The organism is Collinsella aerofaciens (genome assembly GCF_040920445.1).
GTDB classification, from domain to species: Bacteria; Actinomycetota; Coriobacteriia; order Coriobacteriales; family Coriobacteriaceae; genus Collinsella; species Collinsella aerofaciens_BH.
In genome coordinates, this window is record NZ_JBCOTQ010000016.1 from 1 (window position 1) to 41,736 (window position 41,736).

A 41,736-nucleotide genomic window follows, 5' to 3' on the forward strand; every position below is an offset into this window, starting at 1 on the left:
CCATCGCGCCGAGAGTACTGCGGGGTCAGCCCGTGGGAGGCCAGGGCGCCGCTGACCGGTGGACGGCACCGAGCCGTCATCGAACTGAGAAGGGGGAGGCCTCGCGGCCTCCCCCTTTTTTGCTTTAAAGGAGAGCTGTAATACAAGAACTCGCCTTCGTTTAGCTTGTCTTACTGTTTGGCTGTATTTTGGGTCCTTCTTTTGTATTTGCGCGATAATAACTCGCATTGGCGTTAGGGAGGACTTGATGTTTACCGTTTATGTCTTGGGCAATATTGCTTCGGGTAAGTCGACTGCCTGCCGCTATCTCGAATCTCATGGCGCCATGCTTATCGATCTTGATGAGCTTGCCAAATCGCTGTATGTGCCAGGCTCGGATATCGTCAATGCCCTCGCGGAAGAATTTGGTTGGGACATTCTGGACGGGGAGGGCGGCATTCGCCGCAATGTCCTCGCTGCTCGAGCTTTCGCCTCTCCTGATACAGTTGCGCGGCTCAATGGCATCGTTCATCCGGTTCTCATCGAACAGCTGTCACTGAGGATTCTTGATCCGGTTTGCTGTACGGTTTCGTCTCCCCGTTATCCCTTTGCGGTTGTCGAGGTTTCTGCCCCGACTGGTTTTGAGGATGCTTTTGGCCTGGCTGATGAAATTCTGGTTATCAGCGCTCCTTTAGCAGTTCGTCGCGCGCGTGCTATTCATCGTGGTATGGAGCCCTTTGATTTTGATGCGCGCTCTGCATGCCAACCTGATGAGGCTTCGCTTTGCAATCTCGCTACGACGGTAATCGATAATGCGGCGGGTGACAACTCGCTCTTTGAACAACTGGACGCATGGCTTTTGCGCCATGGCTTCGGGGATGTAGTGGATAAGGAGGAGGCCGATGTCTAGGACACGTTTCTTTACGTGGTATCGCGTGGCGCCACTTGCCGTTGTGTTCGTCTTCGGTCTTATTTCGCTCGTCTACTCGTATGCTCCTGCCGCTTTCTTTAAGCCTTTGTATCCAATTGACTACGAGGCGTACGTAAAGCAATCGAGCATTTCGCACAATCTTGATCCATATCTGGTGTGCGCTGTCATTAAGTCGGAATCGAATTGGGATCCCGAGGCCGAGTCGAGTCAGGGTGCTCAGGGATTGATGCAGCTGATGCCCGAGACTGCCCAGGATATGATCGCCAAGGGCCTTGTCGACGGTGGCGAGTATTCGGCCGACAACCTTAACGATCCGGCTACGAATATCGAGTTTGGCTGCGCATACCTCTCGTATCTTCTAACCTATTTCAACGGGTCGACGGACAGAGCTATTGCCGCATATAACGCCGGCATGGGCAATGTCGACGGATGGGCGCAGCAGAGCACGTCGCTTCATAATGCAATTACCTTTCCCGAGACGCAGGCGTATCTGATTCGCGTCAATAATGCCTGGGTTCGCTATAAGACTCTCTATCCCGATCGGTTCGTATAGGACTAAGCCCACCGCCTGCGTATACTGCAGATGTATGAGTTAGGAGTATCCATGGCGGAATTTGAAGTAGAACGCGTTGGTGGTGAACTTAAGCGCTTTGGCGTTGAGGGCGCTGAGGTGCCGTTTGAAGTCGTCTCTCCCTATGAGCCTGCCGGTTCCCAGCCTAAGGCCATTGAGTCGCTTGTGCGGGGCGTGAGGGACGGAGACCGCTATCAGGTTTTGCTGGGTGTGACTGGTTCGGGCAAGACCTTCACGATGGCAAAGACTATTGAGGCCCTGGGAAAGCCGACGCTGGTCATGGCTCCCAATAAGACCCTTGCCGCTCAGCTTGCGAGCGAGCTCAAAGAGTTCTTTCCCAATAACGCTGTGGTCTACTTCGTCTCGTATTACGACTACTATCAGCCCGAGGCGTATGTGCCGCAAAGCGATACATATATCGAGAAAGACTCCTCGATTAACGAAGAGGTCGAGATGCTGCGCCATCAGGCGACCGCGTCACTGCTCTCTCGACGCGATGTGATCGTTGTCGCATCGGTCTCGTGTATCTATGGCATTGGCTCTCCTGAGGACTATGCGGGTCTGGCTCCAAACGTCGACAAGAAGGTGCCGCTCGAGCGCGATGACTTTATCCATGCGCTTATCGACATTCAATATGATCGCAATGACTATGACCTGGCGCGTGGCACGTTCCGCGTGCGCGGCGATGTTGTCGACGTGTATCCGCCTTATGCTGAGCATCCGTTGCGGTTTGAGTTCTTTGGCGACGAGGTCGAGCTGATTGCCGAGATCGATGAGGTCACCGGTGAGATGCTTCGTGAGTACGAGGCCATCCCCGTATGGCCGGCATCACACTATGTGACCGAGAAGCCGAAGGTCAAGGCGGCTCTGAAATCGATCAGCGAAGAGTGCGAGAAGCGCGTGGCGGAGCTCAAGGCGACCGACAAGTTGCTCGAGGCGCAGCGTCTGCAGCAGCGCACCGATTATGATCTTGAGATGCTCGAGACGATGGGCTTTTGCAACGGCATCGAGAACTACTCGCGTCATCTGGACGGTCGCAAGCCGGGTGAGCCGCCGTTTACCCTAATCGATTACTTTCCCAAGGATATGCTCTGCATCATCGATGAGAGCCATGTGACGGTGCCGCAGGTTCGCGGCATGCACGAAGGTGACCGCTCGCGTAAGGTGACGCTGGTGGAACACGGTTTTCGCCTGCCCTCGGCGCTCGATAACCGCCCGCTTCGTTTCGATGAGTTTGAGGCAAGGATACCCCAGTTCATCTACGTTTCGGCAACACCGGGCGACTATGAGCTGCGGGTTAGCCAGAACGACGTTGAGCAGATTATTCGTCCGACCGGTCTGCTCGATCCCAAGATCGATGTGCGTCCGGTTCGCGGTCAGATTGACGATCTTGAGGACGAGATTCGCGAGCGCGTTGCCCGCAAGGAGCGCGTGCTGGTGACCACGTTGACCAAGCGCATGGCCGAGGACCTGACCGACCATCTGCTTGATGCGGGCATTAAGGTCAATTACATGCATTCTGATACGGCGACAATGGACCGTGTCGAGATCCTGCGAACGCTGCGCGAGGGCAAGATCGATGTTCTCGTTGGCATCAACCTGCTTCGCGAGGGCTTGGATCTTCCCGAGGTCTCACTGGTGGCAATTCTCGATGCCGATAAGGAAGGATTCTTGCGCAACCGCCGTTCGCTGATTCAGACGATTGGCCGCGCGGCCCGTAACGCCGATGGCGAAGTCATCATGTATGCGGACGTTGTGACCGATTCGATGAAAGAGGCCATCGAGGAGACGCAGCGCCGTCGTGAGATTCAGATGGCATATAACGAAGAGCATGGCATTGTGCCCAAGACAGTGCGCAAGGCCATCAACGACATCTCAAGTTTTATTGCCGAGGCCGAAAAAACTGTGGGTTCCAAGGGGCGCTCGAAGGGCGACTCTCTTGGTCATGGCGCATTCTATACGCCCGATGAGTCGGGCGAGGGCGGCGTGCCGGAAACGGTGGCGCCCGAGCAGACACTTGCGGAGCAGTTGGAAGAACTGCCGCATGACGAGCTTGTGCGGATCGTCGAAACCATGGAAGAGGATATGCGCAACGCTTCTGCCGCCATGGACTTTGAGGAGGCGGCGCGCCTGCGCGATGCCGTCGTTCAGATTCGGGCGATGCTCGAGGGCGCGTCTGAGGACGAGACGATCGAGCGCTTACGTTCGCAGGCCCGCAAGGGTTCCACGTTCGCATCGGGCAGAAAACGCCAGGGTACACGGTTTAAGAAATAGCGAACAGGCCCCGAGTTCCCTGTGGAGCTCGGGGCCTGTGTCTTTTGCGCGCAGAAATTCGTGCGTTAGAGGTCCGCGATCAGGGCTTCGGCACAACGGATGCCGTCGGTGGCCGCGCTCATGATGCCGCCGGCATATCCAGCTCCCTCGCCACAAGGGTAGAGGCCCGGGGTCGACACGGCATGGCACGTTCGGTCTCGGGTGACAGTGACAGGTGAGCTCGAACGAGTCTCCACGCCGGTAAGAACGGCATCGGGACGGTCGTAGCCTCGTAGCTTTTTTCCGAGTAGGGGAAGTCCCAGGCGGAGCGACTCGACGATATGCTGCGGTAGGGCTTCGTCAATTGCCGTCCAGGTCACACCGAGCGGATAGGTGGGCTTTACCTTTCCGGGCGCCTTGCTGGCGCGTCCTGCGAGGAAATCTCCGACGAGTTGTGCCGGTGCGTTCCAGTTGGAACCGCCCAGGCGATAGGCGGCCGCCTCGCAGGCACGCTGGAGCTCGATGCCGGCGAGCGGGTCATCGTTGGGAAGGTCCTCAGGCGTGACGTTAACGAGCAGGGCGGCATTTGCGTTGCGTCCGTCGCGGGCATTGAGGCTAGCGCCGTTGACGCACAGGTGGCCCTGCTCGGAAGAGGCGGCGACAACCTGTCCGCCGGGGCACATGCAAAACGAGAACACGCTGCGGCCGTTGGGAAGATGGGCGACGAGCTTGTAGGGGGCTGCTCCGAGGGCAGGATGTCCCGCCAAGGCTCCATATTGGGCTCGGTCGATGTCGCGCTGCGGATGCTCGATGCGAACGCCCATGGCAAAGGTCTTTTGTGCGAGGGCCACGTTGTGGTCCTTAAGGAGCTCAAAAATATCGCGAGCAGAATGCCCGCAGGCGAGGATGAGGTGCTTTGTCTCAATTGGCTCGTAAGCGGCGTCTTGGGACGATTGGACATCGATACCGGTGATGGCGCCAGACGCGTCGATGCGAATGTCGACGAGCTTTGTTCGATAACGGACGACACCTCCGAGCTGCTCGATGCGCTGGGATATAGCGGTGACAACCGTGGGAAGGATGTCAGAGCCAATGTGCGGCTTGGCATCCCACAGAATACCGCGGGGCGCGCCCGCCTCGACGAAGGTTTCGAGGATAAGGCGATGGGCGGGATTTTTGGTTCCCGTATTGAGCTTGCCGTCCGAGAAGGTCCCCGCGCCGCCCAGGCCAAACTGAATATTGCTCTCGGGGTCGAGGATGCGCTCCTTTAGAAAGAGATCGATCGCATGCGAGCGGCGAAATGCTGGGTCGCCGCGCTCGATGAGCAAGGGCTTAAGACCCGCTTCGGCAAGGGTGAGCGCAGCGAAAAGGCCAGCGCATCCGGCGCCGACAACGACAGGGCATTCTTGAGGTGCGTCGGAGACGGGGGAGGGGAATGAAGACCCATCGTCTTCTATCGCGCGTACGCGCGAGTGGTCACGCTCGGCAACGCTGTCGACCGCTTCTCGCTCGAGGTGGGGACTAGTCAGCTCAACACGAAAGCTCAGGATAAAATGGACGTCTCGTTTTTTGCGAGCGTCGATTGACTTGCGGTGGAGCTCGATGGACTTGATCTCGGAGTCCTTGCAACGTAAGACGCGCTTGGCGACTCGCTTGCCAACAATGAGGCAGGCATTTTCATCGCCGGCTTCATCGAGCGACGCGTTGACTTGGGTGATTTCGATCATCGAGGTCTCCTTAGAGGCAAGAAAGAGGCCGTCCGGTATCCCAGACGGCCCGAATGCGTTTTTGATTATAGACTGCGCGGCTACAGGCTGCTTGCAGCGCGAATGCCCGAGATCCAGGCCCACGCAAGGTTAAAGCCTCCGCAATCGGCGTCGATGTCGAGCGCTTCACCGCAGACGTAAAGCGGGGCGTCGACAACGCTGCGCGCGCGTAGGCTGGGTGTTGAGATGCTCTCGACAGATATGCCACCACGCGTGACCTGCGCTGAGCGCTCCTCGGCTGTTCCCTCGACGAGCAACTTAAAGTGTTTGAGGATCGAGACCAGGTGGATGACATCGTTGGAGCCTGGATGGCACTGCTCGAACGCTGTGCAGACGACGCGGGAGAGTTGCGGGGCGAGCATGCCGTCGAGCCAACGGGGATCGCGGGGCGAAAAGCCGCCGAGCAGCTCAACGCGCCGGTTGAGCATATCGATCAACTCGTCTTTGGAGAGGTCGGGGAAAACGTCGAGCAGGATCGTATCGCCGTGCTGGATACGACGAGAGAGGTTGAAGACAGCGACGCCCGAGATACCGAAGGTTCGAAACAGCACCTCACCGTCTTCGTGCCAGAGCTCATTATGATTGCGGGCGAGCGTCAAGCGGGCACGGACGCGCAGGCCATCCAACGTTTTGAGTGCCGCCCGATCGCCAACGACCGTTGCCGATACGGGGCAGAGGATGGGGCGCAGCGAAGTGAGGGGGAGGCGAAACGTATCGGCGATACCGGTGGGTTTGCCGCCCGTAGCGATAATTACGGCATGTGCCTGCAGGGCCTCGTTCTTGCGAGGGACATCGGTGAGCGCTTTCCGAAGCGAGCGGAGCTCCGATTTTCGGTCATCGTGCTTTTTTGCCTTGAGTGCCCGCGCTGGACGGTCTATTTGGAGTGCCCAGCCTTCGGAAGCTTTGTGCGCCGAGGCAACGTTGGCTCCGCAGATTAAGGTGATGCCTAGGCGGTCGCAAACGCTGAGAAGCGCGTCGCGCACCGATTCGGCGCGAAGGGAGCGCGGGTACAGCCGGCCTTCCTCGGAGGTTGTCATGATGCCCAGCGAGGAGAAGAAACCCATAAGCTCTTGTTCGGGCTGGGGGCCCATAACGGATTCGACGAATGCGGGGTGGTTATACCGCTGTGGATCAATCGATTCGTTGGAGAGGTTGCAGCGGCCGTTGCCGGTCGCAAGGAGCTTAAGGCCGCAGGCGACATCGCGCTCAACGATGCAGACGCTTTTGCCAGCGCGTGCGGCCGTAATGGCGGCGGCGAGGCCTGAAGCCCCGCCGCCGATTACCAGGACGTCATAGAAGGCGCTCGTGTTCACTTAGGCCTCGTCGGTCTCGTGCGGGGTAATGGCCTCGACGGCAGAGACTGCCTTGGGCAACATGCCATCGGGCAGTGCGGTCTCGACCTCGCCCTTATCGCAGGCCTCGGCGAGTGCCGGATTAATGGGAAGCTTGCCCAAGATGTCGAGGTTATAGCGCTCTGCGACCTCGGGGAGCTTGCTCTTGCCAAAGACCTCGATCTTCTTGCCGCAGTCGGGGCACTCAATATAGCTCATGTTCTCGACAATGCCCAGAATGGGGACGTTCATCTTCTCGGCCATGTTGACCGCCTTGGCGACGATCATCGAGACCAGATCCTGCGGGCTCGTGACGATGACGATGCCGTCGACGGGCAGCGACTGGAAGACGGTGAGCGCGACGTCGCCTGTTCCCGGAGGCATGTCGACCAGCAGGTAGTCGATGGGGCCCCACGAGGTCTCGCTCCAGAACTGCCTAATGGCGCCTGCGATGACCGGACCGCGCCAAAGGACGGGGTCGGTCTCGTTTTGGAGCAGCAGGTTGGAGCTCATGACCTTGACGCCGTGCTCGGAGATTTCGGGCAGCATGAGGTTGCCAAGGGCATGGACGTGGCGTCCGCTCATACCGAACATCTTGGGGATAGAGGGACCGGTAATGTCGGCATCGAGGACGCCGACCTTGTGGCCGTGACGGGCAAGCTCGGTGGCGATGGCACCGGTGACAAATGACTTGCCGACACCGCCCTTGCCGGAAAGCACGGCGATGACGCGCTTGACCTCGGACAGCGTGTTCTCCTCAAATTGCGACGGCGACGTTTGTCCGCCGGCGGCCTGTGCGTGTTCGCAACCCATGTATGACTCCTTTGTATATGCTGGGGCCGGGGCCCCGCGATGTGACACGAGCGTCATTGTACCCTCGTTTGCGAGCGGGAGTCATTTGCGATGCGTTTGGGCCGAGCGTGCTTGCAATACGATGGGCCCAAACGAATGGGCGGGCTTACTGAACTTTGCTGGCGAACTCGAGGTATTGCATGCGCTGCAGCTTGTCGATCGTCGAGGCGTAGGGGCTGTCTTCCGATTCCAAGTCGTAGCGCAGCCCGTCGGCACCGAGATAGCCGGCGACATTGATGGTGGGCACATCTGACCTTGTCGCAAGCAGGGCCTTTTGGTAATTGGTGAGCGGGGCGCCGATCTTATTAAGGGTAATGGCTGCAATCTCGTTTGCCCCGACGGTGTCGTAGACGTTGAGCTCGGTATTGCCGGCGATCTCATAGTTAGCCCAGACGAGATATGTCGACTGATAGATACGGAAAGCGTGGCTTGCCGTATCTTCCTGAGGGTACAGCTCGTCGTTGAGAGTCGTTGCGGCGCTCGGCTGATGGTCGCCAAAAAAGACAAGAACAACCGGTCTGCCGATATTGCGGAGCTCGTTGATAAAGTACTCGAGGTCCCGGTCGGATGCGTTGATGCAGGTGAGATAGGTGTTGAGCGCGCTGTTGGCACCCCCACTGGCTCCCTCGACCCAATAGTTTGTCAGCTCTTCGGCGGGAACGGTGCCATAGTCGTAGCCGCCGTGATTTTGCATCGTGACGTCAAAGATGAACTGCGGGGCTTCGTCGGTTCTAAGCAGGTCGAGTATCTTGTCGTAGGTGGCGTAGTCGCATACGCCGGCATGGTAATAGGGCGCACCTTCGAAATCGCCGATTGAAAGAAAGTCTCCAAAGCCCAGCTGCCGATAGATTTTATCGCGATGGTAGTTGACGGGGTTTTGCGGGTGCATAGCGGTAGCGGTATACCCAAGCTCTTTAAGGTCCTTTGCCAGGCTGTTGACGCCATTCATCTGATACAGCTGATAGGGGATTTTGCCTAATCCGACAAAGGCCGTTGTCGCTCCGGCCAAAAATTCGAATTCGGAGTTCGCCGTTCCGCCACCGGCGACCGAAGCGAGCATGGTGCCGCGAACAAGTGTGTCGGGAAGCGAGTTGTAGAATGCGGGGCCGGTGTACCCGGCCGTCTGGAGCTGCTCAAAGCACGAAAGGTCGCTAAAACTCTCGTTCATGACGGCAACAATCGTCGGCTTGATTTCATTGAACTGGGCAACGGCCGCCGCGCGCTGTTCGCTCGAGCCATATGTGCTGTCGTAGACGGCGGCGAGCTCCTGCTCGATGCTCTGCGCCTCATCGGGCGTATAGTCTTTGGGCTTCTCAATGGGCAACTCGTTGACCATTTCGGTGAACGAAGTGATAAAACCCTGAGACGCATACGTGGTGATGGGCTGCCAACGGTCAAATCCAAAATCCAGCGCCTGCTCCAAGTCGATGTTGGAAAAGCCTGAGAGCCCCACAACGGTCACTAGCAGAAAAGCACAGAGGTTAGCGGCGATAGCGGGGAAGACATGGGTGGGCGTACGGAGCTTTCGCGGTCGGATGAGCGAAAGAAGCCCCAGGGAAATCTCCAGCAGGGCGAGAGAGGTTACGATTCCGGCGGTAAAGGTAAACTCGTATCCCTCGCTCACTTCCATTGCGGTGCCAAGGGCCAAGATATCGCTTGGCAGGATGGCTTCGCCTTTAAACGTTATGACGAAGTGCTCGGCAATGCCAAGGATGCAACAGGCGACGGGCACGAGGGCCATGACGCCTCCATGACGCTGTCCCAGCAAATAAAGGGAGAGCAGAACCGTCGCGAGCAGCCCGACGGAAAACCCGAATGAGTTGGCGGGAATGCGATAGAACGTTTCGTTACAGGCAATTTCGAGCGAAACGAACGAGAGCGCTGAAACAGCGGCGATGACAAGGATGTCACGGCAAATACAGGCAGCCGTTCCCGTCGCAAGATCGGTTTGGTCGATAAGTCCCGAAACCAAGGGCTCGACAAGAAGTATGACGGCGGTAGCACCGAGCGCCGAATAAGAAAGGACCCATAGGGAATTGTCCTCATTTACGAGCAATTGATTCGTAATCCATGCAGCTACCATGCCGAGCGGGATGAGGAGCGTCGCGCACCAAAAGACGCGGGCAATGGGCGGCTTTTCATTGTGTTTGATTGAAAAATACACGCGCACGACGACGGTGGCCACGATAAGGACGGCGATGAATATGGGCAGATTGGCCATGTCGCTCGAAGTGATTTCAAGGGGGATATCTTCGGTCATGGACGTTCCTCTGTTACAGCAAATTAAGTTCAGTAGTAGATTACTGTAACCTTTCCACGGCATTTCGAGAAACAAAGCACCCGATACGCAAAGCTAAAGGTCTGCGAATCTTGTATCACGAACATCTGTGCGCGTCGAGTGCGCTAAACTCATCGACAGTATGATTCGATGCAATAGGAGGCAAGGAGCTTCCATGTCTGATTCTTCTATCGTTATTCGCGGCGCTCGTGAGCACAACCTCCGTGATATCGATGTTTCCATTCCGCGTGACCAACTCGTGGTCATTACCGGTCTTTCTGGCTCGGGCAAGAGTTCGCTGGCATTTGACACTATCTATGCCGAGGGCCAGCGTCGATACGTCGAGAGTCTTTCGAGCTATGCGCGCCAGTTCTTGGGCCAGATGGACAAACCCGACTTGGATTCAATCGACGGCCTTTCGCCGGCGGTGTCGATCGACCAAAAGACGACGTCTAAAAACCCTCGCTCGACGGTTGGCACCGTAACCGAGATTTATGACTATCTGCGCCTGCTGTTCGCCCGTGTGGGCACCCCGCACTGTCCCGAATGCGGCCGTGTCATTGAGCGCCAGACGACCGACCAGGTTGCCGACAAAGTCTTGGCGGCGGGGGAGGGTCGCCGCGCGTTTGTGCTGGCACCGGTGGTGCGCGGGCGAAAAGGCGAGTACACCAAACTGTTTGAGGACCTTCGCGCCGAGGGCTTTAGCCGCGTGCGTGTCGACGGCGAAGTGCGCTCGCTCGACGACCCGATCGATCTGGACAAGAAGTTCAAACACGATATCGAGGTCGTAGTCGACCGCATCGTGATCCGTGAGAATTCTCTGGGCCGTATCGCCGAGTCTGTTGAACAGGCGACTGCCTTGGCGCACGGTAATGTGAACGTATACATGCTGCCCGATCGCGATGCTCCCGAGGGGACCGAGGGCGAGCTACTGGAGTATTCGTTGGCTCTGGCATGCCCGGAGCACGGGCACTCCATCGACGACCTACAACCCCGCGACTTTTCGTTCAACGCTCCCTATGGCGCATGTCCTGAGTGCGACGGCCTGGGCTTTAAGAAAACCGTTGATGCCGAGGCGCTGATTGAGGATCCCTCGAAGTCCATTGCCGACGGAGTCTTTGGTAGCCTGTTTGGCAATTCGAACTACTATCCGCAGATTTTTGCTGCGGTCTGCAAACACTTTAAGGTGAGCGCCGATACGCCGTGGGGGGACTTGCCCCCTCGCGTGCGTCGTGCGTTTTTGGATGGCATGGGCGACACGAAGATTTCGGTCGACTATCAAAAGCTCGATGGGCGTCGCAGCCAGTGGGATACCAAGTTTTCGGGCGTTCGCAACATCCTGTACGAACGCTATACCGAGACGACGAACGAGAACACCAAGGCGCGCCTGGAGAAGTACATTCGCGAGGAGCCGTGCTCGAGCTGTCACGGTGCTCGCCTGCGTCCCGAGATGCTTGCCGTCACCGTGGGCGGCAAGTCCATTTACGAGGTTTGTTGTCTGTCGTGCCGTGAATCGCTCGAGTTTTTTGAGGGCCTGGAACTCACCGAGCGCCAACAGTTTATCGGCGGCCGTATCGTCAAGGAAATCCTGGAGCGCTTGCGTTTTCTGGTCGATGTTGGACTCGACTATCTGACGCTCGATCGTGCCTCGGCGACGCTTTCCGGTGGCGAGGCGCAGCGTATTCGACTGGCAACGCAGATCGGCGCGGGTCTCATGGGCGTGCTCTATATTCTGGACGAGCCCTCGATCGGTCTTCATCAGCGTGACAACGAGCGCCTGATTAAGACGCTCGAGCGCCTGCGCGATATCGGCAATACCGTTATCGTTGTCGAACACGACGAGGATACAATCCGTGCCGCCGACTACGTGATCGACATGGGGCCCGGCGCCGGTGTCAACGGCGGGCACGTAGTCGCGGCGGGAACGCCTGCCGATATCATGGCGTGTCCTGAGTCGATGACGGGCGCTTACCTGACCGGCAAACGAATGATTCGGGTGCCTGATGAACGGCGCAAGCCCGGTCGCGGCTGCCTTAAAATTACGGGCGCTCGAGCCAACAACCTCAAAAACGTTACTGCCAAGATCGAGTTTGGTACGCTTACGGTTGTTACCGGCGTGTCGGGATCGGGCAAGAGCTCCCTGGTTACCGACACCATTGCGCCTGCCCTTACGAATGCCATTCACCGCTCGACGCGCCCTGTGGGTCCGTATAAGAAAATCGAGGGCATTGAGTGTATCGATAAGGTTATCGATATCGACCAGTCGCCGATTGGCCGTACGCCGCGTTCCAACCCTGCTACCTATATCGGCCTGTGGGATGATCTTCGCGCACTGTTTGCGAGTACGCCGGAGTCGAAGGCGCGCGGCTACTCGCCGGGTCGTTTCTCCTTTAATGTGAGTGGCGGGCGCTGTGAGGCGTGCAAGGGCGACGGGCAGATCAAGATCGAGATGCACTTCCTTCCCGATATCTACGTTCCCTGCGAAGTTTGCGGCGGTAAACGCTACAACCGCGAGACACTCGAGGTCACCTACCGTGGCAAGACCATCTCGGACGTGCTCGACATGAGCGTCACCGAGGCGCTGGCCTTCTTTGGGAATATCCCGCAGATTAAGCGCAAGCTCCAGACGCTGTACGATGTAGGCTTAGGCTACGTGAGCCTGGGCCAGCCCGCCACGACGCTCTCGGGCGGCGAGGCGCAGCGTGTGAAGCTCGCCAAGGAGCTTCATCGACGCCAGACGGGCAAGACGTTCTATATTTTGGACGAGCCGACGACCGGTCTTCATTTTGAGGACGTCCGCCAGCTGCTCGATGTGCTGCAGCGTTTGGTCGATGCGGGCAACACGGTGCTGGTGATTGAGCACAACCTTGATGTCATCAAGGTTGCCGACCGCCTGATCGATATGGGTCCCGAGGGCGGTAACGGCGGCGGAACCGTCGTGGTTTCGGGCACACCGGAGCAGGTTGCGGACTGTCCGCAGAGTTATACGGGCAAGTTTTTGGCGCCGTTGCTCAGGCGTGACCGGGAGCGTCAGGCTCAACTTGATGCTCAATAAATAGGCGATTCAGTTTATGGGCGCCATCGACTCCTTGTGATTCGATGGCGCTTGCTGTGCCGAAGTGACGTATGCAGCCGAATTGGACATATACTTAATCCTTGCGTCCGAATGCGAGGGAAAGGATATGTCATGGCAAAGGCTGTAAAGACGCCAAAAACCAATGCGATGCGCGAGCTGGAAAGCGCCGGCATTTCCTATGTTCTACATACGTACGAAGACGATGGTGATGAGTCGGTGGGCCTGGGTGTCGCGATTTCGGAGCAGCTTGGCGAGGAGCCCGGTCAAGGATTTAAGACCTTGGTCTGCGTGACGCCGTCCAACGACCATGTCGTGTGCTGCATCCCTGTTGCCGATGAGCTCGATCTAAAGTCCGCCGCGCGTGCCGCGGGGGAGAAGTCCTTGGTTATGATGCATGTGAAGGATTTGCTTGCGGCGACTGGCTACGTTCGCGGCGGCTGCAGCCCGGTCGGTATGAAAAAACGCTACCGGACGCTCATTGATGAGACGTGTGTCCTTTGGGATACCATTTTTATTTCGGGAGGCAAGCGTGGTTATCAGCTCGAGCTTGCACCCGATGATTTAATTGCATTTTGCGGGGCGACGGTTGCCGCGATTACGAGAGAGGACTGAGCGATGCCGCAGGAAGAATTGAAGCGCGGAGCTCATTTTGCAAAAGAATCTGCGCCTCAGACACCCTCATCCGAAGCTTCTTCGTCGCGAGATGACACTGACGACATGGGCTCGTCGGACTACTCCACGGTTGGTCGTTCCGCCGGGCTTATGACCATCCTGACTATCGTGTCTCGCGTCACCGGTTTTATCCGCACGTGGGCAATGGCGGCCGCTATCGGCATGTCGCTACTCTCGTCCTCCTATCAGGTCGCCAACAACCTGCCCAATATGCTCTACGAACTCGTGATGGGTGGCATGCTCGTGACGGCGTTTTTGCCCGTGTACATGGGCGTGAGGCGTGAGCAGGGTCGCGAGGCCTCGAACGAGTACGTGGGCAACCTGCTCGGCATTCTGCTTTTAGTGCTGGGTGGCATTTCGTTGCTGGGGACCGTGTTCGCCCCGGGCTTTATCTGGACGCAATCGTTCCTTTCGGGTGACGGTGGCAGCATGGATACCGCTGCGTTCATGTTCCGTTTCTTTGCCATCCAGATTCTGTTTTATGGTTTGGGCTCGGTGTCCTCGGGCGTTCTCAACGCACACCGCGACTACTTTTGGTCGACGTTTGCCCCGGTCCTCAACAATGTGATCGTCATTGCGAGCTTTATGGGTTTTGCGCCCGTGTCCGCACAGTTTGGCGAACGTGCCGGCATCATCTTGATTGCGGCCGGTACGACCCTCGGTGTCTTTGTTCAGATGGCATGTCAGATTCCCGCGCTTGGCAAGCACGGCGTGCATCCCCATATCCATATCGACTTTAAGGACCCCGCGCTGCGCCAGACGATTGCGCTCGGTATCCCGACGCTGCTCGCCACGGTGTGCATGTTTGTCTCGACTTCTATCACCAACGCTGCCGCGCTGGTGGTCCAGCCCGAGACGGGTCCTTCCGTCATCGCCTATGCGCGCCTGTGGTACACGCTGCCCTACGCGCTGATTGCCGCCTCGCTTTCGACGGCGCTCTATACCGAGCTCTCTCATGACGCACAGGAGAAGGATTACGACAGCGTTCGCACGGGCATTTCGCGTGGCGTCGCCCAGATGCTGTTCTTCCTGATTCCGTTCGCACTGTACCTGATTGTCTTCGCACGTCCGCTCAATATGATCTACTGTGCTGGCAAGTTCGATGAATCCGGCGTGGCGCTGGTATCCGAGTACCTTGTCTACCTGGCGCTCTCGCTGCCGCTCTACGGCGTGGTCGTGTTGATGCAGAAGAGCTTCTCTGCCTTGCTCGACATGAAGCCCTATAGCCGCTATTGCCTGTATTCCGCCATCGGCCAGGCCGGCTCGGTTCTGCTGTTTGGCGTTGTGCTGGGCTTCGGTATGCCGGCAATCGCGCTTTCGTATGTCGTCGACTACGTGATCTTGGTCGGCTGTTCGCTGTGGTGGCTGCGTCGTCGCCTGCGTGGCCTTCAGGTCAAATCTATCCTGCATGGCGGTTTCTTTGGCCTTTTGTTCGGCGGCCTGGGTGCTGCCGCAGGCGCCGGCGTCATGTGGGCGCTTGAACACTTTGTCGGGGCACTTGGCGGCTCGATTCTGATTACTCTTGGCTACGTTTGCGTTGCGGGTGTCGTCTCGCTTGCTGTTACCTTTGGCCTTGCCGTCGTCCTTAAGATGCCCGAGGTCTCGGCGCTGCTTCGTCGCAAGTAGGTGCGTGTGGCCGGTCACGACAACATTCCAACACTCGCCGAGCAGGTTTCGCGCGTTCCCACGCAGCCCGGATGCTACCTTTGGAAAGATGCCAAGGGCGATGTCATCTACGTTGGCAAGGCGAAAAACCTGCGTTCCCGTATGCGCCAGTACGTGACGCTGCAGGATGAGCGTCAAAAGATTCCGCTGATGATGCAGCTGGTGGCGAGCTTTGACTATATCGTGGTGGAGACCGAGCACGAGGCGTTGGTGCTCGAACGCAATTTGATTGGTCAGTACCATCCGTACTTTAACGTCGACCTCAAGGATGACAAGAGCTACCCCTTTATCGCCATTACAAAGGGCGACCTGTATCCCGCTATCAAATACACACGTGAGCGTCATAAGCCGGGAACGCGCTATTTTGGACCCTATACCGATAGCCGTGCGGCACGTGAGACGATAGATACGCTGCGCAAGGTTATCCCCATCTGCTCTGCATCCTGTGCGGAGTGGCGTCGTTGTCGCCGTATCATCGAGTCCCACAAGGGCGAGGAAGACATCGTCAATATGATTTGCGCACAAAACGGGCGTCCCTGCTTCGACTACCATGTCGGGCGCGGCCCGGGTGCGTGTGTCGGCGCGATTTCTCCTACGGACTATGCCAAGAACGTCAAACGTGTCGAGCGCTTTTTGTCGGGCCATCGCAAGGATGTCGTCGATGAGCTGACTTCCGAGATGGCGGATGCCGCCGAGGCGCTCGACTTTGAGCGCGCGGCACGCGTCAAACGTCGTTTGGAGGTCATCAGGGGTCTGGACGACCGTCAGCAAGTCGTTTTTCCCTCCAGTGTCGATATCGATGTCATCGGTTTCTATCGCGAGGAGACCATCTCTGCCGCTTGCGTCTTCGTCGTTCGCGAGGGCCGAACAGTTCGCACCTGCGAGTTCATTCTCGACAAGGGCCTTGATGTTGACGAGGAAGAGCTCCAGTCGGGCTTTCTTAAGCGCTATTACGACGAGACGGCTGATATTCCAGCTGAGATAAACCTCTCTGTCGAGCCTGAGGATGCGGAGGCGCTGGGGGAGTGGCTTGCAGGCAAGCGTGAGCGTTCCTGCCATCTCCATAGGCCGCAGCGTGGCGAAAAGCACCGTTTGCTCGATATGGCATCCAAAAATGCGCGCCATGCCCTCATGCGCTACATGATGCGAACGGGGTACGCTGACGACCGCACCAATCAAGCGCTCCTGGAGCTCGAAAGCGCGCTGGCTCTGCCGGCGCCGCCGATGCGTATCGAGTGCTTCGATATCTCGACGCTGCACGGAACCTTTACCGTCGCCTCGATGGTGGTGTTTACCAACGGACGCGCCGACAAGAGCCAGTACCGTCGTTTTAAAATTCAGGCCGAATTGGATGAGGCAAATGACTTCGTGTCGATGTCCGAGGTTTTGGGACGACGCTATGCTCCCGAGCGCATGGCCGACGAGCGCTTTGGCTCGCGCCCTGATTTGCTCGTTGTCGACGGCGGCAAGCCGCAATTGACCGCTGCGATCAAGCAACTTGAGGCTCTTGGGCTCGATATACCAGTTTGTGGCTTGGCAAAGGCCGATGAGGAGGTTTTCGTGCCTTGGGACGAGACTCCCGTCGTGCTGCCGACCGGGTCCGCGTCGCTCTATCTAATTAAACAGGTTCGCGATGAATCGCACCGTTTTGCCATCACGTTCCATCGCGAGTTGCGCGATAAAGCCATGACGGTTTCGGTACTCGATGACGTTCCAGGCGTGGGACCCACCAGAAAACGTGCCCTTATGCGCCATTTTGGCTCGATGAAGCGTTTGCGCGCGGCGAGCGAGCAAGAGATCGCGGAAGTTCGCGGCATACCTGCCGATGTTGCCAAGGCGGTCCACGAGGCGCTCGTTGCATGGAATGCCGAGCGCGCCGAGGCGGCGGCTGGCCATTCCGATAGCTAAACACGAGCCAAACAACTGATATACATGATTGCGCGATTTTCAACCATTTATTTCGCCATGATTGCCTGCTGGTTTCGGGTTTTATTAACGCTAAAACGTTTGACTAACCCAAGCGAAAACCCTGCTATCCTGCGGGTTGACGAAGACTGATATCTCACCTCGCCGATACATACTGTCTGGCGAATCGTTTGTCAACGAATTCGGTGAACGGTAGTAAATACCGTTCAAGCGTATGTATGTATCGGTCGCCGAGCGCGGCACCTCAGTTGGGTTCGTCGGTAGGTAAGGTATATATCGTCCGCAAGTTGCGCGGGGGCAAGTCTAGGTGCTCCCGAGTAAGATTCTCTATTGATAGGAGAAGACATGGCCATCATCAACAAGGGTATGTCCAGGCGTTCGTTCCTCGGCCTCACCGGCAGCGTCGCTGCTGTCGCAGGGCTTGGTCTCACCGGCTGCGGTGGCAGCTCTAGCGACGAGGGTTCCGCTTCCGGTTCCACCGATTCCGCTAACCGTGGCGGCGGCGTGATCACCGCTGGTTCCGCTTACGCTCCGTCCAGCTTCGATCCCGCCAGCACCGGCTCCGCTGTGGGCCTGGGTGCTAACTGGCACGTCGTCGAGGGCCTCTACGGCATCGATTACCACGACTACAGCACCTTCAACGAGCTCGCCACCGACGATCCCAAGTCTGTGGACGACACCACTTTCGAGGTCACCATCCGCAAGGGCGCCAAGTTCTCCGATGGCACCGAGGTCACCGCTGACGATGTCGTTGCCTCCTACACCGCTTGCGCCGCTTCCGCTACCTATGCTCCGTTCTTCCAGCCCTTCGAGTCCATCGAGGCCAAGGACGCCAGCACTGTAACGGTCAAGACCAAGGTCCCCAACTTCTCCCTGCTCAAGGATCGTCTGGCCATCATCCGCGTTACCCCGGCTACCCAGGCCGAGGAGGATCGCGCCAAGCAGCCGATCGGCTCCGGCCCCTGGATGTACGACTCTATCTCCGATACCGAGATCACCCTGGTTCCCAACCCCGAGTACAACGGTGAGTATGCTGCCGAGGATAAGAAGATCCAGTACAGCATCCTGACCGACCCCACTGCTCGCGTTACCGCTCAGCAGGAGGGCTCCACGCTCGTTATGGAGCTCGTCACCGCTGACGCCGTCGACCAGCTCGAGAGCGCTGGCTGCAAGATCGATAACGTTCAGGGTTTCGGCACCCGCTTCATCATGTTCAACGTCGCCAAGGAGCCTTGGAACAACGTCAAGGTCCGTCAGGCCGTCATGTACGCGCTCGACACCGAGAAGATGATCACCAACACCTTCGCCGGCCTTGCCACCGCTGCCAGCTGCTACCTGCCCAAGAGCTTCACCAACTATCATGAGGCTTCCACGGTGTACAAGACTGACGCCAAGAAGGCCAAGAAGCTCATCGAAGAGTCTGGCATCACCCCGGGCGCCATCACCCTGCGCACCACCGACAACGAGCAGATCAAGGGTATGGCCGCTCAGGTCAAGAACGACCTCGACGCTCTCGGCTTCGATGTGACCATCCAGACCGATACCTCGCCGGCCACCTACGCTGCCATCGACGGCGGCGAGGCCTACGATATCCTCCTTGCCCCTGGCGATCCTTCCTGCTTCGGCGCCGACCCCGACCTGCTGCTCAACTGGTGGTACGGCGACAACGTCTGGATGCAGACCCGTTGCCCGTGGAAGGAGTCCGCTGAGTGGCAGAAGCTCCACAGTCTCATGGACGAGGCTCTTGCCGCCGAGGGCGACGAGCAGCAGAAGAAGTGGAACGAGTGCTTCGACATCATTGCCGACAACGCCGTTCTGTACCCCGTTGTCCACGTCAAGACCGTCTCCGCTTCCTGGGACGATCCGTCCACTGCGCCCAACGGCGAGGCCCTCGATGGCTTCAAGGGCATCGGCACGACGAGCATGTCCTTCAGGGGCGTTGCTACCGTCAAGGCGTAAGACTCGCTTGAGTCTGTATGCAGGATGTCGGTCATTGGGGCCGTATCCTCATAGTTGAAACAAAGACCCGGGCGGCAACGATGTCGCTCGGGTCTTGTAATGAGTACCCGTACTCATATACCAGTTGGTCCTACCGACAAAAGAAAGGGGAGAGAACGTGAACAACTTGCTACGTTTGATTGGAAGGCGTCTTGTGGCGCTGCCGATCATGGCATTGGGCGTCACCGTCCTGGTGTTCTTCCTTATGTCGTTCTCCAAGACCGACCCCGCCTACACGGCGTTGGGTGACGGTGCCTCGCCCGAGGCGGTTGCCGAGTACCATGAGAAGTATGGTCTGGACGACCCCTGGCCCGTGCGCTACGTGCGCTATATGGGCGATTTGATCCATGGCGACATGGGCACCTATGGTGCTGCTCGCAACTCCGTTGCCAAGCGCATCTCCACGGCCCTGCCCGTCACGATGCAGCTGACCTTTATCGGTCTTGCCATCGGTGCGGTCGTTTCGTTTTTGCTCGGCGTCATCGCGGCACTGTATCGCGACAAATGGCCGGACCAAGTGATCCGCGTCTTTTCCATCGCCGGCTTGGCAACCCCGTCGTTCTGGCTTGCCGTTCTGTTGATCCTGCTGTTCTCTTCCTACCTTAAGGTGCTCCCGGCATCGGGTGCTCTGCCTCACTTCACCACGAATCCGGTTGGCTATCTGGGACGTATGATCATGCCCGCTATCGCCTTGGCATTTCCGCTGACGGGCCAGATGACTCGTATCGTGCGTACCGCCATGGTCGAGGAGCTCGACAAGGATTATGTCCGTATGGCTCGCGGCGCCGGCGTTCCCGAGAAGGTCGTCGTCGGCATCAACGTTCTTCGCAATGCGCTGATCACCCCGGTCACCACCCTCGGTCTTAAGATCGGTTACCTCATGGGCGGCGCCGTCGTCATCGAGGTTATCTTCAACCTCCCCGGCATGGGCACTGCGATTCTGCAGGGCGTTCAGGGCAACGAGGCGAACCTGGTTCAGGGCGTCGTTATCGTCGTTGCTCTTGCCTTCATCATCATCAACATCGTGGTTGACATGCTCTACCTGCTCATCAACCCGCGCATCAGGACGGTGTAGATTATGGTAAAGATTCGAGAGAAGCAAACCGAGCAGCTCGAGAAGGCTGCCTCCAAGGGGCTCAAGCTCGGTGGCTGGAAGAAGATGACGTTGTCTTCTAAGATTGCCGCCGTCGTGCTGGTGCTGGTCGCCCTGACTGCGATTCTGGCGCCCCTTCTTGCCCCCTATAGCCCGGTCGAGATCTTTACGGCTCGCCAGGCTCCCGGCAACGGATTTATCTTCGGTACCGACGATAAGGGTCGCGACATTCTGTCGCGTATGCTCTACGGTGGTCGTTACTCGCTGATTATCGGCTTTGGCGCCACCGCCATGGCTCTGGTCTGCGGCTCGGTCGTGGGCGCCCTTGCAGCGGTTTCGCGCAAGGCCGTCTCCGAGACGATCATGCGTATCCTGGACATCATCATGTCCATCCCGGGCATCGCCCTCGCGGCCGTCTTTGTCTCCATCCTGGGCAACTCCGTGCCGTCGATCATCTTCGCCATCGGCTTTATGTACACTCCGCAGATTGCCCGTATCGTGCGCGCCAACATCGTGTCCGAGTACGGCGAGGACTATGTCCGCGCGGTCATCGTTTCCGGCGCCAAGGCTCCGTGGATTTTGATCAAGCATGTTCTGCGTAACTGCATCGCCCCGATCATGGTCTTCACCGTTACCCTGGTCGCCGACGCCATCATCTTCGAGGCCTCGCTGACCTTCATCGGCGCTGGTATCCAGGAGCCCACCGCTACCTGGGGCAACATCCTCGCCGACGCCCGCGGCGGCGTGCTCGCCGGCCGTTGGTGGCAGGCACTGTTCCCGGGCCTGGCCATCATGATCACCTGCCTGGCGCTCAACATCCTCTCCGAGGGCATTACCGACGCCATGGCCGCTGCTCCCTCCGCCGCCCTGGATCCCACCGATTCCTCCAAGCGTCGCGAGGCCGACCTGCTGGTCTCCGACCCCGTTCGAGCCTACAAGGAGCAGGCCCAGTCCCTCTCCGCTCGCCTTGGCGCCCTGCGCGATGTCGAGCTCAAGCGTGACGATCGCCATGTGCCCGACGAGTCTGTTGAACCGATTCTCTCGGTCCGTGACTTCTGCATCCAGTTTGAGCATCACGGTGATATCAACGTCGTCGACCATGTCAACTTTGACGTCCGTCCTGGTCAGACCATGGGCCTGGTGGGCGAGTCCGGTTGCGGTAAGTCCATCACCACGCTGGCCATCATGGGCCTGACCGACGATGACGAGCACCTTTCCGGCGAGGTCCTCTGGGAGGGCCGTGACCTGCTCAAGATGAGCAAGAAGGAGTGGTTCGGCCTGCGCGGTACCGATATCGCTATGGTCTATCAGGACGCCCTGTCCTCGCTCAACCCCTCCATGCTCATCTCTGCCCAGATGAAGCAGCTCACCAAGCGCGGCGGAACCCGCAGCGCCGAGGAGCTCCTGGAGCTCGTCGGCCTCGATCCCAAGCGCACGCTCGAGAGCTATCCGCACGAGCTTTCCGGCGGCCAGCGTCAGCGTGTCCTGATCGCTATGGCCCTTACCCGCGACCCCAAGCTGGTCATCTGCGACGAACCCACGACCGCTCTGGACGTTACCGTCCAGAAGCAGGTCATCAAGCTGCTCAACGATCTTCAGGCCAAGCTCGGCTTTGCCATGATCTTCGTTTCGCACGACCTGGCGCTGGTCGCCGAGGTCGCCCACAACATCACGGTTATGTACGCCGGCCAGGTTATCGAGCAGGCGCCCACCAAGGAGCTGCTCACTAACCCGATCCACGAGTACACCCGCGGTCTTCTGGGTTCCGTTCTGTCCATCGAGAGCGGTTCGGGCCGCCTGCACCAGGTGCCCGGCGCCGTTCCGAGTCCGCGCGATTTCCCCAAGGGCGATCGCTTCGCGCCCCGCTCGAGCCATCCGCGTATTGGCCTGGACACCCGTCCGGTCTTCAAGCGCGTGCCCGGCACCGAGCACTTCTATTCCGAGCTCCCCGACGAGGTGCTCAAGGCAAATGGTTTGACCCCTCACGCGGAGGTGATGTAGATGAGCGAGACCGCAGTCAACGGCGTCGAGCCGATCATCTTCCTTGATGACGTCCACGTCACCTTTAGGACCCGTACCGGCTCGATTCTGCACCCCAACCTGGTTCACGCCGTCCAGGGTGTAACGATTAAGCTCATGCCCGGTCAGACGATCGGCATCGTCGGCGAGTCCGGTTGCGGTAAGTCCACCACCGCCAACGTCATGTGCGGCCTGCAGGCCCCCACGAGCGGCAAGGTCTACTTTAAGGGCAAGGACGTTACCAAACGTACCGCCGAGGACCGTCGCCACATGGGTCGCGTCATCTCGGTCGTGTTCCAGAACCCGGCCACGGCGCTCAACCCCCGCATGGTCGTTCGCGAGCAGCTGCTCGACCCCATGCGCGTCCACAACCTGGGTACCGAGGCCGAGCAGGAGAAGCGCGTCAAGGAGCTCCTGGAGCTCACCGGTCTGCCCAGCTCCGCCGCCGAGGTTCTTCCCGGTCAGCTTTCGGGCGGCCAGCGTCAGCGCGTCGCAATTGCCCGTGCCCTGTCGCTGAACCCCGATGCCATCATCGCCGACGAGCCCACCTCGGCTCTGGACGTTTCGGTCCGCGCGCAGATTCTGAACCTGCTGACCGACCTTAAGAAGGAGCTCGGCCTGGCCATGGTGTTCATCAGCCATGACATCCAGACGGTCCGCTATATCTCTGACGACATCATCGTTATGAATGGCGGCAAGATCGTCGAGCAGGGCGAGGCCAAGCAGGTCTTCCAGCACCCCCAGGACCCCTACACCAAGATGCTGCTCGGCGCTGCGCCGTCGCTGCTGCATCCCAAGCTCGGCGAGTAGCCTCGCTTTCCCTCCCGTGCGCCCGGTTCCCTTGCCGGGCGCACCTCCGTTGCGAATTCGAAAGGTTGGGTTCACGAGCCATGCCAAGTGCTCAGGAGCTACAACATCAATTTGGTGGATATCGAGGCGCCATGCCCCGTCCATCAGATTTCGATCTCTTTTGGAAGGATCGCATGGCCGAGGCCGACGCCGTCGGGCTTGACTATGCGATCGAGACGGTATCGGTCGCCGATGCCGCGACCTGCCAGCTTTTCGACCTCTGGTATACCGGCATGTGTGGCGCGCGCCTGCATGCCAAGTACCTTAAACCTGTCTCGGACGAGCCCGTGCCATTGGTACTTCAGTTCCATGGGTATCCGGGTGCAAGCCGCAGCTGGTTTGAGCAGGCGTCGTTTGCGGGCATGGGCATGGCACTCATCGCCCTCGACTGCCCCGGCCAAGGAGGTCCCTCCGAGGACATTGGTGGATTTGAGGGTACAACGGTTGCCGGTCATATCGTCGCCGGCATCGACGGCGACCCGGCCAACCTCTACTATGTCCGCATGCATCAAGATATTCGCATCCTGTGCCGCATCGTTCGCGAGCTCGAGGGCATCGATCTTGCGCGTGTGTTTGTGAACGGCGCGTCGCAGGGCGGCGGTTTGGGCATTGCGACCTGCGCGCTTAACAGCGAGCTTATCAATCGTGCCGCCATCCTCTATCCCTTCCTGTCAGATTTCCGCCTAGTCTGGGATTTGGATGCCGACGACATTGCCTACGAGGGCCTGCGCTATTGGTCTCGCTGGTTTGACGAGGACTCGACTCGTATTGACGAAGCCTATGCCAAGCTGGCGTACTTCGATTCCAAGAACTTTGCCCCTATGGTCAAATGCCCCGTGCTGTTTGGCACCGGCACAGCCGATATCGTCTGTCCGCCAGCGACGCAGTTTGCGGTCTATAACAACCTGACCTGCGAAAAGCGTCATGAGTTCTTTGAAGGCTTTGGCCACGAGGAGATTCAGGATTTTGACGATCTGATCATTCCGTTTTTCTGCAAGGGAGGGGAGGCTCATGTCTAAGTGCGAGAGCAATGTTGACGAGCTGATTGTCCCCGGACTCGTGGGAATTCCTGGAACGGTTTCGTCAAGGCTCGCAGAATATCGGGACTGGCGCGGTGATGTCCAAGCAGATGTTTCTGATTTAGAGACATGCGCTTCGAATCTTGAGATTCAAGGCCTGGCCATTACGGCGATTGATTTTGTTAACCCCTGCGCCCGTTACTCGGAGGTTTCCTTTGAGCTCGGTGACGATGCGATTCACGCTCGTTTGATCGAGCCTGTCGGTCGTGCCCGAGTATCTGAGCGCGTGCCGCTGTGCCTGATGTTCCACGACATCGATCGGCCTGTGCGCGGCTGGCATCACATGACGAGATTTGCCGCCATGGGGTATGCCGTCCTCGCGCTGGATGACGATGTTGCTGGTGCGGACGACCTGCGGCGGGGGATTTCTTCGCCCGCTTTTGTCGAGCGCGTCCGTTGGGGCTGCGCGTTGGCGAAGGTCGCGCGCAATCTTGATGGCATGGACCCCGACCGCATCTTTGCATGGGGCGAGGGCCTTGGCGGCGGAGTCGCGCTGGCGGTTTCTGCTCTGGACGAGCGGGGCCTTGCCTGCACGGCGGTTGCCAATCCAATTCCCGGTGGTCTCGAGGCTCTGTCGTCTCGGGTGCGCGGATCGGTGCTCATGGGCACATCGCTTATGGATGCCGTGAGCGATCCCAAGGGCCAGTTTGCCGTGTTCAACGGTCTTGAGTGTGACCGGAGGCATATCATCTATGCCAAATACGCTCACGAGCGCATCAATGCGTTCGAAAACGAAGTCGTCGACTTCTTTAACCAAACGTTCTACCCGTGTTCTTTGGCCTAGACGGCCTGGACACTGCCAACAAGAGTGGGTGGCATAGGGTCGCCCGCCAGACAACTAAGGAGATTCTTGTGGCAACTCAGAAATTCACCGGCGTTATCCCTCCCGTCGTTGTTCCCGATACCGAAGACCACCAGCTCGACGTTGCCTCCTTTGAGCGCAGCATCAACCGCATGATCGATGCCGGCGTCGATGGCCTGTTCTTCCTGGGCTCCTCGGGCGAGGTCGTCTTCTCCACCGACGAGCGCCGTCGTCAGATCATCGCCGAGGCCGTCCGTATCGTCGATCACCGCGTGCCTGTTCTGGTCGGCATCATCGACACCGAGACCGAGCGCATGATCGAGCACGGCAAGGTCGCTCAGGAGCTGGGCGCCGATGCGCTTGTCGCCACCTGCCCGTTCTATGCCCTGCAGGGCATGACCGAGGTCGAGGAGCACTTCCGCATCCTGCATGAGGAACTCGACCTGCCCATCTTCGCCTACGACATCCCCGTGTGCGTCCACACCAAGCTCCCCTGGAAGCTCCTTGCCAAGCTCGGCGCCGAGGGCGTTCTGGCCGGCGTCAAGGATTCCTCGGGTGATGACATTTCGTTCCGCTACCTCGTCCAGGAGAACGAGAAGAACGGCCATCCGATGAGCATTCTCACCGGTCACGAGGTTGTTGTCGACGGCGCCTACCTCGGTGGCGCCGACGGTTCCGTCCCGGGTCTCGCCAACGTTGAGCCCGAGGGCTACGTGCGTCAGTGGAAGGCCGCTCAGGCTGGTGACTGGGCTACCGTCAAGGCCGAGCAGGATCGCCTCAACGAGATTTCGCACATCTGGGATGTCACCTCGGGCGTCCAGGGCTATGCCGGTGGCGTCGGCGCCTTCAAGACCGCTATGAACCTCATGGGTATCTTCGACAGCCCGACCATGCCGCGCCCGGTGAAGGCCATGACCGGCGAGAACGTCGAGGCGATTAAGAAGGTCCTCCAGGACAACGGTCTCCTGTAAAGCTTCCCCAGGCACCCGATCTTGGGGCTCAAGTGGTCGGGCGTGACCCATTAGGTCAACGCCCGACCACTTTCACCCCAACCTCGGGCACCTGGGAAACCTTTACTGAGTTGCGGCGATAACACCGCCTTCATTTCCTGTAGTTGTTTTTATCTCCTAAGGAGAGCGACATGGAGAACAAGTACGTCTGCTCTGTCGATATCGGCGGAACTAAGATCGCGACTGCCATCATGGAGTACCCGGCTGACGGCAGCGTGCCCCATCCCGTTTTTGAGGCCGAGGTTCCTACCGAGGCCCAGGAGGGCGGCGAGGCCGTCTTCCAGCGTATCGAGGCGTCCATCAAGGCTGCTCTCGAGGCGAATCCCGATGTCGAGGTCCTTGGCGTCGGTATCGGTGCCGCTGGCGTCGTCGATCCCAAGACGGGCGCCATCGCGTATGCCAACGAGATCATGCCCGGCTGGTCCGGCGTTCAGTTGGGGCCGCGTCTGCGCGAGGACCTCGGTCTTCCCGTTGCCGTCGTAGGCGACGTGCAGGCTCATGCTCTGGGCGAGGCCCACTGGGGCGTCGGCAAGGGCAAGTTCTCCGTCTTGTGTCTTGGCATCGGTACGGGCATCGGCGGCGCATATGTCGAGAACGGCCGCGTGATGCAGGGCTTCCATGGTGCTGCCGGCCATATGGGCCACATCGAGTGCTCGGCTGCCGCCGGCATTCCCTGCGCCTGCGGGCGTTCCGGCCATCTGGAGTCGGTTGCTTCGGGCACTTCCATTGGTCGAATGTACGATGAGCGTTTTGGCCGCGTCGACCCCAGCCGTCCTTCGGTCGGTCGCGATGTGAACGACCTGTGCCGTGCGGGCGACGCAAAGGCGACCGAGGTCATCCATGACGCCGGCTTTGCGCTGGGTGCCAGCTTGGGCTCGCTCGCTAACATCCTGGACCCTGAGGTCATCGTGCTTTCGGGCGGCGTGATTCACCAAGGTTCCGATTGGCGTTCGCAGACGTGGAAGGATTCGGTGCACGAGGGCTATGCCAGCCAGGCGCTCGATCCGCTTCAGAACACACCGATCCTCATCGGTTCTCTGGAGGGCGACGCGCCGCTTATCGGTGCCGCCGAACACCTTCTTGCGTCGGTGAAGTAAACATCACTACCAAGTGCGCCTTCTGAGGTGCCGCAGATTGACGTGAAAGAGGAGCGAAGCGTACTTCGGTACGCGAGCGACGGTTTGAACGTCAAGGTGCGGTGTCTCAGAAGGCTGTTTTGAGAAAGGTTGAGTCGAACATGACCGTTGATCCTTTGATCCAGTCCCTGAAGGGCAAGCTCATCGTGAGCGTTCAGGCGTATATGGGCGAGCCGCTTCGTACGCCCGAGACCATGGCGCAAATGTCTCGCGCTTGCGAGCTCGGCGGCGCCGCCGCCATTCGCTGCCAGGGCCTTGCCGACATTGCCGCCATTAAGGGTCGCTGTGAGGTTCCCGTCATCGGCCTGTGGAAGGATGGGCACGAGGGCGTTTACATCACGCCGACGCTGCGTCACGCTCGCGCCTGCGTTGCTGCCGGTGCCGATATCGTGGCGATCGACGCCACCGATCGTCCGCGCCCCGATGGCAAGACGGTCGAGGATACCTTCCGCCCGCTGCACGAGGAGGGTGTGCTCCTGATGGCGGATTGTGCCACCATCGAGGATATTCGCCGTGCTGTTGATATGGGCTTTGACCTGGTATCCACCACGCTTTCTCACGGCGTCGCCGCCATCGACTGCACCATGGCCGATGGCCCCGACCTGCCGCTCCTGCGTCAGGCGACTGAGGAATTCCCCGGCCTTCCCATCATTTGTGAGGGTCGCGTGCATACGCCCGAGGAGGCTCGCGCCGCGATCGATGCTGGCGCCTGGGCCGTTGTCGTCGGCACCGCCATCACGCACCCCACGAGTATTACAAGTTGGTTCAAGGCTGCGCTTGAGGCGTAAGACAGACCTCGTATCCGCTCGGGGCGGTATACTCAATATAGGCAATTGACCGCGCGGGATCCGGGTTGCTGGGTCCCGCGCTTGTTTTCGGGAGGCAGCACATGCAAAAGGGAGATGCCATGGATGCGGCGGAGCGCTCGGAGCGCATCCCCGATATCGTCATCATCACCGGAATGTCCGGATCGGGCCGAACGCAGGCCATGCATGTGTTCGAGGACATGGGCTATTTTTGCATCGACAACTTGCCTCCGCGTCTGATCGCCCAGCTTGCCGAACTCGTCGGCATCAATACGGGCGTGGGCAGGCATCTTGCCGTCACCTGTGACCTGCGCAGCCAGGGCTTGTTCGATGAGCTGCTCGATGCCGTTGCCGCACTCGAGGAGCGGGAGATGAGCTGTGACATCGTGTTTCTCGAGGCCTCTGACGAGGTGCTGATCCGTCGTTATAGCGAAAACCGCCGCCGCCACCCCATTGCCAAGCCGGGGGAGACTACGGCCGATGCGATTCAGCGCGAGCGCCTGCAGCTGCAGGGTGTGCGCGATCGAGCCGATATGATTATCGATACGAGCCGCTTGCGCACTTCTGCTCTGCGCAATAAATTGCGCATGGCGTTCTCCGAGCTGTCCGACCAGCAGCTCATGGACGTTCACGTGTTCTCGTTTGGCTTTAAGCACGGCATGCCCGTCGAGGCGGACATTATGATCGACGTTCGCTTCCTGCCCAATCCGTTCTACGATCCCGAGATGCGCACCATGACCGGTCTCGATAAGAAAGTCTCTGACTTTGTTTTGGACCATCCCAAGACCCAGGAGTTCTGGAAGGCTTGGACGCAGCTGCTCGATACGGTCATGCCCGGCTATATCGCGGAGGGCAAGCCACAGCTTTCTATTGCCATCGGCTGCACGGGCGGTCAACACCGCAGCGTTGCCATCGCCGAGGCCACGGCACGTTATTTGGAAGGCGCCCAATATCACGTGAGCATTTCCCATCGCGACCTGTCGCGCGCCAACACGAAAGCATAGGTCTGCATGTCGTTTACCGCCGAGGTGCGTGACGAGCTCGCGCGCTGCGAACCCGAATGTGAATACTGCGATTTGTCGACGCTTGCCGCCCTGACGCGTGTGAGCGGTACACTTTCGCTGGCCGGCTCCGGGCGGTATCGTTTGACGGTCGCGACCGAGACGGGTGCCGTCGCGCGCACGATGATCACACTGACGCATCGCATCCTTAAGCTCAAAACGGAATTCACCGTTCGTAAATCGGTCTTGCATAAGGTCCGTAACTATCTCATTACCCTGCCCGTTCAGCCCGACCTGGACAAGGCTCTGGTGCTGCTGGGCATTCTCGACCGCAGGGGAGGGCTCGTCGCTGGTGTTCCCCGGCACATCGTTGCCCGTCCCTGCTGCAGGCTTGCCTACATCCGCGGCGCGCTCATCGCCGGCGGTTTCGTGGCCGATCCACGCGGCGATTTTCATTTGGAGATTGCGGTGCAGGGCGAGCAGTATGCCCGGGGGCTTTGCGATCTATTGGAGCAGATTGGGGTCCATGCGCGCGTTAACGCGCGGCGCGGATCCTTTGCCGTCTACATTAAGAGCGCCGAGGAGATCGAGCAGCTTCTAAAGCTGGTCGGCGCCAAGCGCAGCGTTGCCGAGATCGAGGAAGCGCGCGCGGTCAAATTGGTTAAGAACGACGTAAACCGTCGCGTGAATGCCGAGCTGGCCAATCAGACCAGAAGTGCGGGTGCCGCCCAGCATCAGCTTGCGTTGATCGATGAGCTCGAACAGCGGGGTTTGCGCGACACGCTTCCGGACGCCTTGGCGGTCTTTTGCGACCTGCGCGAGCGCTATCCTGATCTGTCACTGCGCGATCTGGGGGAGATGGCTGACCCTCCCTTGTCGAAGTCGGCCCTCTACCATCGAGTTTTGAGGCTTGAAAAGCTCATTGAAGCAAACAGGTAGTTGAGCGAAACTGCTTATATAGGGATTGAACTGCTGTTTTACTCTTTAAAACGTTTTAACGTAAATTTGATTTTCAATTTCGAGCATTCTCGTGAAATTCAAGTCAAAAAAAAGGTATATTAGGCGAGTGGTTAGTTTGTGGGCCTCAACGGCGGGCGCTGTAGCTCGCGGGGGCCTTACGAAAGGAGACACAATGGCAGTAAAGGTTGCTATTAACGGCTTCGGTCGCATCGGTCGTCTGGCTTTCCGTCAGATGTTCGGTCATGAGGGCTCCGAGATCGTCGCTATCAACGACCTCACCTCTCCCGATATGCTCGCTTACCTGCTGAAGTACGACTCCACGCAGGGCAACTACGCTCGCGATCACGAGGTCGTTGCTGGCGAGGATTCCATCACCGTTGACGGCAAGGAGATCAAGATCTACAAGGAGGCCGACGCCAACAACCTGCCTTGGGGCGACCTCGACGTCGACGTCGTTCTCGAGTGCACCGGCTTCTACACCAGCAAGGCTAAGGCTCAGGCCCACATCAACGCTGGCGCCAAGAAGGTCGTCATCTCCGCTCCGGCCGGCAGCGATCTGCCCACCATCGTGTACAACGTCAACCATGAGACGCTGACCGCTGAGGACAACATCATCTCCGCTGCTTCCTGCACCACCAACTGCCTTGCCCCGATGGCCAAGGGTCTCAACGACTTCGCTCCCATCGTGTCCGGCATCATGACCACCATCCACGCCTTCACCGGCGACCAGATGCCGCTCGACGGCCCGCAGCGCAAGGGCAACTTCCGTCGCTCTCGCGCCTGCTCCGAGAACATCGTCCCGAACACCACGGGCGCTGCCAAGGCCATCGGCCTGGTTCTCCCCGAGCTCAACGGCAAGCTCATCGGTGCCGCCCAGCGCGTCCCGACGCCGACCGGCTCGCTGACCAACCTCTACGCCGTCGTTGACAAGAAGGTCACCGTCGACGAGGTCAACGCTGCCATGAAGGCCTACGCCGAGACCATCCCCGATACCTTCGCCTACAACGAGGACCAGATCGTCTCCCGCGACATCGTCGGCGAGACCCACGGCTCCATCTTCGACGCCACGCAGACCATGTGCTCTGACCTCGGCAACGGCCAGACCCTCGTTCAGGTCACCTCTTGGTACGACAACGAGAACTCCTACACCTCTCAGATGGTCCGCACCATCAAGTACTTCGAGAAGTTCGTTGCTTAATTTAGCTTTTAGCGAATAGCTCGTTGAGCGTCTAAAGAAGGGCGCGGCCTTATAGGGCTTACACCCTAGGGTCGCGTCCTTTTTATAAGAAATCGTCTGCCGTAATGGAAGGCAGACACGTACGAAAGGTAGAAGCAAACATGGCCTTTACCAAGAAGACCGTCCGCGACATCGATGTCGACGGCAAGCGCGTTCTCGTCCGCGTTGACTTCAACGTGCCTATCAAGGATGGAGTCGTTGGCGACACCACCCGTATCAAGGCTGCCCTGCCCACCATCAACTATCTCGTTGAGCACAACGCTCGCGTCATCCTCATGAGCCACCTCGGCCGTCCCGATGGCACCGGCTTCCAGCCCGAGCTGTCCCTCGAGCCCGTCGCCAAGAAGCTCGCCGAGCTCTCTGGTCTCGACGTTGCCTTTGTCGCAGACACTTACGGCGAGAAGGCTGCCGAGGCCGTCGCTGCCGTCGAGCCGGGCAAGGTTCTCGTTCTCGAGAACGTCCGCTTCGATAAGCGTGAGAAGAAGAACGACCCCGAGATCGCTAAGAAGCTCGCTTCCTATGGTGACGTCTTCGTTCTCGATGCCTTCGGCACCGCTCACCGCGCCCAGGGTTCCGTCGTGGGCCCCGCCGCTTACCTGCCTGCCGTCGCTGGCTTCCTGCTCGAGAAGGAGGTCGACACGCTGACCGGCATTTTCGCCGAGCCCGAGCGCCCCTTCGTCGCTATCGTCGGCGGTTCCAAGGTTTCCTCCAAGATCGGCGTTCTCGATCACCTCATCGACTCCGCTGACACCCTGATTATCGGTGGCGGCATGGCCTACACCTTCTTCCTGGCTCAGGGCCTGTCCGTTGGCCAGTCCCTCAAGGAAGAGGACTGGGTCGAGCGCGCCGGCGAGATGCTCAAGAAGGCCGAGGAGAAGGGCGTCAAGATCCTGCTCCCCATCGACAACCGCGTTGCCGATCACTTTGGCGAGGACGCTGTCCCCGAGGTTGTCGCTTCCGACGCTATCCCCGACGATCGTGAGGGTATGGACATCGGCCCCAAGACCGAGGAGCTTTACGCCGAGGCCGTCAAGGGTGCCAAGACCGTGTTCTGGAATGGCCCCATGGGCGTCTTCGAATTCGATAACTTCGCTCACGGCACCCAGGCTATCGCCGAGGCTGTCGCCGAGGCTGACTGCACCTCGATCATCGGCGGTGGTGACTCTGTCGCAGCTGTCAACAAGTTCAACCTGGCCGACAAGATGAGCTGGATCTCCACCGGTGGTGGCGCTTCCATGGAGCTCGTCGAGGGTAAGGCCCTGCCCGGAGTGGAGGCGCTTCTCGATGCCTAATCGCACCCTTCTTATCGCTGGTAACTGGAAGATGAACAACGACGTCGCCGAGGCCGCCAAGCTCGCCGACGAGCTGGCTCAGGCTCTGCCCGAGGTTCCGGCTGGCGTCGAGGTGCTCGTCTGCCCTCCGACCATCGACATCACCACGGTTCATGACCGCATTCAGGCTGCCCCCATCGCCCTCGGTGCACAGAACGTGTACTGGGAGGCCAAGGGTGCCTTCACCGGTGAGTCTTCTTGCGACATGCTCAAGTCCGCTGGCTGCACCTACTGCATCATCGGTCACTCCGAGCGTCGCGACTACTTCCACGAGACCGACGAGGACCAGAACAAGAAGGCTAAGGCTCTCGTTGCCGCCGGTCTTGTTCCCGTCTTCTGCTGCGGCGAGTCCCTTGAGGTCCGCGAGGCTGGCACCTATGTCGAGCACGTCGTGAACCAGGTCAAGGCTGGCCTTGCTGGCCTTGAGATCACCTGCCCCAAGCAGGTCGTCGTCGCCTACGAGCCCATCTGGGCCATCGGCACCGGCAAGACCGCTACCGCCGAGGACGCTCAGGAGGTCTGCGGCGCTATCCGTGAGACCCTCAAGGAGATGTTCGGCGAGGAGCTCGCCAACGGCATCCGCGTTCTCTACGGCGGTTCCGCCAAGCCCGGCAACATCGCCGAGCTCGTCGCCAAGCCCGACGTTGACGGCGCCCTCGTGGGCGGCGCTTCGCTCAAGGCTGCCGACTTCGCCTCTATGGTCGTCAAGGCAGGCGAGTAGGACATATGGCACAGCGTCATCTTCCTGCACTCCTGATCATCATGGATGGTTGCGGCCTTGCTCCGGCCGATGGCGAGAACGCCGTCGCCGCTGCCAAGACGCCCTTCCTTGATAGCCTGTACGAGAAGTACCCCCACACCACGCTCGGCGCTTCGGGCGAGGACGTGGGTCTTCCCGATGGCCAGATGGGTAACTCCGAGGTGGGTCACCTCAACATCGGTGCCGGACGCATCGTGTTCCAGGAGCTTTCGCGCATCAACAACGCCATCAAGGACGGCTCCATCGCCAAGAACGAGGTTTTTGTCAAGGCTATGGACGACGTCAAGGCTGACGGTAAGACTCTCCACCTCATGGGCCTTATGAGCCCGGGCGGTGTTCATTCTCACATGAACCACGTCGAGGCTCTGGTCAAGATGGCTGCCGAGCACGGTGTCAAGACTGTTCGCGTCCACGCCTTCATGGATGGTCGCGACGTTGACCCGCAGTCCGGTGCCGGTTACATGAGTGAGTTCTGCGCCTTCCTGGCTAAGATCTCCGAGGAGACCGGTTGCGACGCTCGCGTTGCCACTGTCTCGGGCCGTTATTGGGCCATGGACCGCGATAATCGTTGGGAGCGCATCCAGCGCGCCTACGACGTCATGGTCAACGCGTCCGATGCTGATACCGACCCCGTTGCCGGTATCAAGGCCTACTACGAGAAGGATCCGCGCGGCGACGAGTTCGTCGAGCCCTTCGCTGCCCACAACGAGGGCATCCACGAGGGCGACGCGGCTATCTTTTTCAACTTCCGTCCCGACCGCGCTCGTCAGATGACCCGCGTGTTCACGGACAAGGAGTTCGACGGCTTTGAGCGCGAGCAGATCAAGCTTTCTCACTTTGTGACGATGACCGAGTACGATCCGACGTTTGACGTCGAGGTCGCCTTCCCCAAGACGTTCCCCGAGAACGTCCTGGCCGACGTTATCGCCGCCAATGGCCTGAAGCAGCTGCACACCGCCGAGACCGAGAAGTACGCCCACGTGACGTTCTTCCTCAACGGCGGCATCGAGGAGCCCAAGGAGGGCGAGGAGCGCGTGCTCGTCGCTTCCCCCAAGGTCGCTACCTACGATCTGCAGCCCGAGATGAGCGCTCCCGAGGTTACCGAGAAGCTTGTCGCCGCCATCAACGAGGATCGCGCTGATTTCTACATCGTGAACTTCGCGAACTGCGACATGGTTGGTCACACCGGTGTCTTCGACGCCGCCGTTAAGGCCGTCGAGGCTGTTGACGATGCCCTGTCCAAGGTTGTCCCGGCGATTCTCGCCAAGGGCGGCTTTGCGCTGATTACCGCCGACCACGGCAACGCCGATCACATGTTTGACGTTGCTTCCGACGGTTCCAAGCATCCGTTTACGGCTCACACCACCAACCGCGTGCCGTTCATCATCGTTGATGAGAAGGCCAAGCTCACCGGTATCGAGGACGGCCGTCTTTCCGATATCGCTCCGACCATGCTCACCATGGCTGGTATTGAGCCTTCCGCCGAGATGACGGGCCGCGTGCTCGCCACCGAGGCCTAAGAGAAAACAAATACCGTTTTCTAGTAAGGGGGTTGTCCACAACCGGACAACCCCCTTTTTGGTATTTCTGCCATTTCCACCCCGTCCTTGAGTGGCAGGTAGGGGAGAGCGGGGGATTGTGGTACAGTACTGGAGTTTGAACTGTTCTATTAAGGAGCTTATCTATGGGTCCGTTCCAGATTCTTCTGTTTGTCGTTTGGGCTGTCTCTGCCGTGGCGCTGACGATTCTCGTCCTGATGCATTCCGGTAAGGGCACCGGCGTTTCGGATATGATCGCTAGCTCGTTGTACAACTCCAGCTCTGCCACGGGCGTCATGGAGCAGAACCTCGATCGCTTGACGGTAATTATGGCCGTTGTTTTTGCCGTGTGCGTCGTCCTGTGCATGTTCTTCTTCCCGCAGGGTATCGTCGGCTACTAAGCATCGGCGTATATACGATTTCAATGGGTCTCGCAGGTGCGGGACCCTTTTTGTTTACATATTTGTAACAGAGTCAAAATATCCCCACATACTTCGCCCAACTAAAGAAATTCTCGACCGTTAACCGGAATTAGCCCCAAATCGTGCATAAAATGCGCTACTGTATTGCGAAACGTTGGTCCGTTGTGCATAACCAGCCATAGCAGCGGGCGGCGTTTTGATGGTTCGGATCGGATTGTCTCGACATATGTCCGACTGAACATTTCTTTGTCCTATCTCATAAGGAGGATGGCATGGCTGATTCTATGTTCCACCAGCCCGTTATGGGTCGTCGCGCCTTTGTTGGCGGCACCCTCGCTGCGAGCTCCATGGCTTTTCTTGCCGCATGCGGCAAGAAGGGCGGCGACGCTTCCGGTTCTGAGTCCGGTTCGACGCTGAACTTCTACATCAACAACCCGGTCTGCATCGACCCCTACAATGTCCAGGAGGACCAGGGCACTCAGGTCGAGTACCAGCTCTTTGACGCTCTGACCTCTTATGACGCCGAGAAGGGCGAGATCGTTCCGCTGGCTTGCGAGTCCTTTGAGGCCAACGACGACGCCACCGAGTTTACCTTCAAGATCAAGAAGGCCAAGTTCCACAACGGTGACGACGTTACCTCCAAGTCCTTCAAGCTCGGTTGGGAGCGTCTGGTCAACACCAAGTCGGCCATCGCTACCGAGTACGGCCCTTCCGAGGTCTCCTATCACCTTTCCATGGTCGAGGGCTATGACGACCTGCTTGCCGGTAACGCTACTGAGCTCAGCGGTGTTACCTGCCCCGACGATGAGACCCTCGTCGTCAAGCTGTCTTCCGCTTACGCCGACTTCCCCTTCGTCGCCTCTCACCCGGCTCTGGCCCCGGTTCCCGAGTGCGCCGAGTCCGATGTCAAGAGCTTCTACCTTGCACCGGTCGGTAACGGCCCGTTCATGATGGACGGCAAGTGGGAGGATGGTCAGGAGATCAACCTCAAGAAGTTCGACGATTACTATGGCGACAAGGCCAAGATCGATGGCATCCACTTCCAGGTCATCAAGGACATGGAGACCGCTTACAAGGAGTTCCAGGCCGGTAACCTCGATGTCTGCGACGTTCCCGTTGCTCAGATCGACGCTGCCAAGAAGGATCGCGGCGTGTCCAAGGACGGCTACACCATGGGTGACGGCGAGCGCATGCTGCTCGGCGCCGAGCCTTCCACCTACTACCTGACCTGCAACAACACGGCCGAGCCGTTCAACAACGCCGACCTGCGCAGGGGTATCTCCCTGGCCATCAACCGTGAGGCCATCTGCAAGACCATCTTCAAGGGCACCCGTACCCCTGCCGACGGCATTGTTCCTCCGGGCATCGATGGCTACAAGGAGGGCGCATGGGAGTTCTGCGCTTACGACGTCGACAAGGCTAACGAGTACCTCGACAAGGTTGCTCCCGCTGGTGCTAACGGCGATCGTGGCATTAACGTGACTCTGTCCTACAACCAGGACGGTGGCCACAAGGAGATCATGGAGTCCATCATCGGCGACCTCGCCAAGGTTGGCGTTACCGCTGTCTCCGATACCCCCGAGTGGTCTGCCCTGCTCGAGCAGTATCAGAACTTTAACTATCAGTTCGGTCGTCTGGGCTGGATTGCCGACTACCCGATCATGGACAACTTCCTGTATCCGCTGTTCCACTCCGACTCCCTCGGTGGCGACAACCGCTCTGGTTACAACAACCCCGAGTTCGACGCCAAGGTCGACGAGGCCCGTACCACGGTTGACGACGAAGAGCGCGTCGCTAAGATGCAGGAGGCCGATGCAATGGTCGCTGCCGACTGCCCGGTCATCCCGGTGATGTTCTACACGCACACCATCGCCGGCTCCGATCGCATCAAGCACCTCTATGTCGATCCGCAGAAGCACGCCGATCTGGGTACCGCTGAGCTCGCCTAAGAGTTTGCAGCTTCCGTGAGGGTCAAGTATTTACGTAGACCTCATGGGAAACATACAGTTCTCCCTAACCTGGGGTAAACTGGCTGATGGTAATTTTGGGATGCCGGTCTGGCGATCGGCATCCCATTTAGGTTAATCCCTAGATAGGGGAGTGGTATGGGTAAGTACATCGTTAAACGTGTGCTTCAGTTCATCCCGGTGTTTTTGGGCGTTACGCTGATTTTGTTCGCCCTCCAGAATATCGTGCCGGGAGATCCGATCAAGCTGATCGGTGGAGACAAGGCTCTGTCCCCCGAGGTGGAGCTTCAGCTTCGCGTCCGCTATCACCTGGTCCAGTCGGACGAGGACGGCAACGCGATCCTTGACGAGAACGGCGACCCCGTTCAAACGTCGCTCGTGGACCGTTACTTGTATTACATGAACGGCCTGCTTCATGGCGATCTGGGCAATTCGTATCAGCGCAAGCTGCCGGTTGCGGAAATCTTTGCCCAGAAGTATCCGTATACGGTCAAACTTGCCGCGTGCGCCATCGTGCTCGAGGCAATCATGGGTATCGGTGCGGGTATCATTTCGGCGGTAAAGCGTTATTCCTTCTGGGATATTTTGGTAACGCTCACCACGTCGATCCTCGTTGCCGTCCCGGCCTTCTGGCTCGGTATGTTGCTGCAACTGTTCTTTGGCGTCATTCTCAAGGACGCCACGGGCGGTGCATTCTCCATGCCGATCTCGGGTGCCGGCGGTGCCAGCTCTCAGTATCAGGATTGGATGCACTATGTGCTTCCGACCATTACGCTGGCTTCGGTTTCGACCGCTTATGCTGCCCGCATTATGCGCTCGCAGCTGCTTGACGTCATGAACCAGGATTACATTCGTACGGCAAAAGCCAAGGGTCTCTCCAATCGCGCGATCATCATCAAGCATGCGCTTAAGAATGCACTCATCCCCGTCGTTACCTATATTGGTGTCGACTTTGGCGGCATGCTTTCGGGCGCCATCCTGACCGAGACGGTCTTCAACTGGCCCGGTATCGGCTATGAGGTCTATCGCGCCATTAGCATGCGTGACTGGCCCATCGTTATGGGCGGCGTTACGCTCATCGTCGTCGTCGTCATGGTGATCAACCTGCTCGTCGACATTAGCTATGCATTCCTCGACCCGCGCATCCGCCTTGGCGGTCCGTCGGATAAGGCCTAAGGGAGGTACGTCTCATGCAGGAAACTGATTCTCAGTCTCAGGAGCAGGCTACCGCCACCAAGGCCGCATCTGCTCCCGCCAAGTCCCGCACGCTGTGGGGCGACGCTTTTAAGCGTCTTCGTAAGAACAAGCTCGCCGTTATCGGTGTCTGCTGGATCATCATCGTCGTTGTGGTTGCCCTGACCGCAGATCTGTGGGCTAAGCCCTGGCTCGGTTCGCCGACGGCTTCCGACTCAACCACCATGGCCCAGACGTCGCTGATGGCTCCGTGTGCAGAGCACCCGTTTGGCACCGACGCCCTTGGTCGTGACATTCTCGTCCGCGTTATCTACGGTGCACGTGTTTCGCTTTCCGTCGGTATTATGGCCACTGCGATCTCCACGGTGATTGGTCTGGTCATGGGTGCCCTAGCCGGTTTCTACGGCGGCATCTGGGATACGATCATCATGCGCTGCGCGGATATCTTCCTGGCATTCCCGTACGTGCTTTTCGTTGTCGCCATGATCGCCGTTATCGGCCGTGGTCTTCAGAACGTCTTTTTTGCCATCGGCATTCTCGGCTGGCCTTCGATTGCGCGCGTCTTCCGCTCTGCAATCTTGACGGTCAAGGAAAACGATTATGTTGACGCTGCGCGCGCGATGGGTGCATCTGATGCTCGTATCGTCGTGCGTCACATCTTCCCGAACTCCGTCGCCTCCATCGTGGTCTACGCGACCATGAACATTGGTGGCGCCATTCTGACCGAGTCCGCTCTGTCCTTCCTCGGCATGGGCGTTATTCCGCCTACGCCTTCGTGGGGCTCCATGATTCAGGACGGTCAGCAGTATCTTCTGACTGCCCCCTGGATGATGATCATGCCCGGTCTGGCAATTCTCTCGACGGTGCTCGCCTTCACCCTGCTGGGTGACGGTCTGCGCGACGCCCTCGACGTCAAGATGAAGGACGCATAAGGATGAAGAAGAACAAGAACTATGTGGACCTGAAGGACCAGCCGGTTCCCGAGGGCCAGCATCTGCTCGAGGTCGATGACCTTAAGATGTATTTCCACACCGAGGATGGCGTTGTTCGCGCTGTCGACGGTGTCTCCTACACGCTCGATCGCGGCGAGACCCTGGGCGTCGTCGGTGAGTCCGGCTCCGGTAAGTCCGTGACCGCCATGACCATCATGGGTCTTATCTCGATGCCTCCGGGAAAGATCGAGGGCGGCGACGTTCGCTATCGCGGTCGTTCTATCCTCGAGATGACCGAGGAAGAGATGCAGCACATTCGCGGTAACGACATCGCGATGATCTTCCAGGATCCTATGACCTCCTTGAACCCGGTCTATAAGATCGGCAAGCAGGTGGGCGAGGGTCTTCGTCTGCACCGCGGCTACTCCAAGCAGGAGGCGCTCAAGCGTGCCACCGAGCTTTTGGACCTCGTTGGTATTCCCGAGCCCGAGAAGCGCGTCAATGAGTATCCGCACCAGTTCTCTGGCGGTATGCGTCAGCGCGTCATGATTGCCATGGCTCTTGCCTGCGATCCCGATATTTTGATTGCCGACGAGCCCACGACTGCCCTGGACGTTACCATTCAGGCTCAGATTATTGAGCTTATGCAGGAAATGCAGGAGAAGAACGGCAACGCCATCATCATGATCACCCATGACCTGGGCGTTGTCGCTGATATGGCCGACAAGATTATGGTTATGTACGCCGGCCGTCCCGTCGAGTTCGGTACTGCTGAGGAAATCTTCTACGAGAGCCGCCACCCCTACACCTGGGGCCTTATCCGCTCCATCCCGGAGCAGGCCATCGATGAGAAGAAGCCGCTTACGCCGATTCACGGCAACCCGCCTTCGCTCATGAACCTGCCCGAGGGCTGCGTGTTCTCGCCTCGTTGCCCCTATGCGACGGATAAGTGCCGCAAGCAGCGCCCCGAGCGTTTTGTTACCGAGTCTGGTCACTATTCTGCGTGCCACTACGCTGGCGACCCCGAGTTCCTCAAGAACGCTCCTGTGACGTCCCGTACGCGCAAGGATTCCAAGAAGGGAGGCGAGGCGTAATGGCAGATACCAACGAGCGTACTCCGCTGCTGAAGGTCGAGCACCTCTCTAAGGAGTTCCCCGCTGAGTCCGGCATGTTCGCCAAGCGCTTCTCCAAGCGTGTCGTCTCTGCTGTAAATGACATCTCTTTTGAGATTTATCCTGGCGAGACCTTCGGTCTGGTTGGCGAGTCTGGTTGCGGTAAGTCCACCACGGGCCGTACTATCATGCGCCTGACCAAGCCGACCGCCGGTAAGGTGTTCTTCCAGGGTAAAGATGTTGCCGAGATGAGCAAGCATGAGATCAAGGACATGCGTCGCGAGATGCAGTTTATCTTCCAAGATCCTTATGCTTCGCTCAACCCTCGTATGACCATCGGTGAGATCGTCTCCGAGCCCATGACCATTCACGGCGTGGGCACCAAGGAGGAGCGCATTGACCGCGTCCGCGAGCTTCTCGACGTTGTCGGACTGAACCCCGAGCACATCAACCGTTATCCTCATGAGTTCTCCGGCGGTCAGCGTCAGCGTGTCGGCATCGCCCGCGCGTTCGCTTTGAAGCCCAAGCTGATCATCTGCGACGAGCCGGTTTCCGCTTTGGATGTGTCCATTCAGGCCCAGGTTCTGAACCTGCTAAAGGAACTCCAGGACAAGTTCGGTACCGCGTATCTGTTTATCGCTCACGACCTGTCCGTCGTGCAGCACATTTCCGATCGCGTTGCCGTTATGTATCTGGGTAAGATGGTTGAGGTTTCGGACTGGAAGACGCTCTATAGCGAGCCTCACCATCCGTACACGCAGTCGCTGCTGTCTGCCGTGCCGGTTCCCGATCCGGATATCCAGAAGACCCGTAAGCGCATCATCCTCGCCGGCGATCCGCCGTCACCGCTGGATCCGCCGACCGGCTGCCGTTTCCACACGCGCTGCCCGATCGCTCAGGGCATCTGCTCCGAGAAGCTGCCTGAGTTTAAGGAAGTCGCTCCGGGCCACTGCTGTGCCTGCCACTTCGCGGAGCCGTTCCCGATCAAGGAATCGCACATCGACCTGTAGTCGGTTGTTTGTCCGGGCCCGCCCTGGTGTTACTTTTCAGAACGTCCTCGGACATGCAAGAAACCCCCGCTGCGCACTTCGTGCGGCGGGGGTTTCTTGCGTCCTGACGCTCCTATTTGGCAAGGTGTTTTTTAGAATCCATTTTGCGCTCGGCCTCGAAGGCCTGCCTGTCCCAATCGA

General features: G+C 58.9%; 32 protein-coding genes. 28 read left to right on the forward strand and 4 right to left on the reverse strand.

Annotation, left to right across the window (positions count from 1 at the left end; translation table 11 throughout):
• The first annotated feature begins 247 nt into the window (after nucleotides 1-247).
• The 3 genes from coaE to uvrB are packed head-to-tail and all read left to right on the forward strand — an operon-like array spanning nucleotide 248 to nucleotide 3,755.
• Nucleotides 248-889 (forward strand): dephospho-CoA kinase, encoded by a 642-nt coding sequence (coaE, locus tag AB5405_RS03970; protein WP_368137678.1) that lies wholly within the window; start codon nucleotides 248-250, stop codon nucleotides 887-889.
• Nucleotides 882-1,463, forward strand: a complete 582-nt coding sequence (locus AB5405_RS03975) for a lytic transglycosylase domain-containing protein (protein WP_368137679.1) — start codon at nucleotides 882-884, stop codon at nucleotides 1,461-1,463. The genes coaE and AB5405_RS03975 overlap by 8 nt, the downstream gene beginning before the upstream one ends.
• Before the next feature lie 51 nt (nucleotides 1,464-1,514).
• Nucleotides 1,515-3,755: an excinuclease ABC subunit UvrB gene (gene uvrB, locus AB5405_RS03980; RefSeq protein WP_368137680.1), complete on the forward strand. Its 2,241-nt coding sequence runs from the start codon at nucleotides 1,515-1,517 to the stop codon at nucleotides 3,753-3,755.
• A gap of 65 nt (nucleotides 3,756-3,820) precedes the next feature.
• Here the strand turns inward: uvrB and AB5405_RS03985 are convergent, their stop codons facing one another.
• The 4 genes from AB5405_RS03985 to AB5405_RS04000 form a co-directional block, all read right to left on the reverse strand.
• On the reverse strand, nucleotides 3,821-5,461 hold the full coding sequence (locus AB5405_RS03985; RefSeq protein WP_368137681.1) for an NAD(P)/FAD-dependent oxidoreductase: 1,641 nt from the start codon (nucleotides 5,459-5,461) through the stop codon (nucleotides 3,821-3,823).
• 80 nt (nucleotides 5,462-5,541) lie between these two features.
• The gene (locus AB5405_RS03990) at nucleotides 5,542-6,813 is read right to left on the reverse strand and encodes an NAD(P)/FAD-dependent oxidoreductase (RefSeq protein ID WP_368137682.1); all 1,272 of its coding nucleotides are present in this window, start codon (nucleotides 6,811-6,813) and stop codon (nucleotides 5,542-5,544) included.
• Nucleotides 6,814-7,644, reverse strand: a complete 831-nt coding sequence (locus tag AB5405_RS03995; RefSeq protein ID WP_368137683.1) for an Mrp/NBP35 family ATP-binding protein — start codon at nucleotides 7,642-7,644, stop codon at nucleotides 6,814-6,816.
• A gap of 145 nt (nucleotides 7,645-7,789) precedes the next feature.
• Nucleotides 7,790-9,943, reverse strand: coding sequence for an LTA synthase family protein (locus AB5405_RS04000; protein ID WP_368137684.1), 2,154 nt, complete (start codon nucleotides 9,941-9,943; stop codon nucleotides 7,790-7,792).
• 193 nt (nucleotides 9,944-10,136) lie between these two features.
• Here AB5405_RS04000 and uvrA point away from each other — a divergent pair, with 193 nt between their 5' ends.
• The 25 genes from uvrA (at nucleotide 10,137) to AB5405_RS04125 (ending at nucleotide 41,556) form a co-directional block, all read left to right on the forward strand.
• A complete protein-coding gene (gene uvrA, locus AB5405_RS04005) occupies nucleotides 10,137-13,016 on the forward strand; it encodes an excinuclease ABC subunit UvrA (RefSeq protein WP_349115373.1) in 2,880 nt (959 codons plus the stop codon).
• Nucleotides 13,017-13,148: 132 nt separating this feature from the next.
• Entirely contained in the window at nucleotides 13,149-13,649 is a 501-nt protein-coding gene (ybaK, locus tag AB5405_RS04010; protein ID WP_117848725.1) for a Cys-tRNA(Pro) deacylase, read from the forward strand.
• Between the two features lie 105 nt (nucleotides 13,650-13,754).
• Complete coding sequence (murJ, locus tag AB5405_RS04015; protein ID WP_368137685.1) at nucleotides 13,755-15,335, forward strand: murein biosynthesis integral membrane protein MurJ; 1,581 nt, start codon at nucleotides 13,755-13,757, stop codon at nucleotides 15,333-15,335.
• A gap of 6 nt (nucleotides 15,336-15,341) precedes the next feature.
• The gene (gene uvrC, locus AB5405_RS04020) at nucleotides 15,342-17,282 is read left to right on the forward strand and encodes an excinuclease ABC subunit UvrC (protein WP_368137686.1); all 1,941 of its coding nucleotides are present in this window, start codon (nucleotides 15,342-15,344) and stop codon (nucleotides 17,280-17,282) included.
• A 363-nt stretch (nucleotides 17,283-17,645) separates the two neighbouring features.
• A complete protein-coding gene (locus tag AB5405_RS04025) occupies nucleotides 17,646-19,259 on the forward strand; it encodes an ABC transporter substrate-binding protein (protein WP_368137687.1) in 1,614 nt (537 codons plus the stop codon).
• 157 nt (nucleotides 19,260-19,416) lie between these two features.
• Complete coding sequence (locus AB5405_RS04030; protein ID WP_035138896.1) at nucleotides 19,417-20,373, forward strand: ABC transporter permease; 957 nt, start codon at nucleotides 19,417-19,419, stop codon at nucleotides 20,371-20,373.
• Between the two features lie 3 nt (nucleotides 20,374-20,376).
• Nucleotides 20,377-22,392 (forward strand): dipeptide/oligopeptide/nickel ABC transporter permease/ATP-binding protein, encoded by a 2,016-nt coding sequence (locus AB5405_RS04035; RefSeq protein ID WP_035138893.1) that lies wholly within the window; start codon nucleotides 20,377-20,379, stop codon nucleotides 22,390-22,392.
• Nucleotides 22,393-23,220: an ABC transporter ATP-binding protein gene (locus tag AB5405_RS04040; protein WP_006236159.1), complete on the forward strand. Its 828-nt coding sequence runs from the start codon at nucleotides 22,393-22,395 to the stop codon at nucleotides 23,218-23,220.
• Between the two features lie 80 nt (nucleotides 23,221-23,300).
• Complete coding sequence (locus tag AB5405_RS04045; protein ID WP_368137688.1) at nucleotides 23,301-24,278, forward strand: acetylxylan esterase; 978 nt, start codon at nucleotides 23,301-23,303, stop codon at nucleotides 24,276-24,278.
• Nucleotides 24,271-25,122 carry an acetylxylan esterase gene (locus AB5405_RS04050; RefSeq protein WP_368137689.1) on the forward strand — a complete coding sequence of 284 codons (852 nt, stop codon included), beginning with the start codon at nucleotides 24,271-24,273 and terminating at the stop codon, nucleotides 25,120-25,122. The genes AB5405_RS04045 and AB5405_RS04050 overlap by 8 nt, the downstream gene beginning before the upstream one ends.
• A 68-nt stretch (nucleotides 25,123-25,190) precedes the next feature.
• On the forward strand, nucleotides 25,191-26,111 hold the full coding sequence (locus AB5405_RS04055) for a dihydrodipicolinate synthase family protein (protein WP_035138887.1): 921 nt from the start codon (nucleotides 25,191-25,193) through the stop codon (nucleotides 26,109-26,111).
• A gap of 170 nt (nucleotides 26,112-26,281) precedes the next feature.
• Complete coding sequence (locus tag AB5405_RS04060) at nucleotides 26,282-27,247, forward strand: ROK family protein (RefSeq protein ID WP_368137690.1); 966 nt, start codon at nucleotides 26,282-26,284, stop codon at nucleotides 27,245-27,247.
• A gap of 140 nt (nucleotides 27,248-27,387) precedes the next feature.
• On the forward strand, nucleotides 27,388-28,074 hold the full coding sequence (locus tag AB5405_RS04065) for an N-acetylmannosamine-6-phosphate 2-epimerase (RefSeq protein ID WP_368137691.1): 687 nt from the start codon (nucleotides 27,388-27,390) through the stop codon (nucleotides 28,072-28,074).
• A gap of 101 nt (nucleotides 28,075-28,175) precedes the next feature.
• Nucleotides 28,176-29,096: an RNase adapter RapZ gene (gene rapZ / locus AB5405_RS04070; RefSeq protein WP_022094878.1), complete on the forward strand. Its 921-nt coding sequence runs from the start codon at nucleotides 28,176-28,178 to the stop codon at nucleotides 29,094-29,096.
• Between the two features lie 6 nt (nucleotides 29,097-29,102).
• Entirely contained in the window at nucleotides 29,103-30,032 is a 930-nt protein-coding gene (whiA, locus tag AB5405_RS04075; RefSeq protein WP_368137692.1) for a DNA-binding protein WhiA, read from the forward strand.
• A gap of 193 nt (nucleotides 30,033-30,225) precedes the next feature.
• Complete coding sequence (gap, locus tag AB5405_RS04080) at nucleotides 30,226-31,251, forward strand: type I glyceraldehyde-3-phosphate dehydrogenase (RefSeq protein WP_006236151.1); 1,026 nt, start codon at nucleotides 30,226-30,228, stop codon at nucleotides 31,249-31,251.
• Between the two features lie 140 nt (nucleotides 31,252-31,391).
• Nucleotides 31,392-32,582: a phosphoglycerate kinase gene (locus AB5405_RS04085; protein WP_022094881.1), complete on the forward strand. Its 1,191-nt coding sequence runs from the start codon at nucleotides 31,392-31,394 to the stop codon at nucleotides 32,580-32,582.
• Nucleotides 32,575-33,342 (forward strand): triose-phosphate isomerase, encoded by a 768-nt coding sequence (gene tpiA / locus AB5405_RS04090; protein ID WP_022094882.1) that lies wholly within the window; start codon nucleotides 32,575-32,577, stop codon nucleotides 33,340-33,342. Before AB5405_RS04085 ends, tpiA begins: the two co-directional genes overlap by 8 nt.
• Nucleotides 33,343-33,347: 5 nt before the next feature.
• On the forward strand, nucleotides 33,348-34,901 hold the full coding sequence (gene gpmI / locus AB5405_RS04095; RefSeq protein ID WP_117877273.1) for a 2,3-bisphosphoglycerate-independent phosphoglycerate mutase: 1,554 nt from the start codon (nucleotides 33,348-33,350) through the stop codon (nucleotides 34,899-34,901).
• 164 nt (nucleotides 34,902-35,065) lie between these two features.
• Nucleotides 35,066-35,320, forward strand: a complete 255-nt coding sequence (gene secG / locus AB5405_RS04100) for a preprotein translocase subunit SecG (RefSeq protein ID WP_006236144.1) — start codon at nucleotides 35,066-35,068, stop codon at nucleotides 35,318-35,320.
• A 293-nt stretch (nucleotides 35,321-35,613) separates the two neighbouring features.
• Nucleotides 35,614-37,290 (forward strand): peptide ABC transporter substrate-binding protein, encoded by a 1,677-nt coding sequence (locus AB5405_RS04105; RefSeq protein WP_229077154.1) that lies wholly within the window; start codon nucleotides 35,614-35,616, stop codon nucleotides 37,288-37,290.
• Between the two features lie 156 nt (nucleotides 37,291-37,446).
• Nucleotides 37,447-38,484, forward strand: a complete 1,038-nt coding sequence (locus AB5405_RS04110; protein WP_368137693.1) for an ABC transporter permease — start codon at nucleotides 37,447-37,449, stop codon at nucleotides 38,482-38,484.
• Nucleotides 38,485-38,498: 14 nt separating this feature from the next.
• The gene (locus AB5405_RS04115; protein WP_152067641.1) at nucleotides 38,499-39,434 is read left to right on the forward strand and encodes an ABC transporter permease; all 936 of its coding nucleotides are present in this window, start codon (nucleotides 38,499-38,501) and stop codon (nucleotides 39,432-39,434) included.
• Between the two features lie 2 nt (nucleotides 39,435-39,436).
• The gene (locus tag AB5405_RS04120) at nucleotides 39,437-40,528 is read left to right on the forward strand and encodes an ABC transporter ATP-binding protein (protein ID WP_055310514.1); all 1,092 of its coding nucleotides are present in this window, start codon (nucleotides 39,437-39,439) and stop codon (nucleotides 40,526-40,528) included.
• On the forward strand, nucleotides 40,528-41,556 hold the full coding sequence (locus AB5405_RS04125) for an ABC transporter ATP-binding protein (protein ID WP_368137694.1): 1,029 nt from the start codon (nucleotides 40,528-40,530) through the stop codon (nucleotides 41,554-41,556). The genes AB5405_RS04120 and AB5405_RS04125 overlap by 1 nt, the downstream gene beginning before the upstream one ends.
• The last annotated feature ends 180 nt before the right edge of the window (nucleotides 41,557-41,736 follow it).

Excerpts from the sequence above, each read along its gene's own strand:
- coaE (WP_368137678.1), top strand. The coding sequence starts at position 248 with ATGTTTACCGTTTATGTCTTGGGCAATATTGCTTCGGGTAAGTCGACT.
- AB5405_RS03975 (WP_368137679.1), top strand. The coding sequence starts at position 882 with ATGTCTAGGACACGTTTCTTTACGTGGTATCGCGTGGCGCCACTTGCC.
- uvrB (WP_368137680.1), top strand. The coding sequence starts at position 1,515 with ATGGCGGAATTTGAAGTAGAACGCGTTGGTGGTGAACTTAAGCGCTTT.
- AB5405_RS03985 (WP_368137681.1), bottom strand. The coding sequence starts at position 5,461 with ATGATCGAAATCACCCAAGTCAACGCGTCGCTCGATGAAGCCGGCGAT.
- AB5405_RS03995 (WP_368137683.1), bottom strand. The coding sequence starts at position 7,644 with ATGGGTTGCGAACACGCACAGGCCGCCGGCGGACAAACGTCGCCGTCG.
- AB5405_RS04000 (WP_368137684.1), bottom strand. The coding sequence starts at position 9,943 with ATGACCGAAGATATCCCCCTTGAAATCACTTCGAGCGACATGGCCAAT.
- uvrA (WP_349115373.1), top strand. The coding sequence starts at position 10,137 with ATGTCTGATTCTTCTATCGTTATTCGCGGCGCTCGTGAGCACAACCTC.
- ybaK (WP_117848725.1), top strand. The coding sequence starts at position 13,149 with ATGGCAAAGGCTGTAAAGACGCCAAAAACCAATGCGATGCGCGAGCTG.
- murJ (WP_368137685.1), top strand. The coding sequence starts at position 13,755 with ATGGGCTCGTCGGACTACTCCACGGTTGGTCGTTCCGCCGGGCTTATG.
- AB5405_RS04025 (WP_368137687.1), top strand. The coding sequence starts at position 17,646 with ATGGCCATCATCAACAAGGGTATGTCCAGGCGTTCGTTCCTCGGCCTC.
- AB5405_RS04035 (WP_035138893.1), top strand. The coding sequence starts at position 20,377 with ATGGTAAAGATTCGAGAGAAGCAAACCGAGCAGCTCGAGAAGGCTGCC.
- AB5405_RS04040 (WP_006236159.1), top strand. The coding sequence starts at position 22,393 with ATGAGCGAGACCGCAGTCAACGGCGTCGAGCCGATCATCTTCCTTGAT.
- AB5405_RS04045 (WP_368137688.1), top strand. The coding sequence starts at position 23,301 with ATGCCAAGTGCTCAGGAGCTACAACATCAATTTGGTGGATATCGAGGC.
- AB5405_RS04050 (WP_368137689.1), top strand. The coding sequence starts at position 24,271 with ATGTCTAAGTGCGAGAGCAATGTTGACGAGCTGATTGTCCCCGGACTC.
- AB5405_RS04060 (WP_368137690.1), top strand. The coding sequence starts at position 26,282 with ATGGAGAACAAGTACGTCTGCTCTGTCGATATCGGCGGAACTAAGATC.
- AB5405_RS04065 (WP_368137691.1), top strand. The coding sequence starts at position 27,388 with ATGACCGTTGATCCTTTGATCCAGTCCCTGAAGGGCAAGCTCATCGTG.
- rapZ (WP_022094878.1), top strand. The coding sequence starts at position 28,176 with ATGCAAAAGGGAGATGCCATGGATGCGGCGGAGCGCTCGGAGCGCATC.
- whiA (WP_368137692.1), top strand. The coding sequence starts at position 29,103 with ATGTCGTTTACCGCCGAGGTGCGTGACGAGCTCGCGCGCTGCGAACCC.
- gap (WP_006236151.1), top strand. The coding sequence starts at position 30,226 with ATGGCAGTAAAGGTTGCTATTAACGGCTTCGGTCGCATCGGTCGTCTG.
- AB5405_RS04085 (WP_022094881.1), top strand. The coding sequence starts at position 31,392 with ATGGCCTTTACCAAGAAGACCGTCCGCGACATCGATGTCGACGGCAAG.
- tpiA (WP_022094882.1), top strand. The coding sequence starts at position 32,575 with ATGCCTAATCGCACCCTTCTTATCGCTGGTAACTGGAAGATGAACAAC.
- gpmI (WP_117877273.1), top strand. The coding sequence starts at position 33,348 with ATGGCACAGCGTCATCTTCCTGCACTCCTGATCATCATGGATGGTTGC.
- secG (WP_006236144.1), top strand. The coding sequence starts at position 35,066 with ATGGGTCCGTTCCAGATTCTTCTGTTTGTCGTTTGGGCTGTCTCTGCC.
- AB5405_RS04105 (WP_229077154.1), top strand. The coding sequence starts at position 35,614 with ATGGCTGATTCTATGTTCCACCAGCCCGTTATGGGTCGTCGCGCCTTT.
- AB5405_RS04110 (WP_368137693.1), top strand. The coding sequence starts at position 37,447 with ATGGGTAAGTACATCGTTAAACGTGTGCTTCAGTTCATCCCGGTGTTT.
- AB5405_RS04115 (WP_152067641.1), top strand. The coding sequence starts at position 38,499 with ATGCAGGAAACTGATTCTCAGTCTCAGGAGCAGGCTACCGCCACCAAG.
- AB5405_RS04120 (WP_055310514.1), top strand. The coding sequence starts at position 39,437 with ATGAAGAAGAACAAGAACTATGTGGACCTGAAGGACCAGCCGGTTCCC.
- AB5405_RS04125 (WP_368137694.1), top strand. The coding sequence starts at position 40,528 with ATGGCAGATACCAACGAGCGTACTCCGCTGCTGAAGGTCGAGCACCTC.